Genomic DNA, 55,771 nt, shown 5'->3' on the forward strand with positions numbered 1-55,771 from the left:
AGCGAGCAGGCGTTTCTGGAAAACGGCGCCCTGACCCGGGCGGAGCGCGAAGAGATGTGGGCGGAGACAATGCAGCAGCTGCTGGACCAGCGCAACCGGGCCTGGATTCCGGTGATCGAGGCGGCAGAGGCCAGCCCCCTTGTGGTGGCCGCAGGCGCGCTGCATCTGCCGGGGGAAAACGGCGTGCTGAACCTGCTGCAGCAGCAGGGCTACAGCCTGGAGCGCGCCCCGTTCTGAGCACATCGCCGCATTGCAGCAGCTGCGGGGTGACAAGGCTGCGCGCCGCCCCTATAAGGCGCGCAAATCTCCCCTTTTTGGACTCATGAGTGAACAGGACAGTCACATGACCATTCAAGTTTTCGGCCATAAATCCCCCGACACCGACTCCACCGGCTCCCCGATCGTCTGGGCCTGGTACCTGAACGAGGTGAAGGGCGCCGCCGCCGCGCCCAAACTGCTGGGCGAGCCGAACACCGAAGCGGCCTTCATGCTGCAGCGCTGGGGCCTGGAGAAGCCGGAAATCATCGCGGACGTGGCCGATGATGCGGCTGTTGTGATCGTCGACACCAACAACCCGGCAGAGCTGCCCGCCAACATCAACGGCGCCGATGTGCAGGCGATCATCGACCACCACAAGCTGGTCGGCGGCCTGGAAACCAAGGGTCCGATCGACATCACCATCCGCCCGCTGGCCTGCACCGCCACCATCATGCACGACCTGATGGGCGACGACGCCGCCAAGATGCCGGAAGCCATCAAGGGCGCGGCGCTGACCTGCATCCTGTCCGACACGCTGGAATTCCGCTCGCCGACCACCACCGCGCATGACAAGGCCGTGGCCGAGAAGCTGGCCGCCGACCTGGGCATCAACATCTCCGAATACGCGGCCGAGATGTTTGCCGCCAAATCCGACGTCTCCTCCTTCTCCGATGCCGAGCTGCTGCGCATGGACTCCAAGGAGTATGAGGTCGACGGCACCAAGTTCCGCGTCTCGGTTCTGGAAACCACCGCGCCGGCCGTGGTGCTGGACCGCAAGGCGTCGCTGATGGACACCATGACCGCCGTCGCAGCCGAGGACGGCGTCGATCAGGTGCTGCTGTTCGTGGTCGACATCCTGAACGAGGAAGCCACCCTGCTGGTGCCCAACGACCTGGTGAAAACCGTGGCCGCCAAGTCCTTTGGCGCCGAGGCCGCAGGCGACACCGTGGTGCTGCCGGGCATCATGTCCCGCAAAAAGCAGATCATTCCGAACCTGAAAGTCTGATCCGCCTCAGGTCTGTGAAACGCAAAAGGCGCCCCGCGGGGCGCCTTTTTCTGTTACCGGGCAGGTGTCGCTGCGGCGCAGGCGCCGGCCTTGCGGCAGGGCGGCCGGGCTACAGCCCCAGATCCCGGCTGATCTTGCGGAACTGGCGCTGCTGGCTGTTGCCGCTGACCTGCTTGCTTTGCTTGTGCCGGTACCAGTCGCCGTCCTCGTTCAGGTAACGCTCCCACACGGTGCCGTCCGGAGCGGTGACGAACTGCCAGCAGCTCTTGTGCGGATAGGCCTTGACCGCACCGCCTTCGGCCTTGTGCCAGTTGGCCTCGTGGCAGAGTTTACCCTTGCGCGTCACATACCATTTGCCGATGCCAACGGCGTCCTTGGTTTTGTTGATCCCCTGGAAGCGGCCGTCCGCCGCCCAATAGGCATGGCCGCCGCTGTTCCAGTTCGAGGTCTTGCCCGCATAAAGCTGAAGGATCACCTCGGGCGGGGTTGCCTTGGCGCCTTTGGGCTTGCCGCCGGCCAGAGCCGGTGCTGCGGGCATGGCAGCCAGAACGCAGGCCGCCACGGCCAGTCTGAGGCTTTGCTTAACGGATGTCATGTCCTCCCCCCCCTTTATTCCTGACACGGGTTGCGCGCCCGCCTGGGAAGAGGCCTCTGGCAGGTGCTGCCAGCTCCGGCCGGCACTGCCCCCCGGCGCACCTGATGCCCCTGAACGCCAGGGGCCGCCGTTACTCGTTACACTTGCGCCTGCCAGAGGCGGCACCTCAGCCGATGGCCGGGCCGCCGGAGCAGGGTGCCAAAATCCCGGCGCGGCGCCAACCTATCGATATTGATAGGAGTTAGCTGCCGCCCGCGGCCGGGCCACGGCCTTGCCGGGTATCGGGCGGCGGCAGGCGCCGGGCGGCGCCCGGCATGGCGCGGCCAGCCTCAAGCGGAGCGCGCAGCGGTGCCGGACGGCGCCGTCTGCGGCCGCTGATCCTGACCGCCGGACGCAGGCAAGGCCGGCTGAGACGCCGGCCTGCGTGCGGCCCTGGCAGGGCTCAGGCCGATTTGGAAAACGGCGCGTCCTCCTCCCGCCAGGCTTCGCTGCCGTCATTGAAGTCTTCCCAGCGGGCATCATCCTGCGCCGGGCTGGCCATTTCAGGCTCCGGCAAGGAAGGCTCCGCCGGATGCGCCGCGGGGGTATCGTCCCAGGCCTCCGCAGCCGGCATCTGCACCGCCGCCGCGCCCTGCCCCTCGCGCAGGGTGAACTGGCCGACCAGCCGGTTCAGTCCCACGGTCTCGGCATTCATCGAGCGGATGGCGGACCCGGACTGCTCCACCATGGAGGCATTCTGCTGGGTCACCGAATCCAGCTGGGAGACGCCGATATTGATCTCGTTCAGACCCTGCGCCTGTTCGGCGGATTCGCTGGAGATGCCCGACACCAGCTCGGCGATGTTGCTGACCTGGCTGACCACGGTTGTCAGCGCCTTGCCGGCGCCGTCCACCTTGCGCACGCCGTCCTCCACATGGGCGGAGCTGGTGCTGATCAGGGTCTTGATTTCCATCGCCGCATCCGAGGACCGCTGCGCCAGCGCCCGCACTTCGGAGGCCACCACCGCAAAGCCGCGGCCGACTTCGCCCGCGCGGGCCGCCTCGACCCCGGCGTTGAGCGCCAGGAGGTTGGTCTGGAAGGCGATGTCGTCGATCACGCCGATAATCTGCGAGATCTGCTGGGAAGAGGTTTCGATCGCGTTCATCGCGCTGACGGCGCCTTCGACCACCTGGCCGCTGTGCTCCACATCCCTGCGGGCGGAGTTCACCACTTCCTGCACCTCCTGGGCGTTGCGGGCCGAGGAGTTGACGCTGGCGGTCATCTGATCCAGCGCGGCGGCGGTCTGCTCCAGGGTGGCGGCCTGGCTTTCGGTGCGCGACGACAGATCCTCCGACGCGGTCTGGATTTCCCCCGACTGCCGCTGGATCCGGACGCCGGCCTGCACCACCTCGGACATCAGCTCGTTCAGCCGGTCGACGGTTTCATTGTAATGCACCCGCAGCGGGTCGTAGTCCGCAGTGAACGGTTCTGCGATCCGGTCGCTCAGATCGCCGTTCGACAGCCGCTTGAGACCCTTGCGCAGGCGCTCGATCACCTGCTCGCTTTCCTGACGCAGCGCATTCTGCTCGTCCAGGGCGGAGATCACCCGGGCCGACACCTTGTCGATGGCGCCGGCGATATCGCCGAAATCGTCCTGGCGCATCCGGTCGGCCACCTTGATGCCGAATTCACCCTCGGCCACCTCACGCAGGGCCGCCCGCAGCCGGCCGACGGGGCGCACGACGTTCAGCGTCATCTTGCGGGCATTGTAAATGGACAGAATGATCAGGGCAGCGGACACCGCGAGCAGCGAATAGAGCAGCATCATGTCATGCGCGCGGGCCGACACGGCGGTGGCGCGCGCGTTGCTGATGATGGTGTCCCCCAGCGGCCCCAGGACGGTGCCAAGCTCGTCAGACTGGGTCTGAAACGCGGACAGAGCCGCCTCCAGCCCTGGCCCGCCGGTGAGCGCGGTGTCTATGGTTTCACTGGCAGCGCGCAGGAAGCGGTCCATCTGCGGCAGAGCCGCCTCCAGAAGGCGGCTCACTTCCGCCTCCAGCTCCATCGCCTGAAGGGCCGACATTTCTTCGCGGAAGACCGCATCCTTCTCCGCGGCCTTGGCGCGGGAGTCTGCCTTCTCCTCCGGCGAGCCATCCGCTCCGACAAGCACGGCGGAGAGCACCGAGGCCTCCACCGCGTCGTGCATCATGTCTGCCCGCAGCACATGGCGGGAGGCCTGGGTCGCGCTGATTTGCCGTTCCAGCTCAAGCTCGCTTTGCCAGAGGCTGTAGACCGCGAAGGAGGACAGGATCAGAATCGCGGCGACGGAAATAACACCGGAAATGAGAAACCGGGTCTTCATGGATAACGTACGGAACATGGGGAACACACCTTGGAGCTGTTTTCAGCGCCAACCTTTCCCGCTTATATTTAAGCAATTCTGAAGGCGCAGAGGCGGCGGCGGGGTTTTTGCGCTGTTTTTTCGTGGCAGCACCCGCCGCTGCCGCACTGGCCTTCGCAAGGAGCCTCTGCCATAGGTAGACCCAAAGGACCTTTTTGTGTGGAAGAAGCTGCCATGACCCAGATCATCTCCTCCCTTTCCGAAGTCTCCGGCCGGTACAAGGCGCTGTTCGTCGACCTGTGGGGCTGCGTGCACAACGGGATCACCTCCTTTCCCGAGGCGGTGGCGGCGCTGCAGGCGTACCGGGCAAAGGGCGGCATCGTGGTGCTGGTCACCAATTCGCCGAAACCGCGCGCGGGCGTGGCGGCGCAACTGGGGCAGTTCAACGTGCCGCAGGATGCCTATGACACCATTGCCACCAGCGGCGATTCCGCGCGGGCGGCGATGTTCACCGGGGCGGTCGGCAACAAGGTCTATTTCATGGGCGAGTGGGAACGCGATGCGGGCTTTTTCGAGCCGCTGCATGTGATCCACGACCCGGTGGAGATCACCCGGGTGCCGCTGAAGGAGGCCGAGGGCATCGTTTGCTGCGGCCCGTTCGACCCGCATGCGGACCCGGCGGTGAACCGGCCCGATTTCCTGTATGCCAAGCAGATGGGGATGAAGCTGCTGTGCGCCAATCCCGATATCGTGGTGGACCGCGGCGAGACGCGGGAGTGGTGCGCGGGCGCCCTGGCGCGGCTTTATACCGAGATGGGCGGCGAGAGCCTGTATTTCGGCAAGCCGCATCCGCCGATCTATGATCTGGCGCGCCGCCGCCTGGCGGAGTTGGGCCAGGACGTTGCGGATGCGGATATCCTGGCGATCGGCGACGGGCCGCACACCGATATTGCCGGCGCCATGGGCGAAGGTATCGATTCCCTGTTCATCACCGGCGGCCTGGCAGCCAGTGAGACAAAAACATCGGTCCAGCCGGACCCGGCGGCGCTGGAGACCTATCTGCAGAAGGAGCAGGCCAGCCCGGCCTATGCCATTGGTTTCCTGCGCTAAACCGCCTCTGCCCGGCCCCTGCGAACGGGCATCGCGCAGCATCTGCCAGCCGGACCCCGCCGCAACAGGCGGGGTTTTCTTTTGTCAAACCCTCTTGATTTTCTGCAACTGCAAAGTAATAAAGTTGCGCAAGCGGGCAATGGAGCGCGCAATTATTTCATCGGCGCCTGGGGCCAGACAGGTGAACGGAGGATCGAATGTTGGACAACATGCCGCGCGGGACCATCTGCATCGAAGACATCGAGATGGGCATGGTGCGCTACTTGCGCAAAGTTATCACCGATGAGGACATCCAGATGTTTGCCGAGGTCTCCACCGACCGCAATCCGGTGCATCTGGACGACGCCTATGCCCGGGACACGATTTTCGAGGGCCGGATCGCGCATGGCATGCTGACCGCGGGGCTGATCTCGGCGGTGATCGGCGAGCAGCTGCCGGGCCATGGCACCATCTACATGAGCCAGTCGCTGAAGTTCCTGGCGCCGGTGCGGCCGGGCGATCTGGTGCTGGCGGAGGTCGAGGTGACCGACATCGTGATCGACAAGCGCCGGGTCAAGCTGGACTGCCGCTGCATCGTCAACGGCAAGAAGGTGCTGGTGGGCGAGGCCATGGTGATGGCGCCGTCGCGCAAGTTCGACTGAGTTTTCCGCACGCAGCCGTTTCCGCCGCCGGGGGCCGTTGCCCTTGGCGGTTTTGCTTTGCCGGATTGTGCCGTTTCGGTCTTTTCGTTTCCGTTTATGCGCTGAAACCCAGTTAAGGGGGCGGCGCCGCCGGATGGAGGTGGACAGACCCCGCCGGGGGCCTGCTCGGACAAGCTCGCTTGGACGACCCCCTTTTTATCAGGGCCGGTCTCCGGGTGTTGCGCAGGCAGCTCCACAGATGCCTGCGCCTCGTATCATGGCCCCGCGCGCGGGACCATGGCGGGTGATCTCGATCAGGAGCCAGTGTGGCGCAGGGCCATGAGGATTGCGTGAAGGGGGCGTGCGGTGGAAATGCAACGGCTTTGGAAGCAAACCATCATCTGCAGAACTTCTTTCCCTGCGGACCTTGCAAAGTTGTTATCAAGTTATTTTTTCGAAGCAGAGACAAGCGCTTGAAACGGGTCCACACAGGCTCCCCTTCAAGTCAATATTGTTATTCAGGAGAGTTTCTTGGACCTAGCTTTTCTAGACTTAGAAGTCAGCGACGACATCTGGATTCCCATGCTTGCAGCCATCATAGGTGGCGTTCTTGCGATGTTGGGTTCGCTATTGGCAACTTGGGTGCAAAACCAAAGCGCACGCAAAGCCCGTTCAGAAGATCGGGAGTTCGCCGGAGCTGAGAGCGCTTACGCTGTGTTCCACAAGCTTCTTGATGGGCACAACTCCGCGGCCAACCTAGAGCGGCAGATCAACGAGATGTTTGATATCGCAAACAGGAAAGGCCACGCTGATATGGAGCCATGGGCAAAAGTTAGAGCCCTAGTGGGAGCTCCATATGATTTAGAGAACGTTGCGCCCAAAGAAACAGCGTTTCTTATACGCGCCCAGAAAGCTGATTTGCTGAATGAAGTGCATCTAATCCAAAGGCGCCTTGCGACGACTTTGGTTGCGGCCGATCAGTACAACGAACTGCGTAAGGAAATGGACACGTTTCTACTCGAAAACTTGTCAGAAGGCAAACTTGGCGAAGGAACACAGCTATCAGCTGCATTTGAAACCGACAAAAAGACCAGGATAGAAATGCGGGAAGCTCAGCTGAATTCTTTGCTTGGACAAATCATGGAGAATCTTAAAGAAGACATCCCACGTGCGTGGGATATCATACAGGAGTTTCGGGCCGCAGCCTCGGAACAATACGGCGAGAAGTTTCCACCTTTCAAAATTGAGAGAGTGTTGTAGCGAAGGTTCTGAGCGCCACTGGCCGCTTGAACCGCCGCGCGGGTGCGGGTACGGATGCGCCATGCGTATCGTCAGAGATTTTGAATTCGTCGAACACCAGGACCGGGGCGCCACCGTTGCCATCGGCAACTTCGACGGCGTGCATCTGGGCCATCAGTCGGTGATCGAGCTGGCCCGCAAGGCCGTCCCCGGCGCGCCGCTGGGGGTGATGACCTTTGAGCCGCACCCGCGCGAGTATTTTGCACCCGATGCGCCGCCCTTTCGCCTGATGCGGGCCGAAACCCGGGCCCACCGGCTGGAGAAGCTGGGGGTGGAGCGGCTCTATGAGCTGAATTTCAACACCGCGCTGTCGAGCCTGACGCCGGAGGAGTTTGCCCGCGACGTGATTGCCGAAGGGCTGGGGCTGGCGCATGTGGTGGTGGGCGCCGATTTCTGTTTCGGCAAGGGGCGTGCGGGCGATGCCGCGGACCTGCAGCGCTTTGGCGAGCAGTACGGGTTTGGCGTCACCATTGCGCCCTTGATGGAATATTCCGAACATGCCGTGTCCTCCACCGCGATCCGCAATGCGCTGAGCGAAGGCCGGCCTGCGGATGCCAAGGAGATGCTGGGCCATTGGCACCGGATCGAGGGCGTGGTGATCGGCGGCGAGCAGCGCGGGCGGGAGCTGGGCTTTCCAACCGCCAACATGTCAATCGACGGGCTGCACCAGCCGCGGTTCGGCGTCTACGCGGTGCTGGTCGATGCTCTGGACGGGCCGCATAAGGGCAGCTACTTTGGTGCGGCCTCGATCGGGGTCCGGCCGATGTTCGGCGGCGTTGTGCCGAATATCGAGACCTATCTGTTTGATTTCTCCGGCGATCTTTATGGTGCGACGCTGTCGGTGGGGCTGGTGGAATTCCTGCGGCCTGAGCTGAAGTTCGACGGGCTGGAGGCGCTGACCGCCCAGATGGATGCAGATTGCGCCCGGGCGCGTGAAATCCTGGCGGCGCTATGAAACCGGGCAAGGATGTGATCGACCGCTCCGGCCTGGGCAAGCGGTTCTGGGAGAAGAAGCCGCTGGCCAAGATGAGCCAGAATGAATGGGAAGCGCTGTGCGACGGCTGCGGCAAGTGCTGCCTGAACAAGCTGGAGGATGAGGACAGCGGCGAGGTGGCTCTGACCCGGGTGGCCTGCCGCCTGCTGGACGATAGCAGCTGCCGCTGTGCGCAGTATCCGATCCGGCATCAGTTCGTGCCGGAATGCATCGTGCTGAAACCGGACAACCTGGACACCCACGCCTATTGGATGCCGCAGACCTGCGCCTACCGGCTGCTGTGGCAGGGCAAGCCGCTGCCGGAGTGGCACCCGCTGCTGACCGGCACGCCGGAGAGCGTGCATGAGGCAGGCGTGTCGGTGCGCGGCTGGACGGTGTCGGAATTCGAGATCGCCGAAGAAGACTGGGAAGACCACATCATCGACGAGCCGCTGGGCTGAGCAGGCGCCGCCGGGGGGCTGGGGGGGGCGCGGATCGCGTTCAATTTGAGGCGCATACGACGCAACCACAGGTTGCAAATCTCCCTGTCCAGGCCGAAACTGCTGCCAGCCGGTTGCGGCTGCCGTCTGGCCGGGCGGCGGCTGTCGAACCGGGGCAAAAAAGGGGGCAGCAGAAAATGCCTTTTGAGCATGGCACCTATTTCACCGCCACGGATGAGCGCAAGGCCAGGGCCTTTCTGGCCGGTCAGGGGCTGAGCCCGCGGCAGGAGGCTGAAATCCGCGCCTGGCACCGGTCCAGGCTGAGCGCGCAGCTGTCGCTGTGGTCCTCGGCCGCGGCGGCGGCCGGGATTGCGCTGGGGTATTTCCTGGCCGGGGTGTTCTGACGTTCCGGCGGGCAGGCCATTCCCGGCTTGGCAGCAGCGCGGGGCTGGCTTAGGTCTGGGGGCGGACAGCCGCAACAGAGCAAGGACCCAGCCCGATGCATTTCGCCTCCGACAATTCCGGCCCGGTGCCGCAGCAGATCCTTGACGCTCTGGCCGCAGCCAACCGGGGCTATGCCATGGGCTATGGGGCGGATGCGGAAATGGCCGAGGTGACGGCGCGGATCCGGGAGATCTTTGAGGCGCCGGAGGCGGCGGTCTATCTGGTCGCGACCGGCACCGCCGCCAATGTGCTGGCGCTGTCGACCCTGGCGCAGCCGTGGCAGACGGTGTTCTGCACCCGGCCTGCCCATATCAACATGGACGAATGCAACGCGCCGGAATTCTACACCGGCGGCGCCAAGCTGACGCTGGTGACGGAAGCCGACAAGATGACCTCCGAAGGCCTGCGCGCCGCCATCGAGGGCGAGGAGACCCGCGGTGTGCACGGGCCGCAGCGGGGGCCGGTGTCGCTGACGCAGGTGACGGAGTTCGGCACCGTTTACAGCCTGACGGAGCTGCAGGCCGTCTGTGCGGCTGCCAAGGAATACGGGCTGCCGGTGCATATGGACGGCGCGCGCTTCACCAATGCGCTGGTGTCGCTGGGCTGCACACCCGCCGAGATGACGTGGAAAGCGGGTGTGGATGCGGTCTCCTTCGGCGGCACCAAGAACGGCTGCCTGGGGGTGGAGGCGGTGATCTTCTTTGATCCCCGGCACGCGGAGGAGTTCGAGTACCGGCGCAAGCGCGGCGCGCATCTGTTTTCCAAGCACCGGTATCTTTCGGCGCAGATGCTGGCCTATCTGAACGACGATCTGTGGCTGAAGAACGCCCGCGCGGCCAATGCCAAGGCGGCGCTGCTGGCCGAAGGGCTGGAGGCGGCGGGCGCGCATTTCACCCATCCGGCGCAGGCCAACATGATCTTTGCCGCCCTGCCCCGCCGCAGGCACCAGGAGCTGTTTGCGGCAGGCGCCATCTATCACCTGTGGGACGGGTTGCTGCAGGGGCCGGAGCATGAGCTGGTCACCGCGCGATTCGTCTGCGACTGGTCGGTGCCGGACGAGGCCATCCGGGCGTTCCTGTCGCTGCTTTGATCCCGGGTCCCGCGGCGGCTACTGGCGGTCCAGCGCCCAGAGCAGCGCATCCTCCAGCCGGTCGTCGCCCCAGAATATCTCCTTGCCCACCGCAAAGCTGGGCGCGCCGAAGATGCCCAGGGCCATTGCCTCCTCCGTTGCATCTGCCAGCATTTCGACGGTTTTTTCCGACTGCGCCTCTTCCAGCACACGGGCCGGATCCTGGCCCGCGGCCTCCAGGCTGGCGCTGAGGTTCGGGTCCTCGCCTGCGGGCTGGCCGGCCTCGAACCAGCAGCGGTAGGCGGCCTGGGTATAGGCTTCGCCCCAGCCCTCTGCCGCGCCCAGCGCCGCGACCTGATTGGCGAGCACCAGTTCCGGCAGCGGATAGGGTGCGGGCAGCCGCACATGGAAGCCATAGCGCTGCGCCCGGCGTTCGATGTCGCGCCACATATAGGCGGTCTTTTCAGGCTTATCCTTGAACGGGATGTTGTTTTGCACCGTCATCACGTGGCGCACGTTGAACGGGCGCCAGCGGACCGGAATGCCCGCCTGCGCCGCCGCATCGCCGATCCGCATCACGGTGAGGTAGCTGTAGGTGCTGCCGATCGAATACCAGAAATCCAGTCCGGGCATGGGAGCCTCCTGTCAGTCGTGACCTGCAGCAGAGTTTAGCGGCTGAGGCGGATATTCCAAAGGCCATCCGCGGCCCGCCCCTGCCCTGCCCCTGCTGCTGCGGCCCGTTTTATGATAGAATTGCGATAGCAGCGGGTGGCAAGACCCGCGACCTGGGGCCCTTTTGCGAGCAGCAATTGCCAGCGAGGGAGGGGACATTCACATGACACGATCCGACATTGACGGCGCGGCGCTGGACTATGCCGCGGGCGGCGGGCTGCTGAACCGCCGGATGCTGCTGGCCTCGGCTGCGGCGGGGACCGCTGCGGGGCTGCTGCAGCCGCGCGTGGCGCGGGCAGAGGCGGAGATACCCGAATGGAGCAAGACCGCAGGCGCGCGGGCGCGCGGTTACGGTATGCCCGCGGCGGCGGAGTCCGCGGTGCAGCGCGCCATTATCGAGCCGTGGCAGGATGTGGCGCCGGCCTTCAGCCTGTCCGGCACGCCGCATCACCGCCTGCGCGGCACCATCACCCCCAACGGGCTGCACTACGAGGTGCATCACGGCGGCCGTCCCGACATCGACCCGGCCCGCCACCATCTGATGATCCACGGGCTGGTGGAGCGGCCGCTGCAATTCGGCCTGGAGGCGCTGGAGCGGTACCCGATGGTGACGGCGGCCCATTTCCTGGAATGCGCCGGCAACAGCCTGTTCAACGCGGTGATGCCGGAGCCGATGCAAGCAGGCTGCGACATGCTGCATGGGCTGGTGTCGAACACCGAATGGACCGGCGTCCCGATGGCCGTGCTGATGGAGGAAGCCGGGGTGAAGCCCGAAGGGAAGTGGGTGGTCGCCGCCGGCGCCGACGGTCCGAGCCTGGCGCGCTCGATCCCGATGGAAAAAATCATGAGTGACGGCATGCTGGCGCTCTATCAGAACGGCGAGCGGATCCGCCCCGAGCAGGGTTATCCGATGCGGCTGCTGCTCCCGGGGTGGGAGGGCAATATGAACATCAAGTGGCTGACCAGCCTGTGGGTGACGGAGGCGCCGGTGCATACCAAGGATGAATCGGGGGAGTATACCGAGATCCTCGCCGATGGCTCCTCGCTCCAGTTCACCTTCGCAATGGGGGTGAAGTCGTTCATAACCCACCCGTCCGCCACCATGACGATGAGCGGGCCGGGGGTGTATGAAATTTCCGGGCTGGCCTGGTCCGGCGCTGGCAAGGTGGCCAAGGTCGAGGTCTCGGCAGACGGCGGCGAAAGCTGGGCAGAGGCGGCGCTGGCCGGACCGGTGCTGCCGCAGGCGCTGACCCGGTTCAGCCAGGCTTGGCACTGGGACGGATCACCGCTGGTGCTGATGAGCCGCGCCACCGATGAGACCGGCGCGGTGCAGCCTGCGCGCGCCGACTGGAAGGCGCGTTATCACGCGTCGAACTTCCTGCATTACAACGCCATCCAGCCCTGGCAGGTCACAGCAGAAGGAGCGGTTCATAATGTCTATCTTTAAACTCACCGCCGCCGCCCTGCTGCTGGGCACCGCTGCCGCCCACGCCGAAGGGCCCGGGCTGGGCCAGCCCCTGGATGCTGCGGAGATCCCGTTTTACGCCACCTATGTAAAACCCGATGGCACCGGCCTGCCCGCGGGCAGCGGCACCGCGGCACAGGGGTCGGAGATCTATGCCGCGAAATGCGCCGCCTGCCATGGCGCGACCGGCAGCGAGGGCCCGGTGATGCCGCCGGTGGGCCCCAATGATGTCTGGCCCAAGCCCGCCGGCAGCTACTGGCCCTACGCCACCACGCTGTTTGACTACATCCGCCGGGCAATGCCGCTGGAGGCGCCTAAATCGCTGAGCGATGACGAGGCCTATGCGCTGGCTGCCTTCATTCTGGAACGCAACGGGGTGATTGATGCGGAGACCGCGATGACAGCAGAGACCCTGCCACAGGTGCAAATGCCCAACCACGGCAACTTCACCGACGTCTGGGCCAAGCAGGGCGCGAAGCCGTGGTGAGGCCGGGCCGCGCCCTTCAAGCCTAGGCGCCAGCCCAGAAGCGGCGCAGGAACTCCGCCGTTTCGTTTGGATGCGTCACCGGCAGCATGTGGCCTGCACCAGCCACCGAGACAGTGCGGGCATCAGCCAGCCGGCGGCAGAGACCCCGGGCGATCTCGGCCATCACCGGCGGGCTGTCCAAACCGGTTGCCAGCAGTGCAGGCATGGTGACAGGGTCCAAGGCCCCGGGCGCCAGGGTGGCGTTTTCATCCAGATACATTGTACCGTAGCTGGCCGGGATCACCGGCATCGCCCGCATCATGGATGCGCGCAGCGGTTCTGGCAGGTCGGGCCATTTCGGCTCTCCCGGTCCCCACAGGCGGTTGAACAGCCGGGTTGTCAGCTCCACATCGCCAGCCGCCCAGGCGGCGTCGATGGGCTGGTTGCCGGCCTCCAGCTCGGCCAGCACCTCCGGGGCGTCCGTTCTGGCCACGGCAAACAGCACCGGCTCGATCAGGGTCAGGCTGCGCACCAGATGCGGGCGCGCCATTGCCATGCGCAGGGCAACGGTGGCGCCAAAGGAATGGCCGACCAGATCCACCGGCTCTGTCAGCAGCGCAAGGCCCGCCTTTGCGTTCAGCAGCTGGTAATTGCCCTGCCCGTCCCAATCCGGGCTGCGGCCGTGGCTCAGCATGTCAAAGGCGGTGAGGGTGATGTCCTCCGCCATCACCTCTGCCAGGCCGCGCCAGGCGCCGGAATGGGCCAGCGAGCAATGCACCGCCAGGACCGGCCGCGGGCCCTGCCCGAAGCTGCGCGAGAAGATACCTTCGAGCTGATCCGTCACCCTGCCGCCTCCGCCAGATGGGCGTCCAGATCCTGCAGCCGGTCCTGGCCCCAGAACCTGGCCCCGTCCGAAGTCACCCAGAACGGCGCGCCGAACACGCCGGCAGTGACCGCATCCTCGAGGTTTTGCGCATAGGTCTCCGCGCCGGCCAGGAGCCCGCTGTCCGCCAGCGCGGGGTCGAAGCCGGCGCCGTCGAGGCAGGCGCGGATCACCGCGTCCTCTGCGATGTCCTTCTCCTCCGCCCAGCAGGCGCGCAGGATGGAATGCACCAGCTGCGCCATATCGCCGCCGCCCGCGTTCTGGGCGGCGATGATGGCATAGGCCGAAGGGGCCGCATTGGTTGGCCAATGCGCAGGTTTCAGATTGATGGGCAGGCCCAGCTTATCCGCCTGCCGCTGCAGCTCGATCAGCCGGTATTCCTGCCGCGCCGGATGCCGCTCGCCCGGGGGCGTGCCGCCGGTGCGGGCAAACAGCGCCAGGATGTCCAGCGGCTTGCAGGTGACTTCACCTCCGTGGCGGGCCGCAATCTGCCACGGGCGGGTCCCGGCGAGATAGGCAAAAGGCGAAAGAGTGGAAAAGTAGAAATCAAATGCTGCCATAGGCTGTATCTCCCGCTTAGAACTTTGCGCGACGGTAAGTGCATGATAAGCGGGGTTCAATATCACGAATCTGACACATTGCCATTGCTGCCTGGGGATCACAGCCAATGCCGACCTTGAACGAACCCAAGCTGATTGCTGGGAACGCCAACCTCCCTCTTGCCCAAGCCATTGCCCGCCGGATGAGCCTGCACCGCGGTGTCGACCAGGGGCTGGCAGACGCCCGCGTCGAGCGGTTCAATGACGGCGAGATCTTCGTCGAAGTCTATGAGAACGTCCGCGGCGAGGACATGTTCATCATCCAGCCGACCTCGAACCCGGCCAATGACAATCTGATGGAACTGCTGATCATCGCCGATGCGCTGCGCCGCTCCTCGGCCCAGCGGATTACCGCAGTGATCCCCTATTTCGGCTATGCCCGCCAGGACCGCCGCACCAAGGCGCGCACCCCGATTTCGGCCAAGCTGGTGGCGAACATGCTGACCGGCGCAGGTGTTGAGCGGGTGCTGACCATGGACCTGCACGCGGCGCAGATCCAGGGCTTCTTCGACATTCCGGTGGACAACCTTTATGCCAGCCCGATCTTTGCGCTGGACGTGAAGGCCCAGTTCAAGGACCAGATGGGCGACCTGATGGTTGTCTCTCCCGACGTGGGCGGCGTGGCCCGCGCCCGCGAGCTGGCCAAGCGCATCAACGCGCCGCTGTCGATCGTCGACAAGCGCCGCGAGAAGCCGGGCGAAGTGGCGGAAATGACCGTGATCGGCGACGTGAAGGACAAGATCTGCCTGATCGTCGACGACATGTGCGACACCGCCGGCACCCTGTGCAAGGCGGCGCAGGTGCTGCTGGACAACGGCGCCAAGGAAGTCCACGCCTATATCACCCACGGCGTTATGAGCGGCCCGGCGGTGGAGCGCGTCACCAACTCGGTGATGAAATCGCTGGTGCTGACCGACTCGATCCAGCCGACCGAGGAAGTGAAGGCCGCGCCGAACATCCGCATCGTGCCGACCGCGCCGCTGTTCACCCAGGCGATCCTGAACATCTGGCACGGCACCTCTGTGTCGTCGCTGTTCGAGGACAAGACGCTGGTTCCGATTTACGAGAGCCTCTATTCCAACGGCGGCTGAGGCGGCTGTTACCCCGGAATTGATGAAAGCCCCGCAGTCAAGCGGGGCTTTTTCGTTTCAGGCCGGGGCACGGCGTCGGGCGGTGTGCAGCGCCGCGGCCAGCGCGGCGGCGGCCATCAGCGCCAGCACCGCCGCAGCCGCGCCGAAGGCACCGCCGTAGCCCCATTGCGCAATCGCCGGCGTGCTGGCGAAGGGCGACAGGAACTGGCCGCAGAACACCGAAGCGGTGAGGATGGCCCCTGCGGTGCCGCGCCGCCCTGCCGGGGCCAGGGCGAGGGCAATGGCGACAAAGCCCGGCGACACCGTGGCATAGCCGACGCCGACGGCCATCGCCCCGCTGAGGGACAGGGCCGGGCTGCCCTCTTGCGCCAGAACCGCAAAGCCAAGCGCCAGCGCGCTGTAGCCGGCGGCAAAGACCGCCGCATGGGGCAGACTGCCCTTGAAGCGGGCATAGGCCAGCGCGGTGAGGCCGCCGCACAGCGACAGGAGGCCCAGCCCGGCGCCGGTCATCAGCGCGCTGTTGAGCCCCTGGGACGCAAAAAAGAACGGCAGCTGGGTCGGCATCATGAAGAACAGCCCGTTGGTCAGCATCTGCAACCCCGAGACCGCAATCACCAGCGCCAGCCAGGCCGGGTGCCCAGCCCCCTCCGCCTGCGCCTGCCCGGCGCCGGTGCGGTCCGGTTCGGCGGCAAAGCGCCAGACCGTGTAGAGGCCAACAGCGGCCAGCCCGTAGATCAGGAACGGCAGCCGCGGCGACAGGGTGGCGGCCAATCCGGCAAGGCCGATGAACACCAGCCCGCCGAAATTGCGGGCCGAGATCTGCAGGCCGGTCAGCGCCTGCCGCCGGGTGCCGGTGAAATAGTCCCCGATCAGCGCGGTCTGGGCGGTCATGATCAGCGCCACCGCCAGGCCCAGGCCAAAGCGGCTGGCCAGCATCAGGTGCAGGTCGGGCAGGTAAAACCCCGCGGTGCCGCACAGGATGAACAGCCAGATCCCGGCCAGCAGCACGCGCCGCCGCCCGGCGCGGTCGGTGAGCCAGCCCGCCAGCGGCGCCGCCAGCATCACCCCCAGCGAAGGCGCGGTGACCAGGAGCCGCACCAGAAAGCCCGCATCGGGCACATCCGCAAACTCCTGCTGCAGCCCCGCCAGTGCCGGGCTGATGGTGGCATTTGCCATCACCGTGAGGCTGGCGGCCATCAAAAGCGCGACCGCCTTGGGCTGCCGCCAAAGGCCGGTGTTTTCCGTCGTCATCCGCAAATTCCCTTGTTCATTCCGGTTCCGGATGGCAGCCTGCGAATTCAAGCCAGCTTGAGGTCAAGGATGAAACTTCTGGATATTGGCGAGGTCGCCGAACGCTCCGGCGTGGCGGCCTCGGCCTTGCGGTATTACGAAGAGATCGGGCTGATCGCCTCGGCCGGGCGCAAGGGGTTGCGGCGGCAGTTCGGGCCCGGCACGCTGGTGCAGCTGTCGCTGATCACCCTGGGCAAGGCGGCGGGGTTTTCGCTGCAGGAGATTGCGGCCATGTTCGGCAGGAACGGCCAGCCCGACCTGCCGCGGGAGCAGCTGCATGCGCGCGCTGACGCGCTGGACGCGCAGATCCAAGAGCTGTCGGCGCTGCGCGACGCGCTGCGCCATGCGGCGGAATGCCCGGCGCCCAGCCATCTGGAGTGCCCGAAGTTTCAGAAGCTTCTGCAGGCTGGAAGCCTCACGGCGAAGGTCTAGTCGACGTCCCAGTCATCGGCATGGGGCAAGTCGCCGATGGCCAGCCAGGCGGCGCGCACACGGGCGGCGCGGCTGTCGGCCCAGGTGCGGAAGACGACATCGAAGCCTTCGCAGGTGATGTTTTCCGCCACCAGCTCTGCCCGGATCGCGGCGGAGGTGTCCATGTCCCACAGCGAGACCGACACATGCACGGCGGGCGGGCGGGCGAACGGCTCGGAAAACTGCACCGCCCGGCGCCGTTCCCGGGGGCCGGTGCCGGTCCACATCTGGCCGCCGTCTTCGAAGTCCGAGAAGATCCCGGTATCGCCCTGATCGACCCCCGTGCGGGGATTGCGCAGTCTTTTCATTCCGTTTCCCAAGCGCTTAGCCTGACTGTCAGTCTAGGCCATACAGCAGGATAATCCAGAACTCAGCAGCAATGCGCCAGCGGCTGTTGCGGGTGCGCACGGCGGCGGCGGGTTACTTGTCCTCGCTGGCAAGCGCCGCGCTGAGCTCGGAGATGCGCTCCAGCCGGGCGGAGATCCGGTCCTGGAACTGGCCCAGCTCATCAATGATCGAGTTCAGCGATTCCCCCACATGGCCCAGCCGCGCGCATTCGATCTTGCACAGCACCCGGGTGGTGGTGAGCGCCATGAAGTGGCGGTGCAGGGTCAGGCAGGCCTTCTGGATGCGGTCGGCCTCGAAGCGGACGTCATGCAGGCTGGCGCGCGCCTTGGTGAACTGGGTTTCGGTCAGCTCTGACAGGATGGCCTGCTCGCGGGCGATGTCGGTGGAGGCGGTGCCGTCTTCCTGGTCCAGCTGATGGCCGCATTCGGTCAGGATGCGCGCCAGCCCCTCGACAAAGATGGCCGCCGTCACGGTGCCCTTGATGGCCCGGAAGTTGCTGTCCTTGCCCCAGACGTGGGCCTCGAACCAGCTGGACATGTCGCGCGACATGGAGCTGTAGTTCTGGGACAGAACCGTCACCGGCCCGCCTGCCGGTTCGATCCGCGAGGCGATCACCCGCAGGTTATGCGGGATGGTGCGCATGGATTCGAACTCCTGCACCAGCGCCTCGGTCTCCCCCACCAGCGTGCCTGCGGTTGCGTGCATCTCGCGGCGTTCGGCCAGCCGGGCGCAGGCCGGGCGCTTGAGGCCGGCATCGCGGGCCAGCAGTTCCTCTGCCAGGGCGTGGCCCGCAAAATCGTTGTAGGTGTCAAAGCCCAGCTCCTTCAGGCGGGCCAGCAGAAGCACGGCGCTGTCCTGCGGGCTCAACCCCTCTGCCTGCTCTGCCTGGCGCAGCTTGACGTATTCCTGCTCCACGGTGCGCAGCAGCGGGCTGGTGGGTTTGATCCGCGCCGACAGATAGCCGCCGTCGCAGGGCGTCACCACGGCAAACACCCAGTAATAGCTGCCGTCGCGGGCGCGGTTCTTGACATAGGCGCCGACGGTGCCGCCGTCCTTGATGGTGTCCCACAGCAGCTGGAACACCGCGCGCGGCATGTCGGGATGGCGGATGATCTTGTGCGGCGCCCCCAGCAGCTCCTCCAGCGGGTATTTTGCGACCCGGCTGAACACCGCGTTGCCGGCCCGGATGACACCGCGGTCATCGGTGCGGGAGAAAAACACTTCGTCCAAGGCAAAAAATGCCTCTTTGCTCCTGGTCTGAGCAGTCAGCGTGCGGTCTTCGAAGGACACGGGTCAGTTCCTGTCAGTGATTATTTATTGCTGGTTTATGTGTACCGCGCAGTGCTTTTCAAATTGCTAATGCGGCACGCGCCGCGCAACTTTTCCGGCAGCGCCGGGGGCGGCGGCGAAACCGCCGCCGCCGCCGTCAGGATCAGGCAGCAGCCTCCTGCGCCAGGGCGGTGCTGCTGCGGTGCAGCGCGACGCCCAGGCTTTCCAGCAGCGGCAGCCGGCGGGCGGCGAATTTGCCGGCCCGGGCGCGCAGCAGGGCGAGGTTCTCTTCTTCGGTTTCCAGCACCCGCCCCTCGTGCTGCAGGCGCTGGCCCTGCGGCGCCAGGATGCGCCAGGCCAGATCCGCCCATTCCGCGGGCGTTTCCAGCCCCTCGCCGCGGGCCAGCAGGAACAGCTGCTCAAGCCGGTCAAGCTCCACCCCGCCGCCGGTGACCGGCGAGGCCAGAAAGCGCAGCGCCTCGCTGTCCTCGGCCCGCTTGCAGACGGCCTGGTTGAAGGCGCGGCAGGCGGCCTCGCGCCTGGCCAGCCCCTCTGGCGGCAGGCAGGGCGCGATGCAGCCGGTGGCGGCCAGCGCGGACAGCAGGACGGTGATGCTGCCCCAGTCCATAGTGCCGAACACGCCCTGATCCAGCAGGCTGCGCACCGTTGCGGGGCCTTGGGCGAGCGCCTTCAGAACCGGCGCATACTGAGCCTGCTGCAGCGGCAGGTCCTTGCCGCGGTGATGGAACCGGAGCGCGCCGCCGCTGTAAGTGCGGGTGAGCGCAAACGGTGTTGCGAACCAGGCGCCGATCTCGCCGCGCGGGGTGTGCGCCAGCTTGCCCTTCACGAAGATGTCGGTGCGGAAATGCTCGTTCAGCAGCACGTCCCGCAGGCCCTCGCGGCGGTCCGGGTCCGGCTCAGCCTCCAGCAGCGCCTGCTGCTGCGGCGTGAAGCGGACACTGTCGATATTGTCGAGCGGATGCACCGAGCCTGCAAAGTTCAGCTTGGCGCCGGCCAGCTCTGCGGCCAGATCCTCGAAGTGGAAGGGCGTCCAGTCCTTGTTGAAATACTCATGCGCCAGATAGTTGGCGGGCATGGCGTCCATATGCTTGAGACGCTTGGCGGCGGAAGGGTTGCTGGCAAAGAACCCCGCGCCGGCCGCGCTCAGCTGGCGGGCAAAGTCGATGGCATCCTGGATCCGCGTCATCAGCGGGCCGCTGCCCTGCTCTGCCCGGCTGGTGAGCAGGCGGCGCAGCGGCATCGCGGCGGCCCAGCCCGGCTGCGCGTTGCTGCTGACGTAAACCAACCCGCCCGGCCGCAGACGGTCAGAGATGAAGCGGAGGATGTGCTGGCGGTTTTCGGCGGAGACCCAGCTGTAGACACCGTGCAGCGCGATGATGTCAAAGCTGTCCGGCAGGCCGGGCGCCTCGCCGAAATCCTCGAAGCTGCGTTCGTGAAAGCGGATGTTGTCCAGCCCCCCCTCCTGCGCCAGTTCGCGGGCGCCGGCGATGTGGGCCGGGCTGAAGTCCATCGCATGAAATTCGATATGCGGGTTGGCGGCTGCCAGCAGGTTGGCGGAGAACCCTTGGCCGCAGCCCAGTTCGCAATAGCTGAGCCTGTCCTTATCGAGCCCGTGCCGGTGCCCTTGGCGCATGGCGCCGAATTCCAGCAGGGCGGGCGTCAGCTGGCTGTGGAAATCATAGGTGTAGTCAATGCCGGCAACATAGCCGGAAGTCCAATCGGTCACGGGGGCTCCTGCGGTTGGGTAAACGTCATGCAGGGTAATTTCGGAAAATTTGGTGAGAATTGGGTTAAGAGGGGTGCGGATTGGCAGCAGTCTCACGGGAAGGTGAGAACAGGGAACAGAGGAAAGCGCGCACAAGACAACTTTCTATCGCAGCCTAGGCCAAGGTCTCCTTTGAGCCCATATTGCTGAATGCCGCGAGTTGGATAAACGGCGGCTTTCCCACATCGCACCACGCCGCAAACGGTATTCCGTATGGCTCAGACCCGCAAAGCAGCTAACATGGCGGAAAGGTGAGAGCCGTAAGTTTGCGGAGCCTTAGGAGGAGCGAATTGAATGGGTGATGTGCCAAACCGTATTCAGGGTCATCTCCTCTGTGAATTACCATCCTGCATTCTCGTGAACGGACCGTCGAGCGCGGGCAAGACTTCCTTGGTTCGCGCTCTCCAGGACAGCCTACCGATTTTGACATTGGGTTTCGGAGTGGATGCGGTCCTCTATTCGCTTCCGCCAGCGGATCTCACCGCAATGAAGGGTGGTAACAAGATCGAACGAGTGGGCTATTCCTATGACCTTCTGGTCGATGCGCACCATGCTGCTATTCGTGGCCTCCTTGAAGCGGGATGCCGCGTCTTCGTCGATACCGGCCTGTTGCGCGCTCGCCACCGCGCGAGCTTCGACGCGGCGGTTAACGGTTTTAGGACGTTTCGGATTGGCGTGACCTGCGCACTGGACGAGCTTGATCGGCGCGAGCGCGAACGCGGCGACCGAGCGGCTGGTAGCGCCCGCCGCGAAGCTGATATTGTTCACCAGGGGATGAGCTACGATCTTCTCGTCGACACGACAGACACAAGTCTGGAAATCGAGTTGAAGCAGGTTTTTCATGCGCTCAATCTCTGGTGCGCCGAAAGAGCGAGGGATTCGGATAGCTGTGAGACCGGTCTATTCGCCGGGCAGGACCACAATGGTTCGAGCGGAGCCTGATGTCACTATCGCACTGGTTTAGTGGATGCCAAGGCTTGCATCCGGTGGTCAGTTCGCTACCTTCTGCCGAAAAACTCATGAGGCAGACATGGCAGTGGCGCAACCGCACGAGCGGATCGAGTATATTGTAGAAGGTGGGCATCAGCTCGCGGGCAGTATTTTTCCAGCCGGAAACAAGAACGCAGCCCTACCAATCATTGCGGCAACCTTGCTTACCGATCAGCCCGTCGAGTTGTCGAACGTTCCACGAATCCGTGATGTCGAGGCACTGCTTGAACTGATTTCCTCGATCGGCGCGGAGACAGCCTGGACGGGTCCCAACACCCTGCGCATCCATGCCCGAGCACTGAGTCCCACCGATCTTGACCCCAATCTCTGCGCTCGCATCAGGGCTTCGATCTTGCTTGCCGGCCCGATGCTCGCGCGCTGCGGCGAGGTCACGTTGCCACCGCCAGGGGGCGATGTGATCGGGCGGCGGCGCCTTGATACGCATTTCCTCGCCCTTCGTGAGCTCGGCGCGGATATCTCGGTTAACGCTGCCTATGTTTTTCGAGCGCGCAATCTGACAGGCGCCGATGTGTTTCTGGACGAACCGTCTGTCACGGCGACCGAGAACGCGCTTTGCGCCGCTGTCGCGGCGCGTGGCGTCACCGTACTGCGCAACTGCGCGTCCGAGCCGCATGTCCAAGACCTCGCCAACTTCCTGATCGCCCTGGGGGCGGAGATCGAAGGAGTCGGCACCAACTGCATGACCATTCATGGGGACCGGCCATTGCATGGCGCCTCCCATCGAATAGGCCCTGACCACATTGAGGTGGCATCCTTCATCGGCTTGGCGGCGGTCACGCGATCCGAACTGCGAATTCGCGAGGCTGGGGTAGCGCACCTCCGCTCGACGCTGATGGGATTCGAGCGTCTGGGCATCCACTGCCGCATCGAAGGAGACGATTTGGTCGTTCCGGCTTCCCAGGCTCTGAAGATCGAACCTGATTTTGGCGGCCATGTGCCCAAGATAGAGGATCAGCCTTGGCCTGCATTCCCCGCGGATGCGATGTCGATTGCGTTGGTCGCGGCAACCCAGTGCGAGGGCATGGTACTGATGTTCGAGAAGATGTTTGAATCGCGAATGTTCTTCACCGACAAGCTGATCTCGATGGGCGCGAGGATCGTGCTGTGCGATCCCCATCGCGCCGTCGTATCCGGGCCAACCAGATTGCGCGGTGCGCGCGTCGAAAGTCCCGATATTCGCGCCGGAATGGCCATGCTGATTGCGGCGATGGGGGCCGATGGGACGTCGCGGATCAACAACGCCCAGCAGATCGAGAGAGGCTATGAGCGGATTGACGAGCGGCTAAATGCGTTGGGGGCAAAAATTACCAGAGTTCCAGCACGAGCATAGAGGCGAAGCCGCTGCCGCCGAAATCATGAGCCTGCACTCCTGACATATAGCAGACGTTCGTGGCATCTACCGGGAATGGTAGCTTTGTCCCGCAAACGCACGATAGTCCCAACACCATTGGAGGAGGACTAGAACAAGGCCTGTGCCGAAACCCGCCCTTCCCAAAACAAAACCGGCCCCCAAGGGGAGCCGGTTTCTCATTCGTCCAATCCGCAAATGGATCAGAGGGACATATGGGTGCCCAGGGCTTCCATGTCGGCGAGCAGCTTGGCTGCGTCCTCGACCAACCCGTGCGGCTGGTCTTCCTCTTTCGCGGTCTTGTACATCTCGCGGGCTTCCTCGATCAGCTCGTTCATCTGATCGCGGGTCATCTCAGTCATCGGGATCGCGCGTTCGGCCAGAACCGACAGGCTGTCGCCTGCGATTTCAGCAAAACCGCCGGTCACCAGATACTCCGAATTGCCTTCGGGGCTTTCGACCTTCAGCACGCCGGGGCGCAGGGTGGTGATGGTCGGCGCGTGCTGAGGCATCGCCGTCATGTCGCCCTCGGCGCCGGGGATCTGAACCGCGCTCGCCTGCAGCGACGCCAGGGCGCGCTCGGGGCTGACGAGGTCGAATTGCATCGTTTGTGCCATTGGGGCCTCCTTTCAGGGTTCCCCCGCACCGCGAAAGCGCGGGGGAAAATCCGTTCTTAGGCGGCTTCCGCAGCCATCTTCTCGGCTTTGGCGAGCACTTCGTCGATGCCGCCAACCATGTAGAAGGCGCCTTCGGGCAGGTGGTCGTATTCGCCGGCCACAACCGCCTTGAACGACGAGATGGTGTCTTCCAGCGGAACCTGGACGCCATCGGAGCCGGTGAAGACCTTCGCAACGTCGAACGGCTGGGACAGGAAACGCTGGATCTTACGCGCACGCGCAACGGTCAGCTTGTCCTCTTCCGACAGTTCGTCCATGCCGAGGATGGCGATGATGTCCTGCAGCGACTTGTAGCGCTGGAGGATCTGCTGAACGTCGGAAGCCACTTTGTAGTGCTCTTCGCCAACGATCTGCGGGTCCATCAGGCGCGACGAGGAGTCGAGCGGGTCCACGGCGGGGTAGATGCCGAGCTCGGAGATCGCACGGTTCAGAACGGTGGTCGCGTCCAGGTGGGCAAAGGTGGTTGCCGGTGCCGGGTCGGTAAGGTCGTCCGCGGGAACGTAGACGGCCTGGATCGAGGTGATCGAGCCGTTCTTGGTCGAGGTGATACGTTCCTGCATGGCGCCCATGTCGGTGGCCAGGGTCGGCTGGTAGCCCACAGCGGAGGGGATACGGCCGAGCAGAGCCGACACTTCCGAGCCCGCCTGGGTGAAGCGGAAGATGTTGTCCACGAAGAACAGAACGTCGGTGCCGGACTGGTCGCGGAACTGTTCGGCCAGGGTCAGGCCGGTCAGCGCAACACGGGCACGGGCTCCCGGAGGCTCGTTCATCTGACCATAGACCAGGGCCACCTGGGAGTCTTCCAGGTTGTCCGGCTTGATCACGTTGGATTCGATCATTTCCCAGTACAGGTCGTTGCCTTCACGGGTCCGTTCGCCAACACCCGCGAACACCGAGTAGCCGGAGTGCACTTTTGCGATGTTGTTGATCAGTTCCATGATCAGAACGGTCTTGCCCACGCCGGCGCCGCCGAACAGGCCGATTTTACCGCCTTTGGAATAGGGCGCCAGCAGGTCGATCACCTTGATGCCGGTCACCAGGATCTCGGACTCGGTGGACTGCTCGTTGAACTCGGGCGCGGGCTGGTGGATGGCGCGGGTTTCGGTCGCGTTGACCGGGCCCTTTTCGTCCACCGGCTCACCCACCACGTTCAGGATGCGGCCCAGGGTGGCGTTGCCGACCGGGATCGAGATCGGCGCGCCGGTGTCGCTCACGGCGCGGCCGCGGACCAGGCCCTCGGTTGCGTCCATAGCGATGGTGCGGACGGTGTTTTCGCCGAGGTGCTGAGCCACTTCCAGAACCAGGGTCTTGCCCTCGTTTTCGGTGTGCAGTGCGTTCAGAATTGCGGGCAGGTGGTCGTCAAACTGGACGTCCACAACGGCGCCGATGATCTGGGTCACCTTGCCTTTTGCTTGTGCCATTTGTTGGTCTCCGGTTGTCTCTTAGAGCGCCTCAGCGCCCGAAATGATTTCAATCAGCTCGTTGGTGATCACGGCCTGGCGGGAGCGGTTGAACTCGATGGTCAGCTTGTCGATCATATCGCCCGCGTTGCGGGTTGCGTTGTCCATCGCGCTCATCCGGGCACCCTGTTCGGAGGCGCCGTTTTCCAGCAGCCCCGAGAAGATCTGGGTCGCCACGCCGCGCGGCAGCAGGTCCGCCAGGATCCGCTCTTCGCCGGGCTCGTAGTCATAGACCGCAGATGCGCCGTCCTGGGCCTCGCCGCCCTCGTAGGAGGCCGGGATGATCTGCTGCGCGGTCGGGATCTGGGTCACCACGTTGACGAACTCCGAGTAGAAGATCGTGGCAACGTCGAATTCACCAGCATCGAACCGGGTCAGGATGTCCTTGGCGATGGCCTGCGCATTGGCATAGCCGACGCGCTTGACATCGCTGAGGTCCACATGGCCGACGAAATCACTGCCAAGGTCGCGTTTCAGGGCGTCGCGGCCCTTCTTGCCGACGGTCAGGATCTTGACCGTCTTGCCCGCGGCCTTCAGCCCGGCCGCCTTCTGGCGGGCGAGCTTGGCAATGTTCGAGTTGAAGCCGCCGCAGAGGCCGCGTTCGGCGGTCATGACCACCAGGAGGTGAACCTGGTCCGAGCCGGTGCCGCGAAGCAGCTTGGGCGCGGAGTCGCTGCCGCCGACCGAGGCCGCCAGCCCTGCCATCACGGCGTTGAACCGCTTGGTGTAGGGCCGGGAATCCTCGGCAGCTTCCTGGGCGCGGCGAAGTTTCGCCGCCGCCACCATTTGCATGGCTTTGGTGATCTTGCGGGTCGATTTGACCGACTCGATCCTGTTTTTAAGGTCCTTGAGAGAAGGCATGTCCCGACTCTCTCCTTATGCGAAGGTGGCGGCGTATTCGTCGATCGCAGCCTTGAGTTTGTCAGCGGCATCGCCCTTGATCTTGGGATCTTCGTTGGTGATCCAGTCCAGGGTCTCCTTGCCTTTGCCGCGCATGTGCGCCAGCAGGCCCGCTTCCCAGCGGCTGACGTCCTTGAGGTCGATCTTGTCGAGGTAGCCGTTGGTGCCGGCGAAGATGACGCAGACGATCTCAGCGTTGGTCAGCGGCGAGTACTGCGGCTGCTTCATCAGCTCGGTCAGACGGGCGCCACGGTTCAGCAGCTGCTGGGTGGCGGCGTCGAGGTCGGAGCCGAACTGGGCGAAGGCCGCCATTTCGCGGTACTGGGCCAGCGACAGTTTCACCGGGCCTGCAACGGTCTTCATCGCGTTGGTCTGGGCCGAGGAGCCCACACGCGAAACCGACAGACCGGTGTTCACGGCGGGGCGGATGCCCTGGTAGAACAGTTCGGTTTCCAGGAAGATCTGGCCGTCGGTGATCGAGATCACGTTGGTCGGAATAAACGCGGACACGTCGCCGCCCTGGGTCTCAATAACCGGCAGAGCGGTCAGCGAGCCGGCGCCGAAGTCTTCGTTCAGCTTTGCCGAACGCTCCAGCAGGCGGGAGTGCAGGTAGAAAACGTCGCCCGGGTAAGCTTCGCGGCCCGGCGGACGGCGCAGCAGCAGGGACATCTGGCGGTAGGCCACGGCCTGCTTGGACAGGTCATCATAGATGATCAGCGCGTGCTTGCCGCTGTCGCGGAAGTATTCGGCCATCGCGGTTGCGGCGTAGGGTGCCAGGAACTGCAGCGGCGCCGGGTCGGACGCGGTTGCGGCCACGACGATGGAGTATTCCATCGCGCCGGCTTCTTCCAGCTTCTTCACCAGCTGGGCAACGGTCGAGCGCTTCTGGCCGACAGCAACGTAGACGCAGTACAGTTTCTTGGACTCGTCGTCGCCTGCGGCGTCGTTGTAGGTTTTCTGGTTCAGGATGGTGTCCAGAGCCACGGCGGTTTTACCGGTCTGACGGTCGCCGATGATCAGCTCGCGCTGGCCGCGGCCGATCGGGATCATCGCGTCGACCGACTTGAGGCCGGTTGCCATCGGCTCGTGCACCGATTTACGCGGGATGATGCCCGGCGCCTTGACGTCTGCCACTTTGCGCTCGGAGGCGTTGATCGGGCCCTTGCCGTCCAGCGGGTTGCCCAGACCGTCGACAACGCGGCCCAGCAGCTCGGGGCCGGCCGGAACGTCCACGATGGAGTTGGTGCGCTTGACGGTGTCGCCTTCTTTAATGTCGCGGTCGGAGCCGAAGATCACGATACCGACGTTGTCGTTTTCCAGGTTCAGCGCCATGCCCATGATGCCGCCCGGGAATTCGACCATTTCACCGGCCTGAACATTGTCGAGGCCGTAAACGCGGGCAATACCGTCACCAACGGACAGCACGCGGCCGATTTCTGCCACTTCGGCTTCTTGACCAAAATTCTTGATCTGGTCTTTCAGGATCGCAGAAATCTCTGCTGCTTGGATACCCATTTATCCGACCTCTTTCATTGCATTCTGTAGGGAGTTGAGCTTGGAGCGGATCGAACTGTCGATCATCTTCGAGCCCACTTTAACGACGAGACCGCCGATGATGGACGCATCGACGGTGGCATTGATGGTGACTTTCTTGCCCACGCGCTCGGCCAGGGTCTTGGCCAGCTTTTCGCTTTGGGTCTTGGTCAGCGCCTTGGCGGACACCACTTCGGCGGTGACTTCGCCGCGGGCCTCGGCCAGCCGGGCGCGCAGCGCGTCAATCAGCGCGGGCACCACGAACAGGCGGCGTTTGTCGGCCATCAGGGCAAGGGTATTGCGCAGGACGGGATCCAGCCCCATCTTCTCTGCCACCGCGGTGATCGCGGCGCCCTGCTCTTCGCGCGACACGAGCGGCGAGCGGATCAGGCTGTTGAGGTCTTCGCTGTCAGCCAGCGCGGCTGCCAGGTCATTGATGCTGGTTTCAAGGCTGTCGAGCGCCTTGTTTTCTTCAGCGATGTCGAACACCGCCGTGGCATAGCGCGCAGCAATGCCTGCAGAAATCGAAGCTGGTTCGGACACGTCCACCCTTCCGATATGTTTTTGGCCCCGGTTGGCATACCTGGCCTTCAGGCGGCGTCCGGGGGCGTGAGTCATCCCCCATTGGCAGCGGGGCGTTGAAATCAGCGTGGGTCTAGCAGAGCGGATGCGACCTATCAACTGCCTATAACGGTAACGGATAAAAGCATGTTTCACGTGTTTTCAAAGGCTTGCGGGAAGTGCGGCCCTTTGACCACAGTCGTTAAATAAAAAAGTGCGGCTGAACTGCAGAATTTGGCGATTCCGGAAAGCGGCATTTGCGTCAAAAACCGTCACACATCGCTGCCGGGGCCGCTTTTGCCGCGCTGCAGCGTCGCTGCGGACAGTTTCAGGGAATCGAAATCCGCGCCCTCTGGGTCAGGCCGGTTCCGGCATCGGATTGGACAGGCCTTCCAGCACCCGGATGCGGCTGGGCGTCTTGGAGCGGATCATGTGGCCCTTCTGCGGGTAGGTCTGCTTGCTGACTTCGACCATGAACACCCCGCCGGCCAGTATCGCGGGCAGTTTGCGGCCCATCTTCTCCAGCATGGCGCCGGATTTGAGCCAGAACCGCTTGTGGCTGGGCAGCCGGTACAGCGCTGCGGTGTGCTGCTCGATGGCGAACTGATGCTCGCGCAGCTGGCCTTCGAGCTGGCGCAGCGTGTAGGGGCGGCCATAGCCGAACGGAGTGAGGTCCGAGCGCGCCCAGAACCCGGCCCGGTTCGGAACGATGAAAATCGCCCGCCCGCCCGGCCCCAGCACCCGCCAGCATTCCTCCAGCAGGCGGGAGGGCCGTTCCGAGGTCTCCAGCCCGTGCAGCAGCACCAGCCGGTCGATCCGGCCGGTATCGACGGGCCAGCTGGTCTCCTCGCACAGGACCGAGACATTGGGCATCCCCGCAGGCCATTGCATCACCCCCTGCGGCCCCGGCATCAGCGCCATCACCCGGCGCGCCTCCGGCAGGTAAGGCCGCAGGAGCGGCGCGGCAAAGCCGAAGCCCGCCACCGTCAGCCCCTCCGCCTCCGGCCACAGCTCCAGCAGGCGGCCGCGGACCGACGCCTGCGCCGCACGGCCCAGCGTGCTGCGGTAGTAGAAGTTCCTCAGATCCTGCACATCAAGATGCATTGCGGGCGCCTGCTGCTTCGGCCAATCTGGGCGCAGTTTAGCAATGTAAAGGCGAATGACCATGCCTCTTGAGATCATCACCCTGCCCTGCCTGTCCGATAACTATGCCTTTTTGATCCACAATCCGGCCTCGGGCGAAACCGCGCTGGTGGATGCGCCGGAGGCCGGTGCGGTCAGGGCCGCCCTGTCGGAGCGCGGCTGGGGGCTGGACTGGATCCTGCTGACGCATCATCACTGGGACCATGTGGACGGCGTGGCAGAGCTGCGGGAGGCTTATGGCGCCAAGGTGATCGGCGCCGAGGCAGACGCGCACCGGCTGCCGCCGCTGGACAAGGCGGTGAAGGATGGCGGCACCTTCAGCCTCATGGGCGAAGAGGTGCAGGTGATGGATGTGTCCGGCCACACGGTGGGGCATATCGCGTTTTACATCCCCGCAGCGGAGGCGGTGTTCACCGCCGACAGCCTGATGGCACTGGGCTGCGGGCGGCTGTTTGAAGGCACAGCGCAGCAGATGTGGGCCAGTCTGTCGCGCCTTGCCGCGCTGCCGCCGCACACCGTGGTTTACTCGGGCCATGAATACACCCAGGCTAACGCTGGCTTTGCGGTCACCGTGGATCCCGGCAACCCGGCGTTGCAGGGCCGCGTCCGCGATATCGCACGCGCGCTGGAGAAAGGAACCCCGACTGTGCCGTCGTCCCTGCAGCTGGAACTTGACACCAATCCGTTCCTGCGCGCCGCAGATAGCGCTATCAGGGCGCATTTGGGCATGGAAGACGCTGAAGACGCAGAGGTTTTTGCCGAAATCCGCAAGCGCAAAGACAATTTCTGAGCAATTCAAGGGTCCCAGCGCGCAACAGGGAGAAAATAATTGTGACCCCAAAATGAAGAAAAGCCCTTGAAGCCGGCGCTCTATCAACCAAACTCTAACCATATAAGCACATGGTTGAACTGAGGGGTTGGTTAATACCGCCCCGCCGGCCAACCCAAGATCAGAGGAGCACGCCCGTGCCTTCATTCTCGAGCACCCTGGAACAGGCCATTCACGCAGCGCTGGCGCTGGCGAATGAACGCCGTCATGAATTCGCAACCCTGGAACATCTGCTTCTGGCCCTGATCGACGAGCCCGACGCGGCCCGCGTGATGCGCGCCTGCAGCGTTGACCTGACCGAATTGCGCTCCTCCCTGGTGGAATTCGTGGATGAGGATCTTGCCAATCTGGTCACCGATATCGACGGATCGGAGGCGGTGCCGACCGCCGCCTTCCAGCGCGTCATTCAGCGCGCCGCGATCCATGTGCAAAGCTCCGGCCGCACTGAGGTAACGGGGGCGAATGTGCTGGTCGCCATCTTTGCCGAACGCGAAAGCGACGCCGCCTACTTCCTGCAGGACCAGGAGATGACCCGTTACGACGCGGTGAACTTCATCGCCCATGGCGTTGCCAAGGACCCGGCCTACGGGGAATCCCGCCCGGTGACCGGCGCGACGGAGCAGGAAGAGGACAACCTGACCACCGCGCCCGAAGGCGAAAAGAAGGAGTCGGCGCTGGCCAAGTACTGCGTAGACTTGAACGCCAAATCCCGCAAAGGCGACATCGATCCGCTGATCGGCCGCGACCCGGAAGTGGAGCGCTGCATCCAGGTGCTGTGCCGCCGCCGCAAGAACAACCCGCTGCTGGTGGGCGACCCCGGCGTCGGCAAGACCGCGATTGCGGAAGGCCTGGCGCGCAAGATCGTCCAGGGCGAAGTGCCGGATGTTCTGTCGGAAACCACCATCTATTCGCTCGACATGGGCGCGCTCTTGGCGGGCACCCGCTACCGCGGCGATTTCGAGGAGCGGCTGAAGGCCGTGGTCTCCGAGCTGGAGGACCACCCGGACGCGGTGCTGTTCATCGACGAGATCCACACCGTGATCGGTGCCGGCGCCACCTCCGGCGGCGCGATGGATGCGTCGAACCTGCTGAAACCTGCGCTGCAGGGCGGCAAGCTGCGCACCATGGGCTCCACCACCTACAAGGAGTTCCGCCAGCACTTCGAAAAGGACCGCGCGCTCTCCCGCCGGTTCCAGAAGATCGACGTGAACGAGCCGACGGTCGAGGACTCGATCGAGATCCTGAAAGGGCTGAAACCCTATTTCGAAGAGCATCACGGCATCAAGTTCACCGGCGATGCGATCAAATCCGCAGTTGAACTGTCGGCGCGTTACATCAACGACCGCAAGCTGCCGGACAAGGCCATCGACGTCATTGACGAGGCCGGCGCCGCGCAGCATCTGGTCATCGAAAGCAAGCGCCGCAAGACCATTGGCGTCAAGGAGATCGAGGCCGTGGTGGCGAAGATCGCGCGCATCCCGCCCAAGAACGTCTCCAAGGACGATGCCGAGGTGCTGAAGGACCTGGAGAAATCGCTGAAGCGCGTGGTTTTTGGCCAGGACGATGCGATCACCGCATTGTCGAGCGCGATCAAGCTGGCCCGGGCCGGCCTGCGCGAGCCTGAGAAACCGATCGGCAACTACCTGTTTGCAGGCCCCACCGGCGTCGGCAAGACCGAGGTTGCCAAGCAGCTGGCGGACCAGCTGGGTGTGGAACTGCTGCGGTTCGATATGTCGGAATACATGGAGAAACACGCGGTCTCCCGCCTGATCGGCGCACCGCCGGGCTATGTCGGGTTCGACCAGGGCGGCCTGCTGACCGATGGTGTCGATCAGCATCCGCACTGCGTGCTGCTGCTGGATGAGATCGAGAAGGCACATCCGGATGTCTACAACATCCTGCTGCAGGTGATGGACAACGGCCAGCTGACCGATCACAACGGCCGCACCGTGAACTTCCGCAACGTGATCCTGATCATGACCTCCAACGCGGGCGCCTCCGAACAGGCGAAGGCCGCCATCGGCTTTGGCCGCGACCGCCGCGAGGGCGAGGATACCGCCGCCATCGAGCGCACCTTCACGCCGGAGTTCCGCAACCGCCTGGATGCGGTGATCTCCTTCGCGCCGCTCGGCAAGGAAGTGATCCTGCAGGTGGTCGAGAAGTTCGTCCTGCAGCTGGAAGCGCAGCTGATGGACCGCAACGTCTCGATCGAGCTCACCCGCAAGGCGGCCGAATGGCTGGCCGACAAGGGCTATGACGACCGCATGGGCGCGCGCCCGCTGGGCCGGGTCATCCAGGAGCACATCAAGAAGCCGCTGGCAGAGGAGTTGCTGTTCGGCAAGCTGACCAAGGGCGGCGTCGTCAAGGTCGGCATCAAGGACGGCAAGCTGGATCTGCGCCTGGAGGGTCCGGGCAAGCCGCGGATTTCCGGCGACCGGCCGCCGCTGCTGACCGCGGACTGATGCGCCCTGCCGGGCTGCTGATCGCTATATCGCTCGCCGCGCCCGCCGCGGCGGGCGATTTTCGTTTGCAGTTCCCGCTGGATTGCACCTTGGGCCAGGACTGCCACATCCAGCAGTTCGTGGACCATGACCCGGGCCCCGGGGCCGCGGATTTCACCTGCGGCACGCTCAGCTATGAAGGCCACAAGGGCACGGACATCGCCCTGCCCTATCTGTCGGACATGCGGGCCGGCGCCACGGTCCGCGCCGCCGCGGATGGCGTGGTTCTGGGCACCCGCAACAGCATGCCGGATCAGTATGCGACTGCGGAAAATGCCGCCGCCATCGACGGCAAGGAGTGCGGCAACGGCGTCGTGCTGCAGCACGGCGGCGGCTGGGAAACCCAGTATTGCCACATGAAGCGCGGCTCGATCCAAGTCCAGAGCGGCATGAAGGTCAAGGCCGGCGATGCCTTGGGTGAAGTCGGCCTGTCCGGCAAGACCGAATTCCCGCATCTGCATCTGTCTGTGCGCAAGGACGGTGCGGTGGTGGATCCCTTTGCGCCGGACAGCACCGGCACCTGCGGCGCTGCCGCTGGCCCGTCGCTGTGGGCCGATCCGCCGGATTACCGGCCCGGCGGGGTGCTGGGCGCAGGCTTCAGCACCGCCATTCCCGAATACCAGGCGGTCAAGGATGGCACCGCCGGCCAGGCGCCGCTGGCCGCGGATGCGCCAGCCTTTGTGTTCTGGGCCTATGCCTTCGGCGGCCAGGCGGGCGACACGCTGGAACTGACGGTGACCGGTCCCGAAGGCGCGTTTGTGAGCCGCCGCGACGCGCTGGAAAAGGATCAGGCGCAGTTCTTCCGCGCCACCGGCCGCCGTCTGCGCGGCGCATCCTGGCCTGCGGGGCATTACACCGGCACGGCGCGGCTGCTGCGCGGCGGCAGCGAGGTGGACAGTTTCAGCAGCAGCATGACGCTTGCGGACGCCCCGCAGTAACGTGTTCCGTATCACGGCACCGCATCTGCAGGGGCAGCAGCCCCGGCAGATGCGCGGCCCAACGGGCGCGGACGCCCCGCAGGGGCGGCCTGGCGCCGGGCGGGAGCGCGCCGGAAACCGGCGCAGAGGCTGCACCGCGCAAACTGTTTTCCTTCAAAAGTTGATAACTCCCGCAGCCGCAATAGTTTTAAAAGAGCCCTACTGCCCGGTGGGGCAGCAACCCGTGTGTAACTAGTAGCTTGTCTCCAATAGTGAAGCGGGTTGCACCTCCCGCCGGCGGCAGCGGCGCAGCCCTCTGGGCGGGCCACGGGCGCCAGCCGCAGCGCGGCGCCGTTCCGCAAAGCTGCTGCCGGGTTCTGCCGGGTTACTTCTCGGTGAATTTCAGCTCAATCCGCCGGTTCTGGGCGCGCGCGTCCGGCGTGTCCGCAGAGTTCACCGGCTGGTACTCGCCAAAACCGTTGGCCGCCAGCCGCGAGGGGGGCACCCCCAGCGCCTCCACCATGTAGCGCACCACCGACAGCGCCCGCCCCTGGCTGAGCTCCCAGTTGTCGCTAAATTTCGGATGCGCGACCAGGGGCGTGTCATCGGTATGGCCGTCCACCCGGATGATCCAGCTGATCTCCGGCGGGATCGCTGCCACCACGCTTTGCAGGATCGACACCACCTTGGCGATCTCCACCTTGCCCTCGGACGACAGGGTGGCGCTACCGGGTGCAAACAGCACCTCGGAGGCAAAGACAAAGCGGTCGCCCTGGATGCGGACGCCCTCCTGGGTGCCCAGAAGATCGCGCAGACGGCCAAAGAACTCCGACCGGTAGCGCTCCAGATCCTGCGCCTTGCTGGCCAGCGCCGCGGTTTCGGCTTCCAGCCGCTTGCGCTCCTGCTCTTCCAGCAGCCGCCGCCTGCGCTCCTCTGACGCGGCGCGGGCGAGGGCTGCGTTCAGGTCCTGGCCCAGGTTCTGCAGCTGCACCTGCTGCGCGGCGTCGCGGGACTGGTAATCGTCCAGAATGGCCTGCAAGCCGCCCAGCTGCTCGCGCAGCGCTGCCACCTGCTGGTTCAGCAGCGCGGTTTCGCGGCGGGCGTCCTCTGACACCGCCTTCTCCTGCGAGAGCGCCTGCCGCGCCTGGGCCAGCAGGGCTGCGCGTTCTTCGGCACGGCTCATCTGCTCAGCGGCGCCGGCCTCCGCCGTCTCCTGCGCGGCGGCTGCCGCCAGCAGCCGCTGGCGCAGCACGTCCAGCTCGCTGGCCTGGGTGTCCGCCGCGGCCAGAGCCGCCCTGGCCTCGGCCAGCTCTGCCGCCAGCCGTCCGGCCTCAGCATCAGAACCGGCGCGGGCCGTTTCCAGTTCAGAGAGCTGCGCATCCAGCTGCTTCTTTGCGGCTTCGGCCGCGGCCAGCAGGGTCAGCGTGTCTTCCGCCTCCTGCCGCTGCGCCTCCAGCGCCAGGGTCATGGCGGTCAGCTCCGCATCTGCCGATTGCAGCTTTTCGCGCAGGGCTTGAGCGGCTGCGGCCTGCACCATCCGGGCCGCTTCCTCCGCGCTCAGCTGCTCCTGCAGGCCCGCGATTTCCTTTGAATTTGCCGCCTCCTCTGCCTCAAGGCTGGCGATCAGCGCCTCCATCGCCTCGCGCTCGGCTGCCGCCAGCCGGGCGGCTTCGGTCTGGGCATCTATCTCGCCGCGGGCCTGCGCCAGCGCCAGGTTCAGCGCCTCCTGCTCGCTCAGCAATGTGTCGCGGGCGGCCTCCAGGCGTTGGCGTTCGGCGCTCAGATCCGCCACCCGCGCCTCAGCCGCGTCGCGGCTGGCGATCAGGGCGGCCACCTGCGCCTCAAAACTGGTGATGCGGCTGGCGGCCTCGGCCAAGTCACCGGCCTGGCGGTCGCGTTCGGCGGTCAGCGCGGAGATCAGCCCGCGGGCCTGCGCCAGATCCTGTTCAGCAGTGTTGAGAGTCGACGTCAGCGCCCCCAGCCGGGCGTTCAGGCGGCTGTTCTCGCGTTCCTCCAGCCCCAGCGCGGAGGCCAGCGCGCTGACTTCGGCGGAGAGCTCATCCAGCTGGCTTTCCTGACCGGTGATGGTTTCGCGCAGCACGAATTGCACCACCATGAAGATGGTCAGCACAAACATCAGAACCAGCAGCAGCCCGGTCATCGCATCGACAAACCCGGGCCAGATCGAGGCCTGGAACCGTTGTCCTGTGCGCCGGGAGAGGGCCATCGGTTACTCCCCCGCGTCCCGGCCCGGCAGACCGCCGCGCGACAGGCCGCGCGGGCGGGCAAAGGCCTTGATCATCAGGTCGATGTCCTTGCGCAGCTCGGCCAGGCTTTCCTGGCGGCCTGCGGAAATTTCTTCGAGGATGCGCAGCATCTGCACGTCGATCGAGCGCAGCCGCATCCGGCTTTCGGCGTCGATCGCCCCCTGCTCTCCTTGCGCGCGCAAGATTTCCGTCAGGGCCTCCTGCCCGACCGCCACCCGGTCCAGCGCCGCGGTGATGGTGCCGGTCTGGTCCTGACGGCGGTTCATTTCCTGAATGGTGTCCACCAGGTCGCTCAGCTTTTGATCCACCGCCGCGCGGCCTTCGGAGGTTTCGGCAAACATCGCCTGCAGCGCGTCCATCTGTTCGGCCATGTTATCAAGCACCTGGGACACCACGCCGCTGTCCCCGGCGCCGTCCTCGCCGGAGGAGAAGCTGACCCGGGTGATCGAGGAGAGCCATTCCTCCAGCTCGCGGTAGAAGCGGTTCTGGCCGTGGCCTGCGAACAGCTCCAACAGGCCCACGATCAGCGAGCCGGCCAGACCCAGCAGCGAGGAGGCAAAGGCCACGCCCATGCCGCCCAGCTGCGCCTCAAGGCCGGTCATCAGGCGGTTGAAGACAGACAGGCCTTCTTCGCCCTCCTGCGGTGCCAGGCTGCGGATGGTGTCAACGACGGCGGGAACAGTGGTGGCCAGGCCATAAAAGGTGCCCAGAAGACCGAGGAAGATCAGCAGGTTGACAATGTAGCGGGTGATCTCGCGGTCTTCGTCGATGCGGCTGGCGACGGAGTCCAGTATGGAGCGGGTCGAGGCGGAGCCCAGCTGCATCCGGGCGCTGCGCGTTGCCAGCAGCGAGGCCAAAGGCGCCAGTATCGACGGCGGGCGGCGGTGCTCCTGATTGTCGCCTGCGGCGAAGCGTTCGATCCAGCGCACCGAGCCAATGAGCTGCACCACCTGCCAGAAACAGGCCAGCACCCCGATCACAAACACAAAGACGATGAAGCCGTTGAGCCAGGGGTTGGCCTGGAACACCGGCAGCACCCGCGGCAGCGCCACAAAGGCGCCAAAGCCCGAGAGCCCAAGTGCGATCAGCATCATGATGATCTGCCGCACCGGCTGGGAGAATTGCGGCCGGGTTTTGCGGTCTGGCTGCGCCATACGTCTTGGCTCCTGACACTTTTGACTGCTCTTATTGCGTTCGCAGCCTATAAGCAAAGTGTCAGAAGCGCCAAGGCTTTATGCGGTGATTTCCCGCACCCGGCCGGCCAGCCAGTCCAGATCGTTGTCGTGCAGACCGATCTCGGCCAGATGCTCGGCGGTGTTGTAGAGGTATTCGGTGTTGGGGCCGCGCCCGCCGACCGCATGGGCGATGATCTGGGCTTGCTCTTCAAGGCTGAGACCGCCGCAATACTGCACGTGGTGCGGGTCGATCACATAGGTCACTGCGGTGACCACGGAGCCATCCGCCAGCTCCACCTGCAGATCGCGCTCCAGATAGGCGGAGGAAATCAGCTCGCGCTCACGCAGTTCCGCCAGGGTCTGCTCTTCGTGACCGGCTTCGACCGCCAGCGCGATCCCCTTGCAGTGCGCGTCTTCGACGGCATCCAGCGCCAGCACCAGGCCCGGCTTTTCCTCGCTGCCGCGGTGATGGATCGAGGACATGCAGAAGGAGCGTGCATAGCCGTGCAGCACCGCAACCTCGCGCCGGGCCACCGGGAAACCGGGGTTCCAAAGAAGTGATCCGTATCCGAATACCCACATGGTCATGTCGTCTGGCCCTTTTTGCTGCCCCCCTATAAACAGCAATCCTGTTGCGGACAAAAGAGGCTATCCGATGCGCCTGGCAAAACTGCTGATGGCCGCTCTGGCGGTGTGGAGCCTGTACTGGGCGGCGGCGGCCTGGGGGCTGCGCACGGGGATCGAAAGCTGGTTTTCCCAGCAGGAGCGGCAGGGCTGGCAGGCAGAACACTCCGGACTGGAAACCAGCGGCTACCCGCTGCGGCACCAGACCCGGATCAGCCGCCCTGCCCTGGCGGATCCGCGCACCGGCACCGCCTGGCGGGCGGACTGGCTGGAGCTGGACAGCCCTGCCGCATGGCCCGGGCGGCTGGAGCTGCATTTCCCGGCGACGGCGCAGCGGCTGTCCTATTTCGACCGCACCGCGGTGATCACCGCAGAGGGATTGCAGGCCAGCCTGCATCTGAAGCCCGGGGCGGCGCTGGAACTGGAACAGCTGGCCGCCGTTGCCGGCGGCTGGCAGATCGAGCGCGGCGGCGAAACGGTGCTGAGCGGCACGGCGCTGGACCTGCGCATGGTGCAAACGGACAGCCCTGAGACCTACCGGATCACCGCCGGCGCCCAGGAGTTTGCGCCGCGCGCGGCCTGGCGGCGGCTGCTGGCGGCCAGCGCGCCGCTGCCGGAGCGGTTTGATACGCTGGCGCTGGAGATGACGGTGGGTTTTGACGCCTCCTGGGACCGGTCAGCGCTCGAACAACGGCGGCCGCAGCCGCGCCGGATTGACCTGAAACTGGCTGACGCCCGCTGGGGCGATCTGCGGCTGAAGGCAACGGGCGCGCTGACGGTGGACGAAGAGGGGCTGCCCGCGGGGGAAATTGCGCTGCAGGCGGAGAACTGGCGCGGGCTGGTGCTGATGGCCGAACGCACCGGCGCGCTGCCGCCCGCCCTGCGCGGCACGGTGGAGCGGGTGCTGGGCCTGCTGGCAGAGACCAGCGGCAATCCCCGGGACCTCGACATCGCCCTGGGGTTCCGGGACGGTTATGTCACGCTTGGCCCGCTGCCCCTGGGCCATGCGCCGCGGCTGATCATCCGCTGACCATGCGCCCGCCAGCAGCCTGCGCGGCGCTGGCAAGGGCGGGATCCTGCGAGGCTCTGCCTCGCGCTCCGGGATATTTCCGGCCAGAAGAACACGGGACGCCCGGCAGGCCCGAACCCTTAGCGGCAGTAGGAGCCGCCGCGGTGGCGGGCGATGTCCAGATGGAAGTGGTCCTTGTGGTAACGGTCGGCCTCAGGCCCCAGCACGGTGCCGAAGGGGCCGCAGGCGGCGCGCCAGATTTTTTTCAGCTTTTTGCGCGTCTTGCGCTTTTGCCAGCCGTGCAGGACGGTGATGGTCTCGCCGCTGGCAAGGGTGAAGCCGGAAATGTCGATCGCCCGGCCCCTGCCGTGTTCCGAGATTTTGGCGCCCGGGCGGTTGTTGCGGGTGCGGCAGGCGTAATGGGCCGCGACCCGCAGGCCTACGACCTTGTTGCGGCGCCCGAAGGCGGTTTCGACCTCGCGGTTGATCCAGGTCTTCAGCGCCCGGGCGGTGTTGCAGGTCATCAGCGATGTCTGGCTGAGGCGGGCCCCGGCAATTTCGCGCACCCGCACCGCGTCCTTGACGCCGCAGCCGGGCAGTGCGCCGGAGACGTGACCCGCATCATCGCCCTGAATGTCGATATCGCCGCAGACCGACCCCTGGCGGCGCTGGCGGCGCTTGAACAGAACCTGCTCTGCCAGGCTGTCAGGGCGCGCGAAGGGCACCAGGGAATCTCCGGGGGCCAGCAGCGGCAGGCCGGCAGGGCGGGCCGCTGCCGCCAGGCGCTGCTCGGATTGCGGGCGGGCGGCCGGGCGCATGCCGGGCACCGGTGCCAGGGCGGCCGCCAGCCCCGCGCCTGCTGCCGGGCGTTCGGGTGGCTCCAGCGAAGCGTCCGGCGTTGCGGCCTGCGCGGCGCCGCCAAACAAGCCCGCCAGGATCAGCACGCCCGCCCGGATCATTTCTTCTGCCCCCGGCCGAAGTCGGGCGCGTCGGTGTCCTGGCCGGCCTCGATGATGCCGCGGCGGATGGCGCGGGTGCGGGTGAAGTAATCGTGCAGATGCTCCCCGTCGCCGGTGCGGATGGCGCGCTGGAGGGCAAACAGCTCCTCCGTGAAGCGGCCCAGGATTTCCAGCGTGGCATCCTTGTTGGTCAGGAACACATCGCGCCACATGGTGGGATCAGAGGCGGCGATGCGGGTGAAGTCGCGGAAACCGGCGGCTGAGTACTTGATTACCTCGCTGTCGGTCACCCGGCGCAAATCGTCTGCGACGCCGACCATCGTGTAGGCGATCAGGTGCGGCGTGTGCGAGGTGACGGCCAGCACCAGGTCGTGGTGGTCGGCGTCCATCTCATCGACATGCGCGCCCATGCCCTCCCACAGCGCCCGCAGGCGGGCAGTGGCCTCCGGATCGGTGCCCTCGACCGGGACCAGCAGCGACCAGCGGTTGTCGAACAGTTCGGCAAAACCGGATTCGGGGCCGGAATGCTCGGTGCCTGCCAGCGGGTGGGCGGGCACGAAATGCACGCCCTCGGGGATATGCGGCTGCACCGCATCGATCACGTGGCGCTTGACCGATCCCACGTCAGACACGGTGGCGCCGGGTTTCAGCACCGGGGCAATGTCTTCCATTACCGGCCCCATGGCGCCGACCGGCACGCAGAGCACCACCAGATCGGCGTCCTGCACCGCTTCCTGCGCGCTGTCGCAGACGCGGTCGCAGAGGCCGATGCCGCGGGCGGTTTCGCGGGTCTCAGGGCTGCGGGCATAGCCCGTAACCTCGCCTGCCAGCCCGGCGCGCTTCATCGCCCAGAACATCGAAGAGGCGATCAGGCCCAGGCCGATCAGCGCGACGCGCCCATAGACTTGCCCGCTCATGCCTTGCCCTCTTTAAATGCTTTGACGCCCTGCGCGATGCGGCGGCAGGAGTCCTCGTCGCCGATGGTGATCCGCAGCGCGGCGGGCAGGTTGTAGCCCGCCACCCGGCGCACGATCAGCCCCTGCGCCTGCAGGTAGAGGTCGCAGGCCTCCGCCTCTGCCTGGCTGGAGAAGCGGGCCAGGATAAAGTTGGTGCTGGAGACATCTGACGGCACGCCGAGTTCCGCCAGGGCATTTGCCAGCCAAGCACGCCATTTGGCGTTTTCGGCCCGGCAATAATCCACGTAGCCTGTGTCGCGGACCGAGGCCTCGGCGCCCGCCAGTGCGGTGCTGGAGACATTGAACGGGCCGCGCACCCGGTTCAGCACGTTGATGATCTCCCTGGGGCCGTAGCCCCAGCCGATCCGGGCGCCGCCCAGCCCGTAGATCTTGGAGAAGGTGCGGGTCATGAAGACGTTGCTGCGGGTGCCGATCAGCGCGGCGCCGGCATCAAAGCCCTCGACATATTCGGCATAGGCGCCGTCCAACACCAGGAGCGCCCCATCGGGGAGGCCATCGGCCAGCCGCGCCACCTCAGCCGCGCTGATCATGGTGCCGGTGGGGTTGTTGGGGTTGGCGATGAAAACCAGCTTGGTGCGTGCCGTGCAGCCTGCCAGCAGCGCGTCCACATCGGTAACGCGCTCGCGCTCCTTCACCTCCACCGGGGTGGCGCCGGCGGCCAAGGCGCTTATGCGGTACATGGCAAAGCCGTGTTCGGTATAGAGAACTTCATCCCCCGGCCCGGCATAGGCCTGGCACAGGAAGGCGATGATCTCGTCGCTGCCGGCGCCGCAGATGATCTGCTCCGGCTCCAGCCCGTGCACCTCGCCGATCGCCTGCCGCAGCGCCGCATGGTCCGAGCTGGGATAGCGGTGCATATGGGCCGCCGCCGCCTGCATCGCCTCAATTGCGCGCGGGCTGGGGCCGAAGGGGTTCTCGTTCGAGGAGAGCTTCACAACATTGCTCACCCCTTTCACATGGGCAGCCCCGCCCTGATACAGAGCGATGTCCATGATACCGGGCTGCGGTGTGAGTTGAGTCATAATACGGGCTCCTTAATTCCAACCCGTCATAACGGCCCAAACGCGGACGGGGAAGCACCAAGATGACGCTTCCCCCCAGGCTGCCGCCCCCCGCGGCAGCTCCCGCCGGCAGAACCGCTGGCGTTAATGCGCCGCGGCTGTCTTGGGCATCTTGCGCTTGGCCTCGGCCATGATGATCTTCTGGATCTGCTTGCGCAGCGCCATGTCCTTGCGCATCGCCTCGTTGGCCTGTTTCTGCATGGTCGACGCCGACTGCGAGCCGTCCGCGCCGGCCAGAGCTTCGCCTGCATATTTGCTGAGCGTCTTGCCGGAGATCTGCTTGGTAATCTCGCCATAGATGGCGTCGCCATGCAGCTTGATGAAATCCTCGGTGGCCTTGGTGCCGTATTTGGCAATCAGGTCCTTCTTGACCGCGCCTTCCATGGCGGCAGGCGCCAGCGTGGTCTTGAGGAACTTCTCGGCCGCGCCGGTGAAGCCGGAGGAGAACTTCTCCAGCGCCTTGCCGGCGCCTGCGGACATGATGCCCGCGGTCAGGATCTTGGCGATGCTTTCCTTGATTTCCTTGGTGTTGGGCGGGCGGCCCTTTTCGATCAGGGGTTTGGCGAGGCCGATGGTTTCCTTCAAGGCCTCTGTCACCATGGCTTCGCCGGCCTTGGATTTCAGGAACTTCTCGAAGAAGGCCTTGACCGCCTTCTTGGGCATCTCGCGGGAAAGCCTGGAGGCCGCGGCCTTGGCCAGATCATCGGCAAGGCCGGCAGAGAGCTTGGCCGTCAGTTTGCCGCCGGCCGCGCCCGCGAGGCCCGCGATGAAGCTGTCGATGAAGACCTTCTTGGCGGCGCCGTCCCAGGTGACGGTGTTGCCCGCCAGATGCTCACCCAGCTGGCCGGCGCTGGATTTCAGCGCCTCGATGCTGGCGGCGGCGATGGCGTGGGCCTTGGCGGGCGACATGCCCTTGGTCGCGACCAGGCGGGCGGTCATGTAGGTTTCGACGACGGCAAAGGAGACCTCGCGCACCACCTCCAGCTTCCAGACGATGGCGCCTGCGGTGCTGATGCGCTGGTCGATGAATTTCTTGAATGCCTTGCCGCCGGTGTTATAGGCCTTGGTTGCCTTCACATCCTGCTTGTAGACCTTTTTCCAGTCCGGTTTTTTCTTGCTGGTCAAGGTCTTGAGAAAACTCGCCTCAGAGCGGGCGTTCAGAATCGGGGTCCAGGGCGGATCGGTCTTGTCGTTGACCACGCTGACGGCGAATTCGGTCAGCGCGTTCAGGAAGGTCTCGTTGCCCTGGCGGGTGTTTTCCACATCGTTGCAGAAATCGACCCAGGATTCCGCCTGGCCGTACATCATTTCGGCCTTGGCCAGCAGCTTGCGGCGCAGTTCCTCCTGCCCGGCTTCAAACTCGGCCACGGTGATCAGCTTGGTCTTGCCGTTTTCGACAACCTCGACGCGTTCCACCTTGGTGTCGGCGGCGTGCATCGCGGCCAGTTTCGGCAGGCCCGCATTCCAGGTGCGCATGCCGGGATCGACAATGCCATCAGGCTTCTTGAAGCCCAGCTTCTTTTTCTGAAAATCGCGGATCATGGTGATCAGCCCGGCATCGCATTTGGTGCTGATCTCAACGGAATAGCCGTTTGCCTTGAGCATCAGGCGGACGAGTTCGACATCCGCGGGGGCGTTTTTCACCGGCTTGAATTTGCTTTCACCGGTTTTGGGGTCCGGCTTGGTAATCCGTTTCTTGTCGCCAACGGGGGCGGACAGCTTGAGAGCCATGACCTTGCTCCAACCAATTAACTACTGGATCAAGCGTGCCATGGCGCCGGCGCTCCGTCGCGGGGGATTTGGCAGAGACATTCCCCTTTAAATACCGGGGCCGGCTGCCTATATATCACAAGCATGTGAGGTGCTTTCCCGCCGCGGGAAAGCACCGCTTACGATTGGGCCTAGGCGGCCTGCGCCTTGAACCGTGCGGTCAGCGGGTCGGCGTCGTAACGGGCTGCAATCCCCCCCGCCTTCATCGTCAGGTCATTGACGCAAGTGATAAGGTATTGCGCTGTCTCCTCCTCCATCAGGTAGGAGAAGTTGAGCCGGACCCAGCCGGGCTTCTTCATCTCCTCGCCTGCCTGCAGGTCGGCAAACAGGGTTTCCGATTCCGGATGATTGATGCCCAGCAGCCGGTGCGCGTAAGGGCCTGCGCAAGCGCAGCCGCCGCGGGCCTGGATGCCGTAGACGTCGCTCAGCATGCGGGTGAACAGCTGCTGATGGACCGGCTTGCCGGCCGCGTCCGTCACCAGGAAGGAGAAGATCGGCAGCCGGTGCGCGCTGCGGTGGCCGAGGATGCGCAGGCGCGGGTTGGCGGACCAGCCGTCCCAGGCCATCTGCGCGAACTTCGCCTCGCGGGCCTCGATCTGGTCCTGACCCACCGCTTCCTTAACCAGAAACGCCAGGGCCGCGCGGATGTCGCCGATCACGTTGGGGGTTCCGGCCTCCTCGCGCGCAGCCAGATCCTGGCTGTATTCGTGCCGCCAGGGGGAGACGAAGCTGACGGTGCCGCCGCCCGGCCAGGACGGGCAGCGGCGGCGCACAGCGGACTGGTTGACGATCAGCACGCCAGAGGCGCCGGGGCCGCCCGGGAACTTGTGCGGTGAGACCACGACGGCGTCCTTGCGCGCTGCGCCGCCCGCGCCCATGTCAACCGGCAGATAGGGGCCGCCGCCGGCATAGTCCCAGACCGCCAGCGCGCCATGCGCGTGCAGCAGGCGGCTGATGGGATCGGGGTCCGTCACAATGCCGGTCACGTTGGAGGCGGCAGAAAAGCTGCCGATTTTCAGGTCGCTGTCCGCGTGCTGTTTCAGGGCCAGTTCCAGCACTGCCAGATCCGGGCCGCCCTCGGCTGCTTCGGGGATCTCCACCACCTCGGCCTTGCTCTCGCGCCAGGGCAGGATGTTGGAGTGATGCTCATAAGGGCCGATGAAAACCACTGGCCGCGCGGCCTCGTTGACGCCAAACAGGCTCACCAGCCGGTTGAGGCCCGCAGTGGCGCCGGAGCCGGTGAAGATCACCGCATCCTGTGCCGTGGCGCCGGTGAGACGGGCAATCTCGCTGCGCGCCTCGCGGCGCAGCCGGGTCATCTGGGTGCCGCAGTAGGACGCCTCGGTATGGGAGTTGGCGTAGAAGGGCAGCACCTGGGCGGCCACGAAATCCTCCACCTGGCGCAGGGCGCGGCCGGAGGCGACGTAATCGGCATAGACCAGCGGCACCTCGCCATCGAGACCGGGGATCATCACGCCGTCGCCAATCACGCTGCGGCCAAGGGTTCCGTCCTGTGCGGCCTGCCGGATTGTCTGTTTGAATGCTGCCAGGGTCATGTCGCGCCTCCGAAATCTGTGAGGCCACTATGAACGGAGTTTCGCGAGATAACTTTATCAATTACTGAGTGGATTGACCTATTATTGTGTCATATGATCCAATCATGACCAAATCGGCAGATCAAATTGACCTTGCGATCCTGAAGGCCCTGCAGCAGGACGCCAGCCTGTCGCAGCGCGAGCTGGCGGACAAGGTGGGGCTGTCGCAGAACGCCTGCTGGCGGCGGCTGAAGGCGCTGAACGAAAGCGGGCTGCTGAAAGGCTCCACCGCGCGGCTGGACCGCAAGCAGCTGGGGCTGGACCTGGTGGTGTTCGTGCTGCTGCGCACCCGGCACCATTCGGCGGAGTGGCTGCAAAAGTTCCGCCGCCATGTGCTGACGATCCCGGAGGTGGTGGATTTCCACCGGATCGGCGGCGATTACGATTATCAGCTGAAAGTGGTGACAGAGGACATGGCCAGCTACGACAAGGTCTATCAGCGGCTGATCTCGGGCGTGGAGCTGGACAGCGTGACCTCCTATTTCGCGATGGAAGCCATCGCCGAAGGCCGCCCGCTGCCGCTTTAGAAAAGGATGAAGCGGGGGCTCTGCCCCCAGCCCTGCGGGCTTCCCCCGGGATACTTCCGGCCAGAAGAAGACCCTATTGGTCAGTGACCGAAGGCGCTGTCCTTCATCCATTTCGGGCGCTTGCCGTCCGGACCCATGCGCATGTGCAGGCAGGCGGTGCCGAGGCGCTGGAAATAGAGGATATCGACCGGATACCAGCCGGCCGAAGGCACCTCGACCTTGGTCATGATGGTGCTGTCGCAGGACTGGCGGCCGTCAAATTCGCCCACGATCTGGCCGCCGATATTGGCCCGCAGCCCGTCGTTGGTCAGGAAGTCGATATTGTGGATGCCGGGCTGGTCGAACTTCACGTATCCGGTGATTCTGGCCGCCACATGCATCGGCCGCTTGGCGGTCAGGGTGTTCTGCCCCTCTTCGGTGTCGCGGTTGTCCAGTCCGGCGATGGGGCGGCCGCGCTCGCTGCCGATTTTCAGCGCCGAGGAGGCTTCGGCCAGTGTTTTCACGTCCTGCGGGTAGGCGTAGACCACCGCAAGACCGGGCTTGACGCCAGAGGGCTGCGGATTTGCGGGTGTGAGTTTCAGTGGTGCCGCGCCTGCCGCCGCCGCCAGAACCGTGAGCGCCGCCGCGGCAGCTGCCTTCATCATCAACTTCATGGGTCACTCCCTGTCGCTTTTGAGGAAGGATAGTACCAATGATGCCGCCGGACCACAGCTTTCCTTGCTGCCGCGCCGGGCGCCTGCGGCAAGGCGGCCGCGCCACAGAAAAAGGGCTGCCCGTTTGGACAGCCCTTCCGCCAGTTGCCCTGAGGGCAGCAGGCTTAGTTCTTGGCGTAGAATTCGACGACCAGGTTCGGTTCCATGATCACCGGATACGGCACGTCGCCCAGGGACGGGGTGCGCACGAAGGTTGCGGTCATCTTGGAGTGGTCGGCTTCGATGTAATCCGGCACATCGCGCTCAGCCAGCTGAACGGCTTCCAGAATGGCAACCATCTGCTTGGACTTGTCGCGGACCTCGATCACGTCGCCCTCTTTCACGCGGTAGGAGGGGATGTTCACGCGCTTGCCGTTGACCAGGACGTGGCCGTGGTTGACGAACTGGCGGGCCGCAAAGACGGTCGGCACGAACTTGGCGCGGTAGACGACGGCGTCCAGGCGGCGCTCCAGCAGGCCGATCAGGTTTTCACCGGTGTCGCCCTTCACACGCTCGGCTTCGCCGTAGATGCGGCGGAACTGCTTTTCGGTCAGGTCGCCGTAGTAGCCCTTCAGCTTCTGCTTGGCGCGCAGCTGGATGCCGAAGTCGGACAGTTTGCCCTTGCGGCGCTGGCCGTGCTGGCCCGGGCCGTAGTCGCGGCGGTTGACCGGGGACTTCGGGCGGCCCCAGATGTTTTCGCCCATGCGGCGGTCGATTTTGTACTTGGCAGACGTGCGTTTGGTCACGGCTGATCTCCTTCTAAAGTGGCATTGCAGCTGCTTCCGAAAACCGGCTCCCACTTTTCGGGCTGCAATCGCGTCTGCCACTGCACCGTCTGTGTGTACCTGTCCCAGGAGACCTGCAACAATCGAAGGGCGTTGTCCTCTTGCTCCGCATCCAGGATCCGGGCATGACAGGCATCCCCTTGCGGGGGCCACCAACACCAATGAAGCCGCGCTTATATCGGGGTTCGGGGCGGAGTCAACATGGCTGTGGCGCGAATGGTGCGAAAAACTGCATCCGCAGCGGGTCAGGCCGCCGCATGGCCCCCTGCCCCGTCCAGGCAAAGGCGTCAGGCAGCCTCGTGCCGCAGGATCGCCGCTTCGGACGGGCTGAGGCTTCGGCGGGCATAGGCGCCATAGGCCAGCGGGTTGCGCTCCAGCTCCGGCTGCAGGCGGAACAGTCTTTCCCTGTCCGCGCCGCTGAGCGCCGTGAGCGAGGCACTGGACGGGTGGAAGCTGTCGGTTTCCACCCCGTTGGCCCAGAGCACCTGATGGCTGGCCAGCATCAGGTGAATATAGGTGACTTCCCGCACCGAGGCATCGGGCAGGATCGTGCGGCCATTGACCAGATCGCCGGCCGCCACCAGCACCTCGGGCGTGTTGAACAGCGCCTGCACATGCGCGCCGCGCAGCAGCATCCGGTGATCGGGAGAGACCAGCAGTTCCTGCTCCGGCCGGCCGATCCCCAGGGCGCCTGCGTGAATGCGGACCGGGCGCAGCTGCGGCATCACATACAGGCGCGCACCGGTGATCCGGCGGGAGCCGATCCACAGGATCTCCTGCGCGCCGCTGTCGCGGGTCTGGACCCTATCGCCTTCGCGCAGCTGTTCCACCGGTTGCGGCCCGCTGGGGGTCGCAATCAGCGTGCCGGGGGTAAAGCAGATGACGCCGCCTTCGCCCTCGGCCCCGCTCTGGAGCTGGTCTGTACGGACGGCGCCAAGTGCGTGATGCACCACCCAGAGGTCGGTGCCGCGCGGCGGCAATTCACCGGCAAACATCACCAGCCGGGGCTGGCCCGGGCCGGTTTCAATCAGGGTGGCGGTGAAACTCTGCACGCCGTTGGTCACTGCGAAGCTGCTGTCCGGCAGCGCCGCGTCAGCCGCCGCCGCGCTGATGCCTGTCCGGTTCTGCAGCGCCGCGCCAACCAGCCGGCGCACCGACCGCGCCGCGCGGCGGCGCATCTCTGCATCGCCGTTTGCCATATCCAGCCGCGACAGCCCGGCCGGCCCGTCCACCCGCACGGCATCGCCATGCCAGGACCAGGCCGCGCCTGTAATCAGCGCGTCCACCGGCGCGGCCCGAAGGCCGTCGATCTCGGTTTGCGACCAGGACATAACAAACGTGCCGTGAAAGCCCGTTTTCATCTGCCTGTATGCCCGCTTCAGTGTGTTATTTTTTGCGGAACGTTAACGCAGTGTTCTTACTCCGGAAACTGCGATGCGGTTGAAACGCTTGTGAACGTGCCCTTTGCGCACCAATCTTCACTGGGTTGAAGCCGGGCTTGCGCCACTCAATCACCGGGGCGGCAAACCGGCGGCCGGGCGCCTGGAATACCCTCTCTCCGCGCCTCAGGTCATCGGGCTGTAACTGGCCCGCAGGGCATCGGCCGCCTGGCGCACCACGCCGACGACCTGCATCAGCTGCCGCGCCAGCGGGTTGCTGCGGCGCCAGATCATGCCGATGGTGCGGGCGGGCTGCGGGTCGCGGAAGCGGGCCACCGACACCACCGCCGAGCGGGTTTCAACCGGCACGGCCATTTCGGGAATGAGCGTCACGCCGATGCCGGCGCTGACCATCTGAACCAGCGTCGACAGGGAGCTGCCGTCCAGCAGCTCGCGCGGGGCGGCCGACTGCATGTTGCAGAAAGACAGCGCCTGATCGCGGAAGCAGTGCCCTTCCTCCAGCAGCAGGAGCCGCATTTCGCGCAAGCCCTCAGGCCCCGGAACCGGCTTGCCAGTATCCTCCCCCGGGCGCACCAGCACGAAGTCCTCGGAGAACAGCGGCACCTCCTCGAACGCAGGCTCAGAGACCGGCAGCGCCACGATGGCGGTGTCCAGACGCCCCTCGCCCAGTTCCTCCAGCAGCTTGGGGGTCACGGTTTCGCGCACCCGGATGTCGGCCTCCGGATACTGCCGGGTCAGCGTGCCGACAATGGAGGGCAGCAGATACGGCGCGATGGTGGGAATCACCCCGATCCGCAGCCGCCCGGCCAGCCCCTCGCGCGAGGCGCGGGCCAGCTCGCCCAGCTCATCCACCGAACGCAGGATGCCGCGCACCCTGACCGCCAGATCTTCGCCAAAGCTGGTCAGACGCACCTGGCGTGCCCCGCGCTCCACCAGCTGCACCCCCAGCACTTCCTCCAATTCTTTGATCTGAACCGACAAAGCGGGCTGAGACACCGCGCAGGTCTCTGCCGCGCGGCCGAAATGGCGGTGCTGTGCCAGCGCCTCGAAATAGCGCATCTGGCGGAGGGTCACGTTTATCATAGGATTTGCTTATCACTGTGATGAATAAATGCAACTTAATCCAATGGATTTCCTCTGCTAGCCTCACCGCACGAAGACAGGGAAAACCGGCAGCAGCTTTGCCGCGCGCGCAGCCTCATGGCGGGGCTGCGGCAGCGCGCTGGCCCGGAGCCGCAGAACGGATCCCGGGGCGCTTCTGTCGCGTAGCGCGTCAACAACTGCAGCCACGATCGGAGACAAAAAATGGACGGAAATACTCCCCAAGGAAAATGCCCGGTGTTTCACGGCGCTGCCGCAACCGGCGGCACCACCAACAAGCATTGGTGGCCGAACCTCTTGAACCTGAAGGTTCTGCACCAGCATTCGGCTGCGTCGAACCCGATGGGGGCTGATTTCAACTATGCCGAAGAGTTCAAGAAGCTGGACCTGAAGGCGGTGAAGCAGGACCTGCACGCGCTGATGACCGACAGCCAGGACTGGTGGCCTGCGGACTATGGCCATTACGGGCCGCTGTTCATCCGCATGGCGTGGCACAGTGCCGGCACCTACCGCACCGCCGACGGGCGCGGCGGCGGCGGCACTGGCAGCCAGCGCTTTGCGCCGCTGAACAGCTGGCCGGACAATGGCAACCTGGACAAGGCGCGCCGCCTGTTGTTTTTTTTCAAGCAGAAGACGGCATACGAGATCTCCTGGGGGGACCTGATGATCCTGGCCGGCAACTGCGCCATTGAATCGATGGGCGGCCCGGTGTTCGGCTTTGGCGGCGGCCGCGCGGATGTGTGGGAACCGGAGGAAGACGTCTATTGGGGGGCGGAGACCGAATGGCTGGCCACCAGCGACCAGCCCAACAGCCGCTATTCCGGCGAGCGCGACCTGGCCAACCCGCTGGCGGCGGTGCAGATGGGGCTGATCTACGTGAACCCGGAAGGCCCGGACGGCAACCCGGACCCGGTCGCCTCGGGCAAGGACGTGCGCGAGACCTTCAGCCGCATGGGCATGAATGACGAGGAAACCGTGGCGCTGGTGGCGGGCGGCCACACCTTCGGCAAGGCGCATGGCGCCGGCGATCCCGAACTGGTCAGCACGGAGCCGGAGGGCGCGGACATTGAGCACATGGGGCTTGGCTGGCTGAATTCGCACGGCACCGGGAACGCGGCTGACACCACCACCTCTGGCATTGAAGGGGCCTGGAAGCCCAACCCGACCAGTTGGGACATGGGGTATTTCGACGTGCTGTTCGGCTATGAGTGGAAACTGGTCAAAAGCCCGGCCGGTGCGAACCAGTGGCAGGCGCAGGACGTGAAGCCCGAGCATATGGTGGTGGATGCCCATGACCCCAGCAAAAAGCATGCGCCGATGATGACCACCGCCGATATGTCGATGCGGATGGATCCGGATTATGAGAAGATCTCGCGCGATTTCCACGCCAACCCGGAGAAATTCGCCGACGCCTTTGCCCGCGCCTGGTTCAAGCTGTGCCACCGCGACATAGGGCCCAAGTCGCGCTATCTGGGCGAGGAAGTGCCGGCGGAGGACCTGATCTGGCAGGACCCGGTGCCTGCGGTGGATCACCCGCTGGTGGAAACGGACGACGTTGCCGACCTCAAGGCCAAGGTGCTGGCCTCCGGGCTTACGGTGCCGGAACTGGTCTCCACCGCCTGGGCCTCGGCCTCGACCTTCCGCGGCTCCGACATGCGCGGCGGCGCCAATGGCGCGCGCATCCGGCTGGAGCCGCAGAAGGACTGGGAGGTGAACGAGCCTGAAAAACTGGCAAAGGTGCTGAAGGTTCTGGAAGGCATCCAGAGCGATTTCAACGGGAGCGCATCCGGCGGCAAGAAGATCTCAATGGCCGATCTGATCGTGCTGGCGGGCGGCGCCGCGGTGGAAGAGGCCGCCAAGGCCGCAGGCCATCCGGTTGAGGTACCGTTTACTCCGGGCCGGACCGATGCCAGCCAGGAGCAGACCGACATCGAAGGCTTTGCCGTGCTGGAGCCGGAGGCCGATGGTTTCCGCAACTACCAGAAGGCGGACTACAGCATTCCGGCCGAGAAGATGCTGGTGGACCGGGCGCAGCTCCTGACCCTCAGCGCGCCGGAGATGACGGCGCTGATTGGCGGCCTGCGGGTGCTGGGGGCCAACCACGGCGGCGCGGCGCATGGGGTGTTCACGGACCGGGCCGGCACGCTGAGCACCGATTTCTTCACCAATATCCTGGACATGAGCGTGCAGTGGAAGCCGGCCGGCGACGGCACCTATGAGGGCCGTGACCGTGCCAGCGGCGAAGTGAAATGGACCGCCACCCGCGCCGATCTGGTGTTCGGCTCCAACTCGCAGCTGCGGGCGCTGGCCGAGGTCTATGCGCAGGATGACTTCCAGGATGCGTTTGTGCAGGACTTTGTTGCGGCCTGGGTCAAGGTGATGAACGCAGACCGGTTTGATCTGGCGGCGTAAACACGGCCCATCGCGCAAACAGGGCGCTCCGGGAAACCGGGGCGCCTTTCTCATTGCACGGCCTAGGAACAACACTGAGGGCAGCGCCTGACCCTGGGTGGGCGTGAAGCGCCCTCCCGTGGGGAGGGTCGGGCGCTGCCCGGCCTACGGCCGGGCGGAACGGTCGTTACTCAGGCGCCCCTGCCCCCTGCCCAAGTTCAATCACCCGGGTGCCGGCGGTGTAATCCGACTCGATGATCAGAATCGCCAGCAGCCCGATCAGCGCCAGCGGCGGCAGCAGGATCGCGTAGATCAGCGCCAGCCGCTCCCAGGCCATATGCATGAAGACGGCGATGATCAGCCCCGCCTTCAGCACCATGAAGATCAGGATCAGGCTCCAGCGCAAGAGCCCCTGCAGCTGTGCGTAATCCACCCAGTACGAGCCGGCGCTGAGGATGAACAGCAAGACCCAGACCACGAAGTAAAGCTTGATCGGATGCTGCTGCCCCTCGTCATGCGCCACATGCCGGGTTGCCAATGCGTGCGGTGTGTCTGTCATGGCGGCCCCCTACCACAGATAGAAGAATGCAAAGATGAAGACCCAGACCAGGTCGACGAAATGCCAGTACAGCCCCATGATCTCGACCGCCTCGTAATCGCCGTTGCCCGCCGACATCCAGCTGCGCTGGTCGCGATCAAATTCTCCGCGCCAGACCTTGAGGGCGACGATGATCAGAAAAATCACCCCAATGGTCACATGGGTGCCGTGAAAGCCGGTGATCATGAAGAAGCTGGCGCCGAATTGCTCCGCCCCCCAGGGGTTGCCCCAGGGGCGCACGCCCTCGGAAATCAGCTTGGACCATTCAAACGCCTGCATCCCCACGAAACACGCGCCCAGCGCGGCGGTCGCAAACATCAGCGCGGCGGTCGCCTTGCGCGCCTTGCGGTAGGCGCAGTTCACCGCCATCGCCATGGTGCCGGAGGAGGAGATCAGCACAAAGGTCATGATGGCGATCAGGATCAATGGCAGGTCGCGGCCGCCGATGTGCAGGGCAAAAACCTCGCTGGCGTTGGGCCATTCGGCATTGGTGGAGCTGCGGGCGGTCAGATAGGCGACCAGGAAGCAGGCAAAGATAAATGTGTCGCTGAGCAGCAGGATCCACATCATCGCCTTGCCCCAGGAGACCTTTTTGAACGCCCGCTGGTCCGAGCTCCAGTCGGCGGCGAAACCGCTGTGCCCCTGTTGCAGCAGTGTCTGGTCCTGGCCTTGCAGCGGATGGTCCATCAGTCTCCCTCCCTCAAGTCACGGCGGCGCGGCACAGCGCCAGAAAGGCGTTGCCCCAGCCCTGAAGCAGCGCAAACAGCATCAGCCAGAACGCCAGCAGCCCGTGCCAGTAAAGCGCGCAGAGCCGCACCCCCGGCAGCAGCGCCTTGACGTCCCCGCCGCCGGCGTGGCGCAGGCAGATGGCCGCCAGCGCGATGATGCCGCCCAGCACATGCAGCCCGTGCAGGCCGGTGATCAGGTAGAAAAAGCTGGCCGCCGGGGGGCCGTCCAGCGGGTAGCCGCCGCTGGTCAGCGCAATCCACACCTGCGCCTGCCCGGCCAGAAAGGCGAGCGTGGCGATGCTGGCGGCAATCAGGCTGGCGCGCAGCCAGCGCGTGGTGCCCGCCCGCGCGGAGATCACCACGAACTGCATGAACAGGCTGGCCAGCAGCAGCAGCGCCGTATTGAGCCAGACCCGGCCGGGCAGCGGCACCAGTTCCCACGGCGTCTCGTCGATCTGCATGACAAAAGCACTGCCAAGCATCGCAAACAGCCCGCCGGCCACGGCGAGGAAGACGGCGATGAAGATGAAGCCCGGCGCGCGCCCCGGGCCATGGCCCGCCAAGGGGGCAATGCCGGTTTCCAGCCAGGGCTTGGAGGCCAGGCGTTGCTGCGACAGCCACAGCCCGGCGGCCAGGGCGACCAGCACCAGGAAGGCCAGGATGACCGTCACAGCCGCCTCCCCCCGCTGTCCGGCACCCAGGGATCGTTCTGGGCGACGTAATCCTTGGGCGCGCCGGGCACGCTGTAGTCATAGGCCCAGCGGTAGACGTTGGGCAGGTCATCCCCCCAGTTGCCATGCCGCGGCGGCGTTTCCGGCGTCTGCCACTCCAGCGAGGTGGCGCGCCAGGGGTTGCCGCCCGCCGCAAGCCCGTGACGCAGGCTCCAGAAGATGTTGAACAGGAACAGCACCTGCACCGCGCCGACAATCAGCGCGGCGGAGGAGATGAAGGCATTGAGCCCGTCCACCGGCGCGGTCAGGAAGGCCGGCTCGCCGATCTCGAAATAGCGGCGCGGCACCCCGACGAGGCCGACATAGTGCATCGGGAAGAATACCGCATAGGCCCCGATGAAGGTGACCCAGAAGTGGATCTGGCCCATCGCCTCATTCAGCATCCGTCCGGTGATCTTGGGATACCAGTGGTAGATCGCGCCGAAGATCACCATGATCGGCGCCACCCCCATCACCATGTGGAAATGCGCCACCACGAACATGGTGTCGCTGAGCGGCACATCGACCACCACGTTGCCCAGGAACAGCCCCGTCAGCCCGCCGTTCACGAAGGTCACGATGAAGCCCAGCGCAAACAGCATCGGCAGGGTCAGGTGGATGTCGCCCTTCCACAGGGTCAGGATCCAGTTGTAGACCTTGATCGCGGTCGGGATCGCGATGATGAGCGTGGTGGTGGCGAAGAAGAAGCCGAACCACGGATGCATGCCCGAGACATACATGTGGTGCGCCCAGACGATGAAGCTGAGCGCGCCGATGATGACGATGGCCCAGACCATCATCCGGTAGCCGAAGACATTCTTGCGCGCATGCACCGCGATCAGGTCGGAGACGATGCCGAAGGCGGGCAGCGCCACGATATAGACCTCCGGATGGCCAAAGAACCAGAACAGGTGCTGGAAGGCAATCGGGCTGCCGCCGCCGTAGCTCAGCTTTTCGCCCAGCTCCACCAGCGTTGGCATGAAGAACGACGTGCCCAGCAGCCGGTCGAACAGCATCATCACGCAGGCCACGAACAGCGCCGGGAACGCCAGAAGCGCCATCACCGTTGCGGTGAAGATGCCCCAGACCGTCAGCGGCAGCCGCATCATCGTCATGCCGCGGGTGCGGGCCTGCAGCACGGTGACGGCATAGTTCAAACCGCCCATGGTAAAGCCGATGATGAACAGAATGAGCGACACCAGCATCAGGATGATGCCGCTTTGCGCGCCGCCCGGCGTGCCCGACAGCACCGCCTGCGGCGGGGACAGCGTCCAGCCCGCGCCGGTCGGCCCGCCGGGAACAAAGAAGCTGGCCACCAGCACCAGCACCGCCAGCAGGTAGATCCAGTAGCTGAGCATATTGACGAAGGGAAACACCATGTCGCGGGCGCCGACCATCAGCGGGATCAGGTAATTGCCGAAACCGCCGAGGAAGATCGCGGTCAGCAGATAGATCACCATGATCATCCCGTGCATGGTGACGAACTGGTAATAGGCCTCGGGCGTGATGAAGTCGAACAGCCCCGGAAAGCCCAGCTGCAGCCGCATCAGCCAGGACAGCACCAGCGCCACCAGGCCGATGGCCGCGGCGGTGCCGGAATACTGGATGGCGATGTATTTGGCGTCCTGCGAGAAAACATATTTGCCAATCCAGCTGTGCGCATGCGGCGGCATCACATCGGCAACTTCGCGCGGCGGCAGATTGCTGTCGTGTTCAGGCAGGATGTCGGTCATTGCAGGACTCCATCGCGTTTGCGTCCCGCCCGGCTGAAGGCCGGGCAGTGCCCGACCGCCCCCATGGGCGGGCACTTCGTTTCCGCCCGCGGCCGGGCACTGCCCTCACCGTTCTGCCAGCCTTGTCGCGGGTTCAGACGCCGTGCGGGCGTAGTCTTCAAAGGTCAGCTGCTCCTGCAGCCATTCCTGGTATTCCGCGGCCTCCACCACGGTCACGAAACCGCGCATGAAGGGATGCGCGGTGCCGCAGTATTCGGCGCAAAGCGCCTCGAAATTGCCGGTGCGGGTCGGGGTGAACCAGATGTAGGTGACCAT

Annotated in this window: 53 protein-coding genes (2 of these 53 cut by a window edge); 21 read left to right on the forward strand and 32 right to left on the reverse strand. The window is 65.1% G+C overall.

Going from position 1 to position 55,771, the window contains the following annotated elements; genetic code table 11:
- Nucleotides 1-237, forward strand: the 3' end of a protein-coding gene (locus PHA8399_RS10125; RefSeq protein WP_058286018.1) for a TraB/GumN family protein. The gene continues 744 nt to the left of window position 1, outside the view; only the last 237 of its 981 coding nucleotides appear in the window; its start codon lies beyond the left edge, outside the window; the stop codon is at nucleotides 235-237.
- A gap of 106 nt (nucleotides 238-343) precedes the next feature.
- Nucleotides 344-1,264 (forward strand): manganese-dependent inorganic pyrophosphatase, encoded by a 921-nt coding sequence (locus PHA8399_RS10130; protein WP_058286019.1) that lies wholly within the window; start codon nucleotides 344-346, stop codon nucleotides 1,262-1,264.
- A 109-nt stretch (nucleotides 1,265-1,373) separates the two neighbouring features.
- Here the strand turns inward: PHA8399_RS10130 and PHA8399_RS10135 are convergent, their stop codons facing one another.
- Nucleotides 1,374-1,859: a DUF995 domain-containing protein gene (locus PHA8399_RS10135; RefSeq protein WP_058286020.1), complete on the reverse strand. Its 486-nt coding sequence runs from the start codon at nucleotides 1,857-1,859 to the stop codon at nucleotides 1,374-1,376.
- Between the two features lie 442 nt (nucleotides 1,860-2,301).
- Complete coding sequence (locus PHA8399_RS10140) at nucleotides 2,302-4,218, reverse strand: methyl-accepting chemotaxis protein (protein WP_244270190.1); 1,917 nt, start codon at nucleotides 4,216-4,218, stop codon at nucleotides 2,302-2,304.
- 195 nt (nucleotides 4,219-4,413) lie between these two features.
- Between PHA8399_RS10140 and PHA8399_RS10145 the strand changes: the two genes are divergently transcribed.
- The 7 genes from PHA8399_RS10145 to PHA8399_RS10175 all read left to right on the forward strand — a co-directional run bounded on the left by PHA8399_RS10145 (nucleotide 4,414) and on the right by PHA8399_RS10175 (nucleotide 10,155).
- Nucleotides 4,414-5,289 carry a TIGR01459 family HAD-type hydrolase gene (locus tag PHA8399_RS10145; RefSeq protein WP_058286022.1) on the forward strand — a complete coding sequence of 292 codons (876 nt, stop codon included), beginning with the start codon at nucleotides 4,414-4,416 and terminating at the stop codon, nucleotides 5,287-5,289.
- A 197-nt stretch (nucleotides 5,290-5,486) separates the two neighbouring features.
- Nucleotides 5,487-5,930, forward strand: coding sequence for a MaoC family dehydratase (locus PHA8399_RS10150; protein WP_058286023.1), 444 nt, complete (start codon nucleotides 5,487-5,489; stop codon nucleotides 5,928-5,930).
- Between the two features lie 510 nt (nucleotides 5,931-6,440).
- Complete coding sequence (locus PHA8399_RS10155) at nucleotides 6,441-7,169, forward strand: hypothetical protein (RefSeq protein WP_058286024.1); 729 nt, start codon at nucleotides 6,441-6,443, stop codon at nucleotides 7,167-7,169.
- Nucleotides 7,170-7,230: 61 nt separating this feature from the next.
- Entirely contained in the window at nucleotides 7,231-8,163 is a 933-nt protein-coding gene (locus tag PHA8399_RS10160) for a bifunctional riboflavin kinase/FAD synthetase (RefSeq protein ID WP_058286025.1), read from the forward strand.
- On the forward strand, nucleotides 8,160-8,642 hold the full coding sequence (locus PHA8399_RS10165) for a YcgN family cysteine cluster protein (protein WP_058286026.1): 483 nt from the start codon (nucleotides 8,160-8,162) through the stop codon (nucleotides 8,640-8,642). Before PHA8399_RS10160 ends, PHA8399_RS10165 begins: the two co-directional genes overlap by 4 nt.
- Before the next feature lie 176 nt (nucleotides 8,643-8,818).
- Nucleotides 8,819-9,025, forward strand: a complete 207-nt coding sequence (locus PHA8399_RS10170) for a hypothetical protein (protein WP_058286027.1) — start codon at nucleotides 8,819-8,821, stop codon at nucleotides 9,023-9,025.
- Between the two features lie 95 nt (nucleotides 9,026-9,120).
- A complete protein-coding gene (locus PHA8399_RS10175; RefSeq protein ID WP_058286028.1) occupies nucleotides 9,121-10,155 on the forward strand; it encodes a threonine aldolase family protein in 1,035 nt (344 codons plus the stop codon).
- A gap of 18 nt (nucleotides 10,156-10,173) precedes the next feature.
- Here the strand turns inward: PHA8399_RS10175 and PHA8399_RS10180 are convergent, their stop codons facing one another.
- The gene (locus tag PHA8399_RS10180; RefSeq protein WP_058286029.1) at nucleotides 10,174-10,767 is read right to left on the reverse strand and encodes a 2-hydroxychromene-2-carboxylate isomerase; all 594 of its coding nucleotides are present in this window, start codon (nucleotides 10,765-10,767) and stop codon (nucleotides 10,174-10,176) included.
- 202 nt (nucleotides 10,768-10,969) lie between these two features.
- Here PHA8399_RS10180 and soxC point away from each other — a divergent pair, with 202 nt between their 5' ends.
- Both soxC and PHA8399_RS10190 read left to right on the forward strand, forming a co-directional pair.
- A complete protein-coding gene (gene soxC / locus PHA8399_RS10185) occupies nucleotides 10,970-12,253 on the forward strand; it encodes a sulfite dehydrogenase (protein ID WP_058286030.1) in 1,284 nt (427 codons plus the stop codon).
- A complete protein-coding gene (locus PHA8399_RS10190; protein WP_058286031.1) occupies nucleotides 12,240-12,758 on the forward strand; it encodes a c-type cytochrome in 519 nt (172 codons plus the stop codon). Before soxC ends, PHA8399_RS10190 begins: the two co-directional genes overlap by 14 nt.
- Nucleotides 12,759-12,780: 22 nt before the next feature.
- Here PHA8399_RS10190 and PHA8399_RS10195 read toward each other — a convergent pair whose 3' ends face one another.
- A complete protein-coding gene (locus PHA8399_RS10195) occupies nucleotides 12,781-13,581 on the reverse strand; it encodes an alpha/beta fold hydrolase (protein WP_058286032.1) in 801 nt (266 codons plus the stop codon).
- Complete coding sequence (locus PHA8399_RS10200) at nucleotides 13,578-14,180, reverse strand: 2-hydroxychromene-2-carboxylate isomerase (RefSeq protein ID WP_058286033.1); 603 nt, start codon at nucleotides 14,178-14,180, stop codon at nucleotides 13,578-13,580. Before PHA8399_RS10200 ends, PHA8399_RS10195 begins: the two co-directional genes overlap by 4 nt.
- A gap of 107 nt (nucleotides 14,181-14,287) precedes the next feature.
- Between PHA8399_RS10200 and PHA8399_RS10205 the strand changes: the two genes are divergently transcribed.
- Nucleotides 14,288-15,310, forward strand: a complete 1,023-nt coding sequence (locus tag PHA8399_RS10205) for a ribose-phosphate pyrophosphokinase (RefSeq protein WP_008556654.1) — start codon at nucleotides 14,288-14,290, stop codon at nucleotides 15,308-15,310.
- A 57-nt stretch (nucleotides 15,311-15,367) separates the two neighbouring features.
- Here PHA8399_RS10205 and PHA8399_RS10210 read toward each other — a convergent pair whose 3' ends face one another.
- On the reverse strand, nucleotides 15,368-16,561 hold the full coding sequence (locus PHA8399_RS10210; RefSeq protein WP_058286034.1) for an MFS transporter: 1,194 nt from the start codon (nucleotides 16,559-16,561) through the stop codon (nucleotides 15,368-15,370).
- 69 nt (nucleotides 16,562-16,630) lie between these two features.
- Here PHA8399_RS10210 and PHA8399_RS10215 point away from each other — a divergent pair, with 69 nt between their 5' ends.
- The gene (locus tag PHA8399_RS10215; RefSeq protein WP_058286035.1) at nucleotides 16,631-17,032 is read left to right on the forward strand and encodes a helix-turn-helix domain-containing protein; all 402 of its coding nucleotides are present in this window, start codon (nucleotides 16,631-16,633) and stop codon (nucleotides 17,030-17,032) included.
- On the opposite strand, the gene PHA8399_RS10220 is transcribed toward PHA8399_RS10215, so the two are convergent.
- From PHA8399_RS10220 to PHA8399_RS10230, 3 genes are all read right to left on the reverse strand, one after another.
- On the reverse strand, nucleotides 17,029-17,379 hold the full coding sequence (locus PHA8399_RS10220) for an H-type lectin domain-containing protein (protein WP_058286036.1): 351 nt from the start codon (nucleotides 17,377-17,379) through the stop codon (nucleotides 17,029-17,031). The genes PHA8399_RS10215 and PHA8399_RS10220 overlap by 4 nt on opposite strands.
- Before the next feature lie 112 nt (nucleotides 17,380-17,491).
- Nucleotides 17,492-18,709, reverse strand: a complete 1,218-nt coding sequence (locus PHA8399_RS10225; RefSeq protein WP_058286037.1) for a PAS domain-containing protein — start codon at nucleotides 18,707-18,709, stop codon at nucleotides 17,492-17,494.
- Between the two features lie 142 nt (nucleotides 18,710-18,851).
- Nucleotides 18,852-20,435, reverse strand: coding sequence for a class I SAM-dependent methyltransferase (locus tag PHA8399_RS10230; RefSeq protein WP_058286038.1), 1,584 nt, complete (start codon nucleotides 20,433-20,435; stop codon nucleotides 18,852-18,854).
- A 333-nt stretch (nucleotides 20,436-20,768) separates the two neighbouring features.
- On the opposite strand from PHA8399_RS10230, the gene PHA8399_RS10235 reads away from it, so the two are divergent.
- Together PHA8399_RS10235 and murA are read left to right on the forward strand one after the other, a co-directional pair.
- Nucleotides 20,769-21,416, forward strand: coding sequence for a phosphotransferase-like protein (locus tag PHA8399_RS10235; RefSeq protein ID WP_082649514.1), 648 nt, complete (start codon nucleotides 20,769-20,771; stop codon nucleotides 21,414-21,416).
- Nucleotides 21,417-21,504: 88 nt separating this feature from the next.
- Nucleotides 21,505-22,815, forward strand: a complete 1,311-nt coding sequence (gene murA, locus PHA8399_RS10240; protein ID WP_058286040.1) for a UDP-N-acetylglucosamine 1-carboxyvinyltransferase — start codon at nucleotides 21,505-21,507, stop codon at nucleotides 22,813-22,815.
- A gap of 221 nt (nucleotides 22,816-23,036) precedes the next feature.
- Here the strand turns inward: murA and PHA8399_RS10245 are convergent, their stop codons facing one another.
- The 6 genes from PHA8399_RS10245 to PHA8399_RS10270 form a co-directional block, all read right to left on the reverse strand.
- Nucleotides 23,037-23,450, reverse strand: coding sequence for a F0F1 ATP synthase subunit epsilon (locus PHA8399_RS10245; protein ID WP_058286041.1), 414 nt, complete (start codon nucleotides 23,448-23,450; stop codon nucleotides 23,037-23,039).
- 56 nt (nucleotides 23,451-23,506) lie between these two features.
- Nucleotides 23,507-24,931, reverse strand: a complete 1,425-nt coding sequence (gene atpD / locus PHA8399_RS10250) for a F0F1 ATP synthase subunit beta (protein WP_058286042.1) — start codon at nucleotides 24,929-24,931, stop codon at nucleotides 23,507-23,509.
- 21 nt (nucleotides 24,932-24,952) lie between these two features.
- Nucleotides 24,953-25,831 carry a F0F1 ATP synthase subunit gamma gene (locus PHA8399_RS10255; RefSeq protein WP_058286043.1) on the reverse strand — a complete coding sequence of 293 codons (879 nt, stop codon included), beginning with the start codon at nucleotides 25,829-25,831 and terminating at the stop codon, nucleotides 24,953-24,955.
- Between the two features lie 15 nt (nucleotides 25,832-25,846).
- Nucleotides 25,847-27,385, reverse strand: a complete 1,539-nt coding sequence (gene atpA / locus PHA8399_RS10260) for a F0F1 ATP synthase subunit alpha (RefSeq protein ID WP_058286044.1) — start codon at nucleotides 27,383-27,385, stop codon at nucleotides 25,847-25,849.
- The gene (locus tag PHA8399_RS10265) at nucleotides 27,386-27,946 is read right to left on the reverse strand and encodes a F0F1 ATP synthase subunit delta (RefSeq protein WP_058286045.1); all 561 of its coding nucleotides are present in this window, start codon (nucleotides 27,944-27,946) and stop codon (nucleotides 27,386-27,388) included.
- A 375-nt stretch (nucleotides 27,947-28,321) separates the two neighbouring features.
- Entirely contained in the window at nucleotides 28,322-29,068 is a 747-nt protein-coding gene (locus PHA8399_RS10270; RefSeq protein ID WP_058286046.1) for a class I SAM-dependent methyltransferase, read from the reverse strand.
- A gap of 55 nt (nucleotides 29,069-29,123) precedes the next feature.
- Here PHA8399_RS10270 and gloB point away from each other — a divergent pair, with 55 nt between their 5' ends.
- From gloB to PHA8399_RS10285, 3 genes are all read left to right on the forward strand, one after another.
- A complete protein-coding gene (gloB, locus tag PHA8399_RS10275) occupies nucleotides 29,124-29,897 on the forward strand; it encodes a hydroxyacylglutathione hydrolase (RefSeq protein WP_058286047.1) in 774 nt (257 codons plus the stop codon).
- A 176-nt stretch (nucleotides 29,898-30,073) separates the two neighbouring features.
- The gene (clpA, locus tag PHA8399_RS10280) at nucleotides 30,074-32,398 is read left to right on the forward strand and encodes an ATP-dependent Clp protease ATP-binding subunit ClpA (RefSeq protein WP_058286048.1); all 2,325 of its coding nucleotides are present in this window, start codon (nucleotides 30,074-30,076) and stop codon (nucleotides 32,396-32,398) included.
- Nucleotides 32,398-33,375: a M23 family metallopeptidase gene (locus PHA8399_RS10285; RefSeq protein WP_058286049.1), complete on the forward strand. Its 978-nt coding sequence runs from the start codon at nucleotides 32,398-32,400 to the stop codon at nucleotides 33,373-33,375. Before clpA ends, PHA8399_RS10285 begins: the two co-directional genes overlap by 1 nt.
- A 364-nt stretch (nucleotides 33,376-33,739) precedes the next feature.
- Here PHA8399_RS10285 and PHA8399_RS10290 read toward each other — a convergent pair whose 3' ends face one another.
- From PHA8399_RS10290 to PHA8399_RS10300, 3 genes are all read right to left on the reverse strand, one after another.
- Nucleotides 33,740-35,581, reverse strand: coding sequence for a peptidoglycan -binding protein (locus PHA8399_RS10290; protein WP_058286050.1), 1,842 nt, complete (start codon nucleotides 35,579-35,581; stop codon nucleotides 33,740-33,742).
- A gap of 3 nt (nucleotides 35,582-35,584) precedes the next feature.
- Nucleotides 35,585-36,775 (reverse strand): hypothetical protein, encoded by a 1,191-nt coding sequence (locus PHA8399_RS10295; protein WP_058286051.1) that lies wholly within the window; start codon nucleotides 36,773-36,775, stop codon nucleotides 35,585-35,587.
- Between the two features lie 78 nt (nucleotides 36,776-36,853).
- Entirely contained in the window at nucleotides 36,854-37,384 is a 531-nt protein-coding gene (locus tag PHA8399_RS10300; protein ID WP_058286052.1) for a gamma-glutamylcyclotransferase, read from the reverse strand.
- Nucleotides 37,385-37,451: 67 nt separating this feature from the next.
- Between PHA8399_RS10300 and PHA8399_RS10305 the strand changes: the two genes are divergently transcribed.
- Nucleotides 37,452-38,450, forward strand: coding sequence for a DUF2125 domain-containing protein (locus PHA8399_RS10305; protein ID WP_058286053.1), 999 nt, complete (start codon nucleotides 37,452-37,454; stop codon nucleotides 38,448-38,450).
- Nucleotides 38,451-38,569: 119 nt separating this feature from the next.
- Here the strand turns inward: PHA8399_RS10305 and PHA8399_RS10310 are convergent, their stop codons facing one another.
- From PHA8399_RS10310 to PHA8399_RS10330, 5 genes are all read right to left on the reverse strand, one after another.
- On the reverse strand, nucleotides 38,570-39,388 hold the full coding sequence (locus PHA8399_RS10310; protein ID WP_058286054.1) for an extensin-like domain-containing protein: 819 nt from the start codon (nucleotides 39,386-39,388) through the stop codon (nucleotides 38,570-38,572).
- Entirely contained in the window at nucleotides 39,385-40,305 is a 921-nt protein-coding gene (locus tag PHA8399_RS10315; RefSeq protein ID WP_058286055.1) for a prephenate/arogenate dehydrogenase family protein, read from the reverse strand. The genes PHA8399_RS10310 and PHA8399_RS10315 overlap by 4 nt, the downstream gene beginning before the upstream one ends.
- Nucleotides 40,302-41,387, reverse strand: coding sequence for a histidinol-phosphate transaminase (gene hisC, locus PHA8399_RS10320; RefSeq protein WP_058286056.1), 1,086 nt, complete (start codon nucleotides 41,385-41,387; stop codon nucleotides 40,302-40,304). The genes PHA8399_RS10315 and hisC overlap by 4 nt, the downstream gene beginning before the upstream one ends.
- Nucleotides 41,388-41,510: 123 nt before the next feature.
- Nucleotides 41,511-43,157 (reverse strand): peptidoglycan-binding protein, encoded by a 1,647-nt coding sequence (locus PHA8399_RS10325; RefSeq protein ID WP_058286057.1) that lies wholly within the window; start codon nucleotides 43,155-43,157, stop codon nucleotides 41,511-41,513.
- 170 nt (nucleotides 43,158-43,327) lie between these two features.
- Nucleotides 43,328-44,752: an aminotransferase class V-fold PLP-dependent enzyme gene (locus tag PHA8399_RS10330; protein WP_058286058.1), complete on the reverse strand. Its 1,425-nt coding sequence runs from the start codon at nucleotides 44,750-44,752 to the stop codon at nucleotides 43,328-43,330.
- 104 nt (nucleotides 44,753-44,856) lie between these two features.
- Between PHA8399_RS10330 and PHA8399_RS10335 the strand changes: the two genes are divergently transcribed.
- On the forward strand, nucleotides 44,857-45,318 hold the full coding sequence (locus PHA8399_RS10335; protein WP_058286059.1) for an Lrp/AsnC family transcriptional regulator: 462 nt from the start codon (nucleotides 44,857-44,859) through the stop codon (nucleotides 45,316-45,318).
- Nucleotides 45,319-45,398: 80 nt separating this feature from the next.
- Here PHA8399_RS10335 and PHA8399_RS10340 read toward each other — a convergent pair whose 3' ends face one another.
- From PHA8399_RS10340 to PHA8399_RS10355, 4 genes are all read right to left on the reverse strand, one after another.
- Nucleotides 45,399-45,971 (reverse strand): PA14 domain-containing protein, encoded by a 573-nt coding sequence (locus PHA8399_RS10340; protein ID WP_058286060.1) that lies wholly within the window; start codon nucleotides 45,969-45,971, stop codon nucleotides 45,399-45,401.
- A 164-nt stretch (nucleotides 45,972-46,135) separates the two neighbouring features.
- Nucleotides 46,136-46,756, reverse strand: a complete 621-nt coding sequence (gene rpsD / locus PHA8399_RS10345; protein WP_058286061.1) for a 30S ribosomal protein S4 — start codon at nucleotides 46,754-46,756, stop codon at nucleotides 46,136-46,138.
- Between the two features lie 326 nt (nucleotides 46,757-47,082).
- Complete coding sequence (locus PHA8399_RS10350) at nucleotides 47,083-48,156, reverse strand: Hint domain-containing protein (RefSeq protein ID WP_058286062.1); 1,074 nt, start codon at nucleotides 48,154-48,156, stop codon at nucleotides 47,083-47,085.
- Nucleotides 48,157-48,360: 204 nt separating this feature from the next.
- On the reverse strand, nucleotides 48,361-49,278 hold the full coding sequence (locus PHA8399_RS10355) for a LysR substrate-binding domain-containing protein (RefSeq protein WP_058286063.1): 918 nt from the start codon (nucleotides 49,276-49,278) through the stop codon (nucleotides 48,361-48,363).
- A gap of 222 nt (nucleotides 49,279-49,500) precedes the next feature.
- On the opposite strand from PHA8399_RS10355, the gene katG reads away from it, so the two are divergent.
- Complete coding sequence (gene katG / locus PHA8399_RS22935) at nucleotides 49,501-51,708, forward strand: catalase/peroxidase HPI (protein ID WP_058286064.1); 2,208 nt, start codon at nucleotides 49,501-49,503, stop codon at nucleotides 51,706-51,708.
- A gap of 166 nt (nucleotides 51,709-51,874) precedes the next feature.
- On the opposite strand, the gene PHA8399_RS10365 is transcribed toward katG, so the two are convergent.
- The 5 genes from PHA8399_RS10365 to PHA8399_RS10385 all read right to left on the reverse strand — a co-directional run.
- Nucleotides 51,875-52,246, reverse strand: coding sequence for a cytochrome C oxidase subunit IV family protein (locus PHA8399_RS10365; protein ID WP_058286065.1), 372 nt, complete (start codon nucleotides 52,244-52,246; stop codon nucleotides 51,875-51,877).
- Nucleotides 52,247-52,255: 9 nt separating this feature from the next.
- Nucleotides 52,256-52,972 carry a heme-copper oxidase subunit III family protein gene (locus PHA8399_RS10370; protein WP_058286066.1) on the reverse strand — a complete coding sequence of 239 codons (717 nt, stop codon included), beginning with the start codon at nucleotides 52,970-52,972 and terminating at the stop codon, nucleotides 52,256-52,258.
- A 13-nt stretch (nucleotides 52,973-52,985) separates the two neighbouring features.
- Complete coding sequence (locus PHA8399_RS10375; RefSeq protein WP_058286067.1) at nucleotides 52,986-53,684, reverse strand: cytochrome c oxidase subunit 3; 699 nt, start codon at nucleotides 53,682-53,684, stop codon at nucleotides 52,986-52,988.
- Nucleotides 53,681-55,456 (reverse strand): cbb3-type cytochrome c oxidase subunit I, encoded by a 1,776-nt coding sequence (locus tag PHA8399_RS10380; protein ID WP_058286068.1) that lies wholly within the window; start codon nucleotides 55,454-55,456, stop codon nucleotides 53,681-53,683. The genes PHA8399_RS10375 and PHA8399_RS10380 overlap by 4 nt, the downstream gene beginning before the upstream one ends.
- A gap of 105 nt (nucleotides 55,457-55,561) precedes the next feature.
- Nucleotides 55,562-55,771, reverse strand: partial view of a cytochrome c oxidase subunit II gene (locus PHA8399_RS10385; RefSeq protein WP_058286069.1) — the end only. The gene runs 618 nt beyond the window's last position; 210 of the gene's 828 nt are visible here — the last part of the coding sequence; the start codon falls outside the window, past its right edge — the gene reads right to left on this strand; its stop codon occupies nucleotides 55,562-55,564.

It is taken from the genome of Leisingera aquaemixtae, assembly GCF_001458395.1.
GTDB classification, from domain to species: Bacteria; Pseudomonadota; Alphaproteobacteria; order Rhodobacterales; family Rhodobacteraceae; genus Leisingera; species Leisingera aquaemixtae.

Bases quoted from the DNA above. Each gene is read 5' to 3' on its own strand.
- PHA8399_RS10130 (WP_058286019.1), top strand. From the start codon at position 344: ATGACCATTCAAGTTTTCGGCCATAAATCCCCCGACACCGACTCCACC.
- PHA8399_RS10135 (WP_058286020.1), bottom strand. From the start codon at position 1,859: ATGACATCCGTTAAGCAAAGCCTCAGACTGGCCGTGGCGGCCTGCGTT.
- PHA8399_RS10140 (WP_244270190.1), bottom strand. From the start codon at position 4,218: ATGTTCCGTACGTTATCCATGAAGACCCGGTTTCTCATTTCCGGTGTT.
- PHA8399_RS10145 (WP_058286022.1), top strand. From the start codon at position 4,414: ATGACCCAGATCATCTCCTCCCTTTCCGAAGTCTCCGGCCGGTACAAG.
- PHA8399_RS10150 (WP_058286023.1), top strand. From the start codon at position 5,487: ATGTTGGACAACATGCCGCGCGGGACCATCTGCATCGAAGACATCGAG.
- PHA8399_RS10160 (WP_058286025.1), top strand. From the start codon at position 7,231: ATGCGTATCGTCAGAGATTTTGAATTCGTCGAACACCAGGACCGGGGC.
- PHA8399_RS10165 (WP_058286026.1), top strand. From the start codon at position 8,160: ATGAAACCGGGCAAGGATGTGATCGACCGCTCCGGCCTGGGCAAGCGG.
- PHA8399_RS10170 (WP_058286027.1), top strand. From the start codon at position 8,819: ATGCCTTTTGAGCATGGCACCTATTTCACCGCCACGGATGAGCGCAAG.
- PHA8399_RS10175 (WP_058286028.1), top strand. From the start codon at position 9,121: ATGCATTTCGCCTCCGACAATTCCGGCCCGGTGCCGCAGCAGATCCTT.
- PHA8399_RS10180 (WP_058286029.1), bottom strand. From the start codon at position 10,767: ATGCCCGGACTGGATTTCTGGTATTCGATCGGCAGCACCTACAGCTAC.
- soxC (WP_058286030.1), top strand. From the start codon at position 10,970: ATGACACGATCCGACATTGACGGCGCGGCGCTGGACTATGCCGCGGGC.
- PHA8399_RS10190 (WP_058286031.1), top strand. From the start codon at position 12,240: ATGTCTATCTTTAAACTCACCGCCGCCGCCCTGCTGCTGGGCACCGCT.
- PHA8399_RS10200 (WP_058286033.1), bottom strand. From the start codon at position 14,180: ATGGCAGCATTTGATTTCTACTTTTCCACTCTTTCGCCTTTTGCCTAT.
- PHA8399_RS10205 (WP_008556654.1), top strand. From the start codon at position 14,288: ATGCCGACCTTGAACGAACCCAAGCTGATTGCTGGGAACGCCAACCTC.
- PHA8399_RS10210 (WP_058286034.1), bottom strand. From the start codon at position 16,561: ATGACGACGGAAAACACCGGCCTTTGGCGGCAGCCCAAGGCGGTCGCG.
- PHA8399_RS10215 (WP_058286035.1), top strand. From the start codon at position 16,631: ATGAAACTTCTGGATATTGGCGAGGTCGCCGAACGCTCCGGCGTGGCG.
- PHA8399_RS10220 (WP_058286036.1), bottom strand. From the start codon at position 17,379: ATGAAAAGACTGCGCAATCCCCGCACGGGGGTCGATCAGGGCGATACC.
- PHA8399_RS10235 (WP_082649514.1), top strand. From the start codon at position 20,769: ATGGGTGATGTGCCAAACCGTATTCAGGGTCATCTCCTCTGTGAATTA.
- murA (WP_058286040.1), top strand. From the start codon at position 21,505: ATGGCAGTGGCGCAACCGCACGAGCGGATCGAGTATATTGTAGAAGGT.
- PHA8399_RS10245 (WP_058286041.1), bottom strand. From the start codon at position 23,450: ATGGCACAAACGATGCAATTCGACCTCGTCAGCCCCGAGCGCGCCCTG.
- atpD (WP_058286042.1), bottom strand. From the start codon at position 24,931: ATGGCACAAGCAAAAGGCAAGGTGACCCAGATCATCGGCGCCGTTGTG.
- PHA8399_RS10255 (WP_058286043.1), bottom strand. From the start codon at position 25,831: ATGCCTTCTCTCAAGGACCTTAAAAACAGGATCGAGTCGGTCAAATCG.
- atpA (WP_058286044.1), bottom strand. From the start codon at position 27,385: ATGGGTATCCAAGCAGCAGAGATTTCTGCGATCCTGAAAGACCAGATC.
- PHA8399_RS10270 (WP_058286046.1), bottom strand. From the start codon at position 29,068: ATGCATCTTGATGTGCAGGATCTGAGGAACTTCTACTACCGCAGCACG.
- gloB (WP_058286047.1), top strand. From the start codon at position 29,124: ATGACCATGCCTCTTGAGATCATCACCCTGCCCTGCCTGTCCGATAAC.
- PHA8399_RS10285 (WP_058286049.1), top strand. From the start codon at position 32,398: ATGCGCCCTGCCGGGCTGCTGATCGCTATATCGCTCGCCGCGCCCGCC.
- PHA8399_RS10290 (WP_058286050.1), bottom strand. From the start codon at position 35,581: ATGGCCCTCTCCCGGCGCACAGGACAACGGTTCCAGGCCTCGATCTGG.
- PHA8399_RS10295 (WP_058286051.1), bottom strand. From the start codon at position 36,775: ATGGCGCAGCCAGACCGCAAAACCCGGCCGCAATTCTCCCAGCCGGTG.
- PHA8399_RS10300 (WP_058286052.1), bottom strand. From the start codon at position 37,384: ATGACCATGTGGGTATTCGGATACGGATCACTTCTTTGGAACCCCGGT.
- PHA8399_RS10305 (WP_058286053.1), top strand. From the start codon at position 37,452: ATGCGCCTGGCAAAACTGCTGATGGCCGCTCTGGCGGTGTGGAGCCTG.
- PHA8399_RS10310 (WP_058286054.1), bottom strand. From the start codon at position 39,388: ATGATCCGGGCGGGCGTGCTGATCCTGGCGGGCTTGTTTGGCGGCGCC.
- PHA8399_RS10315 (WP_058286055.1), bottom strand. From the start codon at position 40,305: ATGAGCGGGCAAGTCTATGGGCGCGTCGCGCTGATCGGCCTGGGCCTG.
- hisC (WP_058286056.1), bottom strand. From the start codon at position 41,387: ATGACTCAACTCACACCGCAGCCCGGTATCATGGACATCGCTCTGTAT.
- PHA8399_RS10325 (WP_058286057.1), bottom strand. From the start codon at position 43,157: ATGGCTCTCAAGCTGTCCGCCCCCGTTGGCGACAAGAAACGGATTACC.
- PHA8399_RS10330 (WP_058286058.1), bottom strand. From the start codon at position 44,752: ATGACCCTGGCAGCATTCAAACAGACAATCCGGCAGGCCGCACAGGAC.
- PHA8399_RS10335 (WP_058286059.1), top strand. From the start codon at position 44,857: ATGACCAAATCGGCAGATCAAATTGACCTTGCGATCCTGAAGGCCCTG.
- PHA8399_RS10340 (WP_058286060.1), bottom strand. From the start codon at position 45,971: ATGAAGTTGATGATGAAGGCAGCTGCCGCGGCGGCGCTCACGGTTCTG.
- PHA8399_RS10350 (WP_058286062.1), bottom strand. From the start codon at position 48,156: ATGAAAACGGGCTTTCACGGCACGTTTGTTATGTCCTGGTCGCAAACC.
- PHA8399_RS10355 (WP_058286063.1), bottom strand. From the start codon at position 49,278: ATGATAAACGTGACCCTCCGCCAGATGCGCTATTTCGAGGCGCTGGCA.
- katG (WP_058286064.1), top strand. From the start codon at position 49,501: ATGGACGGAAATACTCCCCAAGGAAAATGCCCGGTGTTTCACGGCGCT.
- PHA8399_RS10365 (WP_058286065.1), bottom strand. From the start codon at position 52,246: ATGACAGACACACCGCACGCATTGGCAACCCGGCATGTGGCGCATGAC.
- PHA8399_RS10370 (WP_058286066.1), bottom strand. From the start codon at position 52,972: ATGGACCATCCGCTGCAAGGCCAGGACCAGACACTGCTGCAACAGGGG.
- PHA8399_RS10380 (WP_058286068.1), bottom strand. From the start codon at position 55,456: ATGACCGACATCCTGCCTGAACACGACAGCAATCTGCCGCCGCGCGAA.